Source organism: Vibrio diabolicus, from assembly GCF_011801455.1.
Lineage (GTDB): Bacteria > Pseudomonadota > Gammaproteobacteria > Enterobacterales > Vibrionaceae > Vibrio > Vibrio diabolicus.
The window spans coordinates 692,054-749,724 of the sequence record NZ_CP042451.1 but is presented as its reverse complement, the minus strand read 5'-3'; the positions used below and the strand labels follow the sequence as shown (position 1 = coordinate 749,724).

The window sequence follows — 57,671 nt, the reverse complement described above, 5'->3', positions numbered from 1 at the left end:
ATACCGATAGGTAGAGTCATAACTAGAGGTGTAGCACCTAGTACGTTTTGTACTTGATCTACAACTTTGTAGAAATCTGCGCCCATACGGTCTAGTTTGTTAACGAAGATCAGACGTGATACGTGTGATTCGTCAGCGTAACGCCAGTTAGTTTCTGACTGAGGCTCAACACCACCAGAACCACAGAATACACCGATACCACCGTCAAGTACTTTTAGAGAACGGTAAACTTCGATAGTGAAGTCAACGTGTCCAGGAGTATCGATGATGTTTAGACGGTGATCGTTCCAGAAACAAGTTGTTGCTGCAGACTGGATTGTGATACCACGTTCAGCTTCCTGCTCCATGAAGTCAGTTGTAGTTGAACCGTCGTGTGTATCACCGATCTTATGGATCTTACCAGTTAGCTTTAGGATACGCTCTGTAGAGGTAGTTTTACCCGCGTCTACGTGAGCAAAAATACCAATGTTTCTGTATTTTGATAAATCAGTCATTGTCTTACTCTGTTAATAAGGTATAAAGTGCGCGCAGAGTATATCACATTCTGTCAATACTGATACCCTTGCGTGCGGATGGAAGAAAAAAAATTTTAACGTGAAATTTCCGTCCCCAAAGCATAGTCAAACACAGCAATTTATGTACTTTATTCGCATTTTATTGAGGACGGATAGAACAGTTTGTGATTCCACAAATACCATTCTTATGAGCATTACAGCTCGTCAAAAGCCTCTATAGCTTCCGACAATTTCTTAACGCCGTGAATTTGCATGCCAGGAATGCCGCCTTTCGGCATGTTTGCTGCAGGCACAATGGCTTTCTTGAAACCATGTTTGAACGCTTCATTCAAACGTTCTTGCCCACTTGGCACAGGACGGATTTCGCCTGCAAGCCCGACCTCACCAAAAATAACCACATCTTTGGGTAGTGGACGGTCACGAAAACTCGATAAAAGCGCCATAACTAACGCAAGATCGGCACTCGTCTCCGTCACCTTAACACCGCCAACCACATTAACAAAGACATCTTGGTCTGCCATTTGTAAGCCACCATGCTTATGCAACACAGCGAGCAAAAGTGATAAGCGGTTCTGCTCCAAACCGACCGCAACACGGCGAGGGTTTGCCAATTGCGAGTAATCCACCAACGCTTGAATCTCTACTAATAGAGGACGCGTACCTTCCCAAACCACCATAACAGAAGAACCTGATGTTTCTTCTTCACCACGAGAAAGGAAAATCGCGGATGGGTTACTCACTTCTTTCAACCCTTGGCCTGTCATTGCAAAAACACCGAGCTCATTCACAGCGCCAAAGCGGTTTTTATGACTACGCAATGTGCGAAAGCGGCTATCAGTACCACCATCAAGCAGCACTGAACAGTCTATAATGTGCTCAAGAACTTTAGGGCCCGCAAGGGTACCATCTTTTGTTACGTGACCAACAATAAATACCGCGACGTTATTCTGTTTTGCGTATCGTGTCAGAGCTGTCGCAGATTCACGTACTTGAGCAACACTGCCCGGTGACGATTGAACATCTGAAACGTGCATTACCTGAATCGAGTCAATCACCATAATGCGAGGTTGCTCTTTTTCAGCAATTTGGCAAATTTTGTCGACGTTCGTTTCCGATAGCATTTTTAAATGATCTTTCGGCAACCCTAGTCGAGAAGCACGCATTGCTACCTGCTGCAACGATTCTTCACCTGTTACATAGAGCGTTGGCATTTGCGCAGACAAACTACACATGGTTTGCAGCAGCAAGGTGGATTTACCAGCGCCAGGGTTACCACCAATCAAAATAGCGGCGCCGGGTACAACGCCCCCACCTAATACGCGGTCAAGTTCTTTAAACCCACTTGTGAAGCGTGGCACTTCCTGCAGATCAATTTCGGATAACGTTTGAACTGTAGCTTCTGTTGCGGAGCCCGCGTAGCCGGATAAACGTTCATTACGAGCAACCGTTGGCGATGCAGCGATACGGACTTCTGTTATCGTATTCCACGAACCACATGCGTTACACTGCCCCTGCCAACGGGGAAAATCCGCGCCACAATCATTACAAACATACGCTCGTTTTGCTTTCGCCATGATGCCTCGATTTTTTCTACAAATGTGACTAAGCACAGCCAAGTCAGACCTTAACTGAAATGAACTATTGATATACTTAAGTTTTACTTCGCTTAGCCGATACAATTTAAAGTAACGACATACTCTAACAGAAATAATGCAGCAATCTGAAATTCTCTCGATCGCAGAACGACTCATTCCCGTTTACGGTTCGGATGACTTTGACTTTGTCCTTGGCCAATTGACCGAGGAAGAGCCGCCTTCGGCCAAAATCTTAGTGAAAATGGAACTTAACCGCTTGATGGCTCCGTGCAAAAAAAGCATCGATCTGCGCGGTCGCGTCCAAGGTGAATGTCGCGAGTATATTTTGGATGGTATTCCACATTGGTTAGATGACGTTGCTTTCAACGCTTACCATAAAAACATCAAAAAGTTTGGCGGCTACACTGAGGGAATGTGGGAAGCTTTGGTCAACACGCGGAATAACTTTCGCGTAATGAGCAAACGTCTTACTCAACAAAAAACGCAATCGTTAACGGATCCTAAAAGCCCTTTCTTAGCGGAGCCTGTTCACCTCGGCTATGACTTAAAGCGCCAAGAAAAGCGCTTGAAAGTCCAATCTCAAGTCGAGATTTGCCGCTCTAAAGGGCAACTTCTGCATGGGTTAAGCATTGACTTATCCTGCTCTGGCGCAAAGTTCAAAGTCCCAAGTGCGTTTAAATATAACCTTGGGGAGATTATTCAGGTCACGTTTACTGAATTTGCCAGCAAATCTCAGGTTGCCGGAATAGAGAAACCGCTGGCGTACCGCATACTTGCGGTTGATGACTGTTACGAGAATGACTCAGTTCGATACCTCAGAACCATACGTTTAACTGAAACCAATGTCGTTACTCGAGTGATCGATGAAGCGCTCAACAGCGCAGCGAAAAGAGCTCGTCACGATAATCAAGATAAGATCATTCGAGCTCGAACTCGTGGTTATGAGCACATCGCGCTTAAGCACACCAGCAGCTTACCTCTATTCTTTGATGGCAGTGAGCTGAAACTCGCTATGTTGACGCCAAACAATCAAAAGCTTTGGCAGTACTGGCATGATGAAAGGAACCAGCAAATGTTTGGATCCTTATTTAATGAGAAGCGAGTCGCGTCACTCATTAAACCTGGCGTTAAAGGCACCACAAACGTCCTTTATTCATTTACTCACGAGCACGAAAACCGAACCTATTTCTATTCGATGCTTCGTCCTGAGGCCACTCGTGAACAACGCCAGCTATTTTGGCATTTAGGTGCTAAACGTGAAAGTTGGCGCGCGTTTAGAATTTCGATATTTGAACTGTCAGAGCAAGAACAGGAAGACTTAGCCGCTTTCTCTCCGCAGTTAGCTGAAACGTCCCAATCATTGACTCACATTGGCATCTTGCAAGAAATTGCTGACGAAAAATCAGGGCAGGATTATCTGCTCACTGAAAAGCCGCGCTTACCCGCAAATACGTTAAATGCATTTCGCCATCCGAGAAGAATTATAGGCAACCCGAAAGGCATTTATTTTGATGCCAAGTCTCGTCGCAAAGAGCCACGTTACCGATTTAAGACCCCAATAGAACTACGTTCTGGGCCTGTCACAGCGAGCGGCAGCACTGTCGATATTTCAAAGCGAGGGCTCGGCATTAAACTGGACGAACCTACCATGTTGCGCTCTGGGCAAGAGGTTCAGATCAACTTCCGAGAGTTACAGCTCTACGACAAAAAGCTGCCTTTAACGTCGGTGCCATACCGGGTAATTCGTGTTAGCCCAGATGGCTGTAGCGTACAGTTAGTTATTGATGAAAGCAGCCACACCATTAAAGTGATCGCCTTTTTCAACAGCATTATCGAGCACAATCAAGATAAGTTGATCCCGCAAAAAGAGATGCTACCGAGTAATGCGTTACTTGAAAGACTGCACAGCATGTTGCTCTCTCGAACTCTGAGCACACCCATTTTTATCAGTAAAACAGCGTCGTCTTCAATCAAAACCCCCGTTATTGGGGTGAATTTGCCGCTACCTAAGCACATTGAGCTTTTTGCACGCCTTGGGCACGATCAATTGTTGTCACTTGAACCTATCTTTAAAGGTCGAACAAGCACATTAATCGCAGAGCCGATAAAGCGTGTAGAGGGAGCTCAAGCAAGGCATCAGGATATCTACATTAGCGCAGCCAAAGTCGGCAATAAAATTACAGGCATTGAGTCTAAGCTTCATCAAGAGTTCAACAGCGTAAAAGAACGGATTCAATTTATAAAGAAAGCGCGAATGATGGGTGACTTCTACGTAATTCGCTTATCTACAGCCCCAATTTTCGATCCGATGACATCGTTGCTGCAACAAGATTTAAGTGACTTAACCCAATTTGGTGTACATCAAGCGAGCAAATTAGAAAAGGAGCTGACCGCTTTGGTCGGTTACAGTGAGTTTGAAGACATTACGGAAGAGGTTGTAATTAGATTGGAGTTAACCGAGTAAATTTAGAGCCATACTAAGTCAACGAAAAACACCGCCAGAAAGGCGGTGTTTTTGAATGGATAAATTAAGGTTTTGCTTTCCAGCTGACCTTTTGCTGCTTCACCAGTGCACCAGATAAAATACAGAGCACACCGCCTAAGCCTGCAAAGCGAATCGCAGATTGCGCTTGAGCTTCCACTTTAGGTTTTGCGTGGTACGCGATACCTAAGCCCGCCACCGACATCATCACAAGATCGTTAGCGCCATCACCGACAGCAACCGTGTTGTGCTGCTCAATTTCGTATTCATCCGCCAACTCCACCAGGATATCTGACTTCATCTGCGCGGTAACCACATCGCCAAGTACGTTCCCCGTGAGCTTACCATTAATGATTTCCAACTGATTAGAGCGAGCAAAATCTAAATCGACTTTATCTTTGATATAGTCCGAGAAGTAAGTAAAACCACCGGAAGCAATCGCTGTTTTCCAGCCTAGTGCTTTTAACGTTGCGATTAACGCTTCAAAGTCCGGCATAAATGGCAATTGGGAACGAACTTGTTCAAGAATTGATTCATCCGCACCTTTGAGCTTGCCTACGCGTTGACGCAAACTTTGCTCAAAATCCAGTTCTCCTTGCATCGCACGTTCAGTAACTTCTGCCACCTCATCCCCGACTCCGGCCAATTTTGCGATTTCATCAATACACTCTATCTGGATTGCCGTTGAGTCCATGTCAAATACAATCAAACCTTGGGTTGAGAGATCTGGAACTTCATTAAGCGAGGCGTAATCCAAGTTGAGGCTTTGTAAGATCGTTTCGTGTTGAGGGGTCAACTCTCCTGCCATCAAGGCGACTTCATATTGGCCAACTTTCCACGTTTCTAACACGGGGTTGTAGACACCTGTGAAGAAATCAATGTCTTCAAAATGACGTGGCGAAAGGTATTCTGCAAACACTATCCAGTTTGCTTTTGCTTTATCTAGTTGGGAGGCAAATCGAGTCTCGGGTAATCGTTTTAAAAGTGTCGTATGTTTTCTGATAGGCAAGCTTTTTGACGCGTCCATGTATATAATCCCTTATGACTTTGCTAAAACGTTACCTCAACAAACTAAAAAGGCAAGTCTTTGTTTTATTTTAAATGGATGAGTAAAGAGCATGAGTGAATCCTTGTTCTCAGTAAGGAATGCCCTAAGAATTCTGGCACTAATCCTACTGTGTGTGATGTTGTTTATCACGATCAAAAACAGTGTTGTGATCAGTAAGGGCAACGAGAAAATTCAAGCACAGCAGCTTGAGACACTCACCAAAGTTTTGATTTCACAGGCGTCTCTTTCTGCCAGTGAAATGATTTTGACCAAAGATCAAGAACGCTTACTTAAGCTGACAAACCAGCTAGCACAAGACCGTTTGGTGTTTGATGCGACAATATATGATGCACAAGGCGTACGTTTAGCGTCTAGTGAAGATGCGCTATCGGTACGCGAAGTTTTAGGCTTAGACACGCCCTTGGCAACAGCTTCCATTGGCCGCCAGCAGTTGGTTGAGCCAGTATTTGCCGATGAAGCTCTCATCGGTTTTGTTCGCGTTACCTTTGAGACAGGTCGTGTAACCGCGATTTCTGACCACCACTATCGTAAGAGTGATCGCTACATGTACATGATGGTGCTAATGAGTTTTGTGTGCGGCATGTTATTCATTATGATTTTACGTAGACAGCCTATCCGCCGTAAAAAAGCGCAAAACCTACTGCTAACCAAATAGTCAGTCGGTAATCAACATCTAATACAAAAACAGCCCGCATTGTGCGGGCTGTTCTTTTAGTTCTTAATGTCAAGAAACTAAGATGACTCTTTGTCGCTTATTCTTCGTCGCCTAGCAATACTGAATCTAGTGCGATTAGCATCATGTCGTTGAATGTTGTTTGACGCTCATCAGAAGTTGTTTGCTCACCCGTTTTGATGTGATCTGAAACCGTACAGATTGTCAGAGCTTTTGCACCGTATTCTGCCGCTACGCCGTAAATGCCCGCCGCTTCCATTTCAACACCAACAATGCCGTACTTGTCCATTACGTCGAACATTTCTGGATCTGGCGTGTAGAAAAGCTCCGCTGAAAATAGGTTACCGACTTTCACATCAATGCCACGTGCTTTTGCTGCGTCTTCTGCCGCGCGAACCATTTTGTAGTCTGCGATTGCTGCAAAGTCATGACCTTTAAAACGGATACGGTTCACTTTAGAATCCGTACACGCGCCCATGCCGATCACAACATCACGCACTTTGATGTCTTCGTTTACTGCGCCACAGCTACCAACACGGATGATTTTCTTCACGCCGAAGTCTTTAATTAGCTCCGTTGCGTAAATCGAGCATGATGGGATACCCATACCGTGGCCCATAACCGAGATCTTACGGCCTTTGTATGTGCCAGTGTAACCGAACATATTACGCACATCACACACTTGCACAACGTCTTCAAGGAAGGTTTCTGCGATGTATTTTGCACGTAGCGGGTCACCCGGCATCAGTACGACGTCTGCGAATGCACCCATTTCAGCATTGATATGTGGAGTTGCCATTTTCTTTTCCTTAACCTTTCTCTAGCGCTCCGCGCTTAAGGCGATATAAGCCAGAGTATTCTCATTTCCGACAAGCAGTACTTGCATACTGCAAACATAAAACTAGGAGCATTCAGCTCCTAGTTTTCAATATCCTAATTATAGGAAATTCTTACCGTAATCCATTGGAGAAGTACCGAAGTAGCTCGCCAATGTTTGGCCGATGTCTGCGAATGTTTCGCGGCGGCCAAGAGAGCCTGCTGGCACTTTTTGACCGTAAACCAATACTGGGATGTGCTCACGAGTATGGTCAGTACCTGGCCATGTTGGGTCACAGCCGTGGTCTGCTGTTAGGATAAGCACGTCATCTTCACCCATCAGTTCTAGCACTTCATTGATGCGACCATCAAAGTACTCAAGCGCTGCAGCGTAACCCGCCACATCACGACGGTGACCGTAAGCTGAATCGAAGTCGACGAAGTTAGTGAATACGATGGTGTTATCACCCGCTTCTTTGATCGCTTCTTTCGTTGCTTCAAATAGTGCTGGAATGCCTGTTGCTTTGGTTTTCTTAGTGATCCCGCAACCAGCATAAATATCTGAAATCTTACCGATGGAATGAACCTGACCGCCCTTCTCATCAACTAACTTTTGTAAGATAGTCGCTGATGGTGGCTCTACAGATAGGTCACGACGGTTACCCGTACGCTCAAATTGACCTTTACCCGGGCCAATGAATGGGCGCGCGATTACACGGCCGATGTTGTAATCTTCTAGTTCTTCACGCGCAATTTGGCAAAGCTCTAGTAGACGATCCAGGCCGAATGTCTCTTCGTGACAGGCGATTTGGAATACAGAGTCCGCAGAAGTGTAGAAGATTGGCTGCCCAGTCTTCATATGCTCTTCACCCAAGTCATCAAGAACTTGAGTACCAGATGCGTGGCAGTTACCTAGGAAACCGTCAAGACCCGCGCGCTCAAGGATGCGATCCGTCAGCTCTTTAGGGAAGCTGTTTGCTTTGTCTGTGAAGTAACCCCAGTCAAACAGAACAGGAACACCTGCGATTTCCCAGTGACCAGACGGCGTATCTTTACCAGAAGAAAGCTCTGCTGCGTGACCGTACGCACCAATGATTTCGGCATCTGCGTCTAGGCCAGGTGCGAAGCGACCTGTTGACTCTTTATGTGCCATTGCCAAACCTAACTTAGATAGGTTTGGAAGGCGAAGTGCGCCTTGACGTTGGTCGTTATCTGCTAAGCCTTTTTCGCATTGTTCTGCGATGTGGCCTAGTGTGTCTGAACCTACATCACCAAATTTCTCAGCGTCAGCGGTTGCACCAATACCGAATGAGTCTAGTACTAAAATAAATGCTCTTTTCATTGCTCGTTCCTTAGGCCCACTCGGCTTTTTATTATGGTTGAGTAGGCCTTGTGTAATTACTTGTTCTATTAAATATCTTCTGCACGAATTTGGCGGTAAACCTCTGGAGTTGGTGTGTACTCACCACCTACTTTGATTGCACTGCGCAGTGCTTTTGCCGCTTCTTCCCACTGCTCTTCGCTGCGAGCGTGGATAACGGCAAGAGGTTTATCGCTATCTGCAACTTCACCCAAGCGGATGAACTCGTCGAAACCTACGGCATAGTCGATTTCATCAGTAGCAACACGGCGACCACCACCCATAGCAACGACAGCCATGCCAATCGCACGCGTGTCCATTGCTGAAACAATGCCCGTTTCCGTCGCGTAAACAGGCTTGATGATTTCCGCTTTTTCTAGGTAGTTATCGTAGTTTTCTACGAAGTCTGCTGGGCCGCCAAGACCCGCAACCATCTTGCCGAAGCATGCTGCTGCTTTACCGTTGTCTAGCGCTTCCATCAACTTCGCACGTGCGTCTTCTGTGTTCTCAGCCAGTTTGCCAAGTACCAGCATTTCTGCACAAGAAGCCATGGTGACTTCAAGTAGGCGTGGGTTACGGTATTCACCAGTTAGGAAACGAACCGCTTCACGAACTTCCACCGCATTACCTGCCGAAGAGGCCAATACTTGGTTCATGTCTGTCAAGATTGCAGTGGTCTTAGTACCCGCACCGTTTGCTACTGCAACGATTGATTTCGCTAGCTCTTCAGACGCTTCGTAAGTTGGCATGAATGCACCAGAGCCGACTTTAACGTCCATCACTAGCGACTCCAGACCCGCCGCCAATTTCTTAGAAAGAATGGAAGCCGTGATCAGAGAAATGTTGTCTACGGTTGCGGTAATATCACGAGTCGCGTAAACACGCTTATCCGCTGGAGCAAGGTCACCAGTTTGACCGATGATCGCCACACCAGCGTCTTTAGTTACTTGCCCAAACACATCGTTGCTTGGTGTGATGTTGTAGCCTGGAATAGACTCAAGCTTATCTAGCGTACCGCCTGTGTGGCCAAGACCACGGCCAGAGATCATTGGTACGAAACCGCCGCATGCTGCCACCATAGGGCCAAGCATCAAAGACGTTACGTCGCCCACACCGCCGGTAGAGTGTTTGTCGACAATTGGGCCACCAAAGTTCATGTGGCTCCAGTCGATAACCATGCCCGAATCACGCATTGCACACGTTAGGGCAATACGCTCATCCATGGTCATTTCATTGAAGAAAATTGTCATAGCAAACGCCGCGATCTGACCTTCAGATACGGTGTTATTTGCTACGCCTTGAATAAAGAAGTTGATTTCGTCTGCGGTAAGTACTTCACCGTCACGTTTTTTACGAATGATTTCTTGTGGTAAATACATTAGTGCCTCCCATGCTCTCAGTGAGCCATGGTTAAGTAGGATAGAAGAGGTTTGGTAGCACCCGTTTAGGTGCTACCGTTCAGACATATTATTGGGATTAGTACGCTGCTGGATCAGCGGTTTCGTCTGTCACTTCTAATGTATTTAGTAGGTTAGTTAGCAGGCTAGACGCACCAAAACGGTAGTGACGAGCATCAACCCAGTTATCACCTAGGATTTCGTCAGCCATTGCTAGGTATGCAGCTGCATCTTCAGCAGTGCGCACACCACCTGCTGGTTTGAAACCAACAGTTTCTGCAACACCCATGTCACGAATCACTTCAAGCATCATGCGTGCATATTCTGGTGTTGCGTTTACTGGCACTTTACCAGTTGAAGTTTTAATGAAGTCAGCACCTGCTTCAATACAGATTTGAGATGCTTTCTTGATTAGTGCTTCTTCTTTTAGTTCACCCGTTTCGATGATCACTTTAAGAAGAATATCACCACAAGCCTCTTTACATTGCTTAACTAGTTCGAAGCCTACTTTCTCATCACCCGCCATTAGCGCGCGGTATGGGAAAACTACGTCAACTTCGTCTGCACCGTAAGCAACCGCCGCTTTTGTTTCAGCAACTGCGATTTCAATGTCGTCGTTACCGTGTGGGAAGTTCGTTACTGTTGCAATGCGAACCTCTGGCGTACCTTGCTCACGAAGTGTCTTCTTAGCAATAGGAATAAAGCGAGGGTAAATACAAATTGCAGCTGTGTTGCCTACTGCTGTTTTCGCGTCATGACATAATGAGATCACTTTTGCATCAGTGTCATCGTCATTCAACGTAGTTAGGTCCATAAGTTTAAGTGCACGTAGCGCTGCTGCTTTTAAATCGCTCATTTCTATCTCCGATCAATATTCAAAAAATTCACTACTCAGCCTTACATCACGTCTCTAACTATAATCAACAAGTCGAGACAATGTGAGTAAATGGCTAAACAGTCTATTAATGAACGGACTTGGTTCCCTGAAGACTCGGCATATACAGCGAAAATTTCATATGCCAATTGCTATCCTTGTCACCGCACAGTACCAGTTTGGCCTATGGCACAACAATCTATGATTGCGGTGTCTTTAATATCACATCACACAGCAAAACGCCTATTAGATCTGATATTGCTGGGCAAGTCATTTGCCCATCGATTATGTAATATTCATTACGTGATTAAGTATCAACCTTAACCACTATCCTGTGATTAATACATTATAGAGTTTCACCGCAAAACTGTAGCACCAAATAGAGCGCAAACGGTTTGTATCTCAAAATTTCCTAGCCCCTATTCCATCGGCTGCGTAACTCATAGACTGAGTCCGGCACCCGGTGAGATTTTAGAGCCCGAAAAACGAAAAATGCCCCGCAGCAATCTCTTGCTACAGGGCATGATGTAAAACGGCGTCTATATATTAAGAACCGATTCTAATTATAGTGCTGCAAGGCTTAAGCAGAAGCCTGCAATTGTCGCTGCCATAAGGTTAGACAACGTACCTGCAAGAACAGCTTTAACACCCATGCGAGCAATGTCACTACGACGGTTTGGTGCAAGGCTACCTAGACCACCAAGTAGAATCGCGATAGAAGAAAGGTTCGCGAAACCACATAGTGCGAATGAGATGATAGCTGTTGTCTTCTCAGACATTACTTCACCAGTTGCCGCGATTACTTGAGCGTTTTCACCTAGGTATGGTGTGAAGTTCAAGTAAGCAACGAATTCGTTCACTACGATTTTCTGACCGATGAATGAACCAGCAGTTACTGCTTCAGCCCATGGAACACCGATTAGGAATGCTAGTGGAGAGAATGCGTAACCTAGGATTAGCTCTAGCGTTAGTTCTGGCATGCCGAACCAACCACCGATGCCACCTAGCATACCGTTGATCAGCGCGATTAGACCAACGAATGCGATTAGCATTGCACCTACGTTAAGCGCAAGTTGTAGACCAGAAGCCGCACCGCCCGCTGCTGCGTCGATTACGTTTACTGGTTTGTCGTCGCCGCCGTCCATCGCTTCTTCGATACTTTCGTGAGGCTGGTCAGTCTCTGGGTGAAGGATTTTAGCGAATAGTAGACCACCTGGTGCCGCCATGAATGATGCTGCTACTAGGTACTCTAGTGGAACACCCATTGAAGCATAGCCCGCTAGTACACCACCAGCAACAGAAGCTAGACCACCACACATTACCGCGAATAGCTCTGATTGAGTCATTTTTGGAACGAATGGACGAACAACTAGAGGTGCTTCTGTTTGACCTACGAAAATGTTTGCTGCTGCTGACATTGATTCCGCACGTGAAGTGCCCAGCGCTTTTTGTAGTGCGCCACCAAGAATCTTGATAACCCATTGCATAACGCCAATGTAGTAAAGAACTGAAATCAGTGCAGAGAAGAAGATCAGTGTAGGAAGAACACGGAATGCGAAGATGAAACCGCCGCCGCCGAATACTTCGAACATCTTGTCAGAAACAAGACCACCGAACAGGAATGATGAACCATCGTTACCGTAGTTGATAACGTTAGAAACACCTGAAGAGAAACCGTTTAGTAGATCACGGCCCCAAGGTACATACAGAACAAATGCACCTAATGCGAATTGGATAGCGAATGCGCCACCCACAGTTCTTAGATTGATAGCTTTTCGGTTATTAGAAAATGCCACTGCAATCGCAAGAAGCACTACCATACCGATTAGGCTCATAAACAGGCTCATAGTTTATGACTTCCTTATAAGTTATTTATTGGCGTGTTACAAAATGGAGCTATAAAGCGGGAGCAATTATACTCATGCAGAATCAATTAAAGTAATGCCAGCCTCACACTTTCCTATAAGATTCATGATTGATTCAGCCAGCTTTGTGAGTTAATTCACAATAAGCAGGAAAACGTTTTCTATTTCAAACCACATCTTTAGATTTTATTCACATATCGAGAAAGCAAAATTGCTATTTTTCCATAACTGAGAGGCAATCGATTGCTTTGAGCCGTTATGCAACTCTACGAGCTCATTAAAGACATGAATGAGTTTGGCTGGGTGATTCGACTCCCCTTGATATCCAAGTATAGGCATATCCGGTGCATCTGTTTCGATCACGAGATGTTTGAGTGGTAATTTTTGAATTGCGTCGCGCGTTTTCTTCGCTCTTGGGTAGGTGATGGTTCCTCCTACACCGATAAAAAAACCTAATTTGACCCACTCCATTGCTTGCTGATAACTCCCAGAGAAAGCATGTAGCACACCTCCCCGAGGGAGCTTCGCCGCTTTAACCATTTGAATAAGGCGATTGTGCGCTTTTCGGCTGTGTAAAATAACTGGGAGTTCGAAGCGTCTAGCCAGTTCAAATTGAACTTCAAGTGTCTTTTCTTGCAACTGTGGGTCAACATCAATGGCAAAATCTAGCCCACACTCTCCTATTGCCACGCACTGGGGAACATTTTGTTTTAGATAATGTTCCAATTCAGCAAAGTGCTGCTCGACGTTATCTTCAAGAAAATACGGATGAAACCCAAGGGCGTAATACAAATTGGCATGTTGATCTGCCAAGGTTTGAATACGAGCCCAGTTTTGAGGTCCCACTGAAGGAATCAGAATTCTTGTCACACCTTGCGTTTGAGCTAGCTGAAGTTGATGTGCAAAGTCACCTTGGAATACATCAAAGTCAAAGTGACAATGGGTATCAAAGAGCTTCATCTTGAGACTTTTTATCTGTACCGACAAACTGAGAATCAGAAAATAGCAGAGCTTCACTGTTCTCTTCATTTTGATGGGCAGGATCTTTTCGATACGGAACGCAGCTGCGTTTTTGATCGGGGGTTAGCCCCATCTCCTTGCACCAGTCGTCGTAACGCTTCAATCCTCGTTTAAACCAGTTCATATCTCATCCTTATAAAAAACGCCCTTGGCTAAGTTTATAGCCAAGGGCGTTTTAAAATCTAGTTTGCGTTAAAGCTTACCCAAACCGCTTTTTGATTAGTGCTCACGCGTCGCACGGAAATCAATATCAGGGAAACGCTCTTTCGCCAAGTTTAAGTTAACCATTGTTGGCGCAATATACGTTAAGTTATCACCACCATCCAATGCTAAATTTGCTTGGTTCTTACGTTGGAACTCATCCAGTTTCTTCGCATCATCACACTCAACCCAACGCGCAGTTGCAACGTTGATGCCTTCATAAATCGCTTCAACGTTATATTCAGACTTCAAACGAGCCACAACAACATCGAACTGAAGTACACCAACGGCACCAACGATCAGATCGTTGTTTTGTAGTGGACGGAATACCTGTACCGCACCTTCTTCTGATAGTTGCACCAAGCCTTTTAGTAGCTGTTTCTGCTTTAGTGGATCTTTCAAGCGAATACGACGGAACAGTTCCGGGGCGAAGTTCGGAATACCAGAGAACTTCAGTGACTCACCTTGAGTAAAGGTATCACCAATCTGGATAGTACCGTGGTTATGCAGACCAATGATATCACCCGCGTAAGCGTGTTCTGCACGTGAACGGTCACCAGCCATAAAGGTTACTGCATCAGAGATACTCACCTGCTTGCCAAGACGAACGTGGTTCATCTTCATACCCTGCGTGTAAGTACCCGATACAATACGCATGAATGCGATACGGTCACGGTGTTTCGGGTCCATGTTTGCTTGGATCTTGAATACGAAACCAGAGAACTTCTCTTCTGTCGCTTCAACTTCACGCTCAACCGCTTGACGCGTTTTCGGTGCTGGTGCCCACTCTGTTAGACCGTCTAGCATGTGGTCTACACCGAAGTTACCTAATGCGGTACCGAAGTAAACTGGCGTCAGGTCACCTGTTAAGAACATTTCCAAATCAAACTCAGGGCAAGCACCCATAACAAGCTCAAGCTCTTCTCGAACACTTTCCGCAAGGCCTGCACCGACTTTTTCATCAAGCTCTGGGTTATCTAGACCTTTGATGATTCGAACTTCTTGAATCTCATGACCGTGACCAGATTCGTATAAAATCGTTTCATCACGGTGAATGTGGTACACACCTTTAAATTCTTTACCACAGCCGATTGGCCACGTGATAGGCGCACACATCATGCCCAATTCGCTTTCTACTTCGTCCAATACTTCCATTGGATCACGAACGTCACGGTCAAGTTTGTTCATGAAGGTCACGATTGGCGTATCGCGTAGACGGGTTACTTCCATCAGCTTCCGAGTACGATCCTCGACACCTTTCGCAGCATCGATAACCATCAAACACGAGTCGACTGCCGTTAGAGTACGATATGTATCTTCCGAGAAGTCTTCGTGTCCAGGAGTATCAAGTAGGTTTACCAGGCAATCATTGTAAGGGAACTGCATCACAGACGTGGTTACCGAGATACCACGTTCCTTTTCCATTTCCATCCAGTCTGATTTTGCGTGCTGTGCATTACCACGACCTTTAACCGTACCTGCTTTTTGAATCGCGTTTCCGAATAAAAGGACTTTTTCAGTAATGGTGGTTTTACCCGCATCCGGGTGAGAAATAATAGCGAACGTTCTACGTTTAGACACTTCGCTCAGAAAAGGTGTATTTGACATGAAACTGGTCTTCTTTGATGTCTGAATGCTTGCTCGAAGAGCAAACACGCTTTTTAGATTCAATATTGCGCGGTATTCTCGCTTATTATTGCCTCAGGGGCAACTGATCGCTTTAGGGGCGACTTCCCTTATGGGATGCGTTAACGTTAGTGAAAGAAGAGATAACTCATGATGATCGCATCTTCTTTTCCCGTGCCAGTTTTCGCAGGGTAATAGTTATGGCGTCGATCAACTTCATTGAATCCAGCTTGTTCATAAATATAAATAGCAGGCTTATTACTCTCTCGCACCTCAAGCCAAGCACTCTCCGCTTTTGATTGCTCACAATGTTCTAAGAACGCATCCAACAGTTTTTGACCATAGCCTTTACCCTGAAGATGCGGCGCGATAGCAATATTCAGCAACGTAACTTCACCGACAATATTCTGCGCATAGAAGTAGCCAATCACCATCTCGCCATCGAGCATCACATGATGACATGCTCCACGGCTGGATAAATCACGTACCAAAGACTCTGCCCACGGATGCGAGTGTGCTTGCTGCTCAATTTGCCAAACTTGATCTAAGTGCTCAGCGCACATTGGTAAGATTTTAGTTGTCATTATTTACCTAGGGGTTCATGTGCAATACCAATTGCAGTAAAACGGGGATTAATGCTTATTTGCTCGAATTGTTGTAAGAACAAATCTGTTGCCAAAGTGCACGTTTTTGTTGGGTATTCCCATCCACATCTTGCAACAATGGCGATGTCAGCGGTTTAGTGTCAGGCAATACTTCGGCTTCACACCCTGCAAACCAAACCCACTCAAGCTCGTGCTGGCCAAGTAATGGAAATCGCTCTGGCTCAATATGTAACGCTTGGTCAAGCGTTAACTTCATACTCTTTAGGATGTTTTCAAACAAAACTGCCGTCTCATTCTCTGGACATACCGGAGAGATCAACAGGAGTTTGCAAGAACTTTGCAAATCGATTTTTAGCGATTGGTAACCTGCCAATCTATCTGGATGTACCAGCTCCCATGTGCTGATGCCCATTTCGTGTAAATACTGTTTCTCGTTAATTGACATTTTCCGTCACCTATTTGAACGAGGGCAATCCTAACAAATAATCGTGATTATACCTAAAGGACTTCAAGGAACACCTCAATACATTGGAATGATTGAACTGTTCTGCCTATGACAATGGCCACACCGTAGGTATAACATATGAGGTACATTATGAAATTCTTACCTACACTGCTGCTTTGCGCACTGGTAGCCACCACCAGCATAAGTGTTTTTGCTAATAGCAGCGATGAGTGGGAGCTGATTGCAACGAAAACCGTCAAATTCCAAACAGAAACGGATACCGTGACACCAAATAGCCTATTCCGAAATCGCAGCTTCAGTAAAATTAAACTGAAATGTGTGCAGGGCACAGTAGACATTAACGACTTAAAAGTCGTGATGACGGACGGTAGTGAGAAAAAGCTAACCTCTATGGGTGTGCTAACAAGTGGATTATCGACTCGTGCATGGAGCCTTCCTGGCTCAAAAGAAGCGAAGCTAAAACAGATTGAAATGACTTACAGTAGTTGGGGCAGCAGAAAACTCAATGTTTTAGGGCTAAGTAAGAAAGCAAAAATAGAGGTTTGGGGTAAGAAGAAAAGTGACCAGTCGTCTTAACCTCCCTATCTCAGTTTTCAATGAACTAAGAAAGAAGCCCACTGAGTTAGTGGGCTTCTTTCATTTACAGTTCAGAGAACTCTGGCGCGTAATCTATGCGTCCGGAGTGTCCGGCACATTGACCTTCGACCAACTCTGCGATACGAAATGCACCTTTAGGAACATCCCAAGCGCATTCGAATCCCATCTCGTCGCATGATTGAAAGCCCTGGCGCGCGTAATAATCAGGATCGCCCAACACCACACACACTGGATAGCCAAAATCACGAAGTGAATCAAAACCTTCTTTGATCAACTCTGCAGCGATGCCTTGGCGACGGTAATCTTCATGAACAGCCAATGGCGCCAGCCCTTGCCACGACAAATCTTCACCATTTAAGGTCACTGGGCTAAATAAAGCATGGCCTATTACCTCTCCCTCATCTGTACACGCGACTAAGGAAAGTGTGAATTTGCTGTTTTCGCGCAAACGCATCACAAGCTTAGCTTCAGCTTCCGTCGGGAAGGCGTGTTTCAATAAGCGGTCAATGGTAAGAATGTCCGCAGGGGCTTCAGTTCGAATAAGCATTCGCTACTCCGGTTGGTTGTGCAGGCGCTTGAACTCCTTTCTGAACAAAATCAGCCAATTGATTCAAAGCGACTTGCATTGCTTTCGGTAACTGCTCTAAGTCGACACTGTCCATTAAGTTTTTCACTTCTAAGCCAAGCTCAGTATCACCTTCAATTGAAAGGCGACGTTGGAAGAACAGTGTGTCAGGGTCTTCTTTACGACCAGCAATCAGTACTAGGTCGTTTAGATTACCACTAAAACTCACATCTTCCTGAACTGGTTTTTCAGCTACCACTAATTTTTCGTCTTGATAGCTGATGTACCATGCTAAGTTCAAGTCTTTAATCGCAACTTTTAACCACTTGTCTTCAAGGAACTCAAAGTCACCATCTTCCAAGGCTTCTTTAAACACCATTTTTAGCCCTTCCAGCAATGCTTTTTGCTGAATTGGCTGTGGTAATAACTGGACTGGAGAACGCAAAATGTTGGCTGCGTTCTTTACTAGTTGACTGCGAATCTTGTTTAACACGTTCATTATCCGTTACTTTGTCATTAGGTTGCCTATATTAAGCAATCGTGGCAATGAGATTACTGTTATGTATCAATAAAGTGCTTATTTTAGATTGGTGGATTATTGTTCACTAACGCTTCTTTTTTTGAAGTTACGTGTATTATTGATGCGAACAGGTGGATAAACACTTTTACAACCGTATTTTCAAAGTTATAGTTATCTGAGCGTATCCATGTGATTGTCGACTGTAAAGTTAAAACCGCGAGCCCTTTAATGGCAAGCGATACTGTGACTTGATAGTAGACCGCCGCAGGCTTATCAGGGTGTCGCTTTTTATACACGGACGAATAATCTGGCTCATTGGAGATCGGTAATACCCTAATGCCTTCCCAGCAATTAAAACATTGGTTTGCCACGCTAACCTCAAATAGCCCTTTCTTCTTTGCCATTCTTGATAAAAAACACAATTATCGAATGGTAAGTGACCGTTACTGCGATATCGCAGGTTTAAGTCATGAGGAAATCATCGGCTTAAACGATTGCCAGGTACTGGGCGAGCAGTTTTATAAAAAGCTGGCGCCCTACTATCAGCGTGCATTCAAAGGAACGCATGTCGAAGCCGAAATCACCCTCGATGAAACCGACCTTGAAACCAGCCTGCACTTTAGTCTGTCACCGGTTTTTGAAGGTAACGAAATTCGCTTTGTCGTTTTTCACGCTGTGGATACTTCAGAAAAGCAGATCCTCGTACGCTCCTTAGAGGAGTCCGAAAGTAAATTTGCGAAATTGACACAACTACTGCCTGACGGTCTGCTGCTTATCGAAGATGACATTATCATCTCTGCCAACCCTGCATCAGCACGCCTTCTGGGACTGAACTCTCCCCATGAGTTGCTAGGCGAGGAGCTCAGCCGTCTATTCATCGATGAAAACAGCAAGAAAGTGTTTAGTCATCGTTTGAGTGCATTAATTTCTGACAAGCCGTTTGTTTGCTTAACCAGCGCGAGATGTGGCTTTGAACGAAAAGTTCAGTTACACGCAGATTCTACGGCGATATTAGGCAGCGAGTCTCAAATCATCTTGATCCAAGACGCTGACGATACACCCAAGAATTTGTCTTCTGCATCGAATGAAGACATACACATTGATTCGCTCACCAAACTCTACAACCGCTTTGGCTTCACCAAACGTTTGGAACAGCTGATCAAAAAGCAAACACCGCTTCTGGTGTTCTATTTGGATATCGATAACTTCAAAAATATTAATGACTCACTTGGTCACCACATTGGCGATAAAGTGATTCAAGAGGTATCGGCCCGTCTTAAACGATTACTGCCAAATCAAGCGATTATTGGTCATTTGGGTGGCGATGAGTTTGGCGTCATTCTGCCAGAACCAGAAAATACCCGCATGGCTGAAATTTTGTCAGATCGCATTATCTCGTTGATCAACCAGCCTTTCGATTTACACCACTTCAGCAAACGCCTTGCGTGCTCAATTGGTAGCGTTCGTTACCCTGAAGACGGGCAAGATGCGCGAATCCTGCTACAAAATGCCGATACTGCGATGTATGAAGCCAAAGATCGTGGCCGAAATCGCCTGATCAAATTTAACGACCAGATGAACAAAGAAGCGCGCATGCGTTTGTGGCTTGAAATCGAACTGCAAAAAGCATTGCAGCAGAACGGTTTGGAGGTGTGGTATCAACCAAAGGTTAACGCGCGTGACTTCAGCATTAACGGTGCCGAAGCGCTCGTTCGTTGGAAACACCCTGTCGAAGGTTACATTAGCCCAGGTTCATTCATTCCTGTCGCCGAGCGTGCAGGGTTAATCGAACACCTTGGACGCGTCGTGATGCGTGATGTTTTCAATACGGTAAAACGTTGGAAACAACAAGGCATACTGCCAGGTCGTGTCGCTATCAACCTCTCTCCCGAGCAATTTGGTAATCCACAGCTGATCGACTTTATGGAAAAGTTACTTCGCACTACCGAGCTTGACCCAAGCTGCATTACCTTCGAGCTAACCGAAAGTGCCGTGATGAGTGATAGCGAACATACACTGCAAATGCTGAATGCGATTAAGAAGCTGGGCTTCGCCCTCTCTATCGATGACTTTGGTACTGGTTACTCTTCCCTTTCCTACTTAGCGCGCTTCCCTATCGACGAGCTGAAAATCGACCGCGCGTTTATTAACGATATCGACACGCTACCCAAACAGGTCACTGTGATTGAAAACATCATTAATCTGGGTAAGTCACTCGACTTGACGGTCGTTGCCGAGGGGGTGGAAACCCACCAGCAAGCTACTTTGCTCTCTAACCTTCAATGTAATGCGATTCAAGGATTCCATTTTTATCGCCCACAGCCAAAACATGAAATTGAAGAGCTGTTTGTACAGAATCGTCGTCACAAGAACTAACCCCGACTCGATACCCTTACTCTCAAGGGGTAAATATCGACTTTATTGAGCTAAACCTAACTTAGGTCAATTTCGCTATTCATAATTCTTCATAAAATGCGGACACCTTTTTATTCTCAATGATTGTGAGCATATGGAACTCTTGTGTCCCGCGGGTAACCTGCCTGCGTTAAAAACTGCGATTGATTGCGGTGCCGATGCCGTCTACATTGGCTTCAAAGATGATACCAACGCCCGTCACTTTGCTGGCCTCAACTTTAACGGCAAAAAGTTAGAAAAAGCGGTGCAATACGTTCACGACCGCGACAAAAAAATTCATGTCGCGTTGAATACCTTCGCTCATCCCAATGGCTTTGAGCGCTGGACGAACGCGGTAGACAATGCAGCGGCATTGGGTGTGGACGCGCTGATTGTTGCAGACATTGCAGTTCTGGAGTATGCAGCTCGCAAATATCCCGATCTGGAACTACATCTTTCAGTGCAAGCATCAGCGACCAACATCGCAGCCATTGATTTTTATAAACAGAACTTCAACGTAAAACGTGTGGTGCTGCCTCGCGTCTTATCGATTCATCAGGTGAAGCAGCTTTCGCGCAACATCACTAGCGATGTCGAGCTAGAAGTCTTTGCTTTTGGTAGCCTTTGTATTATGTCCGAAGGCCGTTGTTATTTGTCATCATACATGACGGGTGAGTCCCCAAACACTGTGGGTGCCTGTTCTCCTGCCAAATACGTTCGTTGGCAAGAAACTGATCAAGGCCTTGAGTCTCGTCTAAATAATATCCTAATTGACCGCTACTGCGCAGGAGAAAACGCAGGCTACCCTACGCTCTGTAAAGATCGTTTTGAAACAGAAATTGATGGTGAGAAAAAACGCTATCATGCTCTGGAAGAGCCAACCAGTTTGAACACCCTTTCGATGCTGCCAGAACTGTTTGCCGCTAATGTCGCATCTGTAAAAATTGAAGGGCGCCAACGCAGCCCAGCTTACGTAGAGCAAGTCACTCGAACATGGCGAGCCGCGATCGATCGCTACCAAGCCAACCCAGAAGCTTACCAAGTTGAAGCCGCATGGGATGCGACGCTCGCAAATGTGTCGGAAGGAACGCAAACCACCTTAGGTGCTTACCACCGTAAATGGCAGTAGAGGTTAAGATGGATAACTCAATGAAATACGCACTTGGCCCACTACTCTATTTTTGGCCAAAACAAGATGTAGAAGCCTTCTACCAACAAGCAAAACAAAGCTCTGCAGACATTATTTACCTGGGTGAATCGGTTTGCTCTAAACGCAGAGAAATGAAATCAGCCCACTGGTTGGAAATCGCTAAAGACTTATCTGCCTCTGGCAAGCAAGTCGTTATCTCTACGATGGCGCTACTGGAAGCACCGAGTGAAGTAAACATCATGAAGAAGTACATCAATAACGGTGACTTCGCCATTGAGGCTAATGACGTATCGGCGGTTCAATTAGCATCAGAGCATAAAGTGCCTTTCGTCGTTGGTCCTGCAATCAATACTTATAACGCACACACGCTCAACTTATTTTTGAAGCAAGGTATGGTTCGCTGGTGTATGCCTGTCGAGCTCTCTCGCGAATGGTTAAACGATACTTTAGTTCAGTGTGACGAGCTTGGTATTCGTAACAAGTTTGAAGTTGAGGTATTTAGCCACGGTTATTTACCTTTAGCGTATTCCGCTCGCTGTTTCACAGCCCGAGCTGAAAACCGAGCGAAAGACGATTGCGAAACCTGCTGTATCAAATACCCAACAGGAATCCAGGTCAGTAGCCAAGAAGGGCAAGAAGTCTTTAACCTTAACGGTATTCAAACACAATCAGGGTATTGTTATAACCTGATCAATGACTTACCAAGCATGCAAGGGCTAGTTGATGTGGTCCGCTTAAGCCCTCTCGGTGTGAGTACACTTTCTGAGTTAGAGCATTTTCGCTCAAACGAGCATGGCGACAACCCTGAAAAACTCGAAAGCCGCCAATGCAATGGCTATTGGCATCAGCTAGCTGGCTTAGAAGTAAAAAACATTTAGCTCTCCAAAAAAGAAAAGCGAGGCCCAACCTCGCTTTTCTCTATCAGCCATTGTTAACAGGCTTGCACTGTTGGCTCAGCCGAAGTTTCGTTTAGCAGCTTTTTCACATCCCGCCACAACATACTGACCACGACTAAACTCAGCGCAATATTGGACAATGGGAAAGCCAGCCAAATGCCTGTCACGCCAAACAGTTTCGGCATAACGAACAAAAACGGTAGTTGAACCAACATGTTGCCGAGTGTCACAAACATGGCTTTGCTGCCTTTGTTTACCGATTGGTAGTACGCAGCCGCCACGACTAAAAAGCCATCTAGAAACAACGCAAACATGTGTAAACGAATCCCGATCACCGTGCTATCAATCAACTGTTGATCAGCATTGTTAAACACCGAGACCAACTCGTACGGGAAAAGGTTCATCAAACCAACAAACGCCACACCACCAAGCACAGATGTCCCCATTGCGACTTGCAGTAATTTCCTGACGTTCGCCTGGTTGCGCGCCCCGTGATTGAAACTCACTAGAGGTTGCATACCGTTCGCGATTCCCTCTGCAATCAGATAGTAAACCGTCACGATATATCCCAAAATGGCATACGCCCCTATTAACATTGCACTTCCGTACTGAGCAAATAATGCGTTGTGCATTGCCACCATCACAGAGCCGTACGCGTACATAAAGAAGCTAGATGTACCGATCATTATAATCTTTGGTGCAACATCAACTTGAACCTTAAAGTCACTGATTCGAAGGCGTAAGGTCGCTTTTGAAGTAAAGAAGTAACCAATACCAAGCACGGTTACCACCAATTGTGCCAGCGCTGTAGCAATGGCCGCTCCGGTTAACTCCCACCCTAACCAAGCAATAAATACGTAGTCTAATACAATATTAATGACGGCACCGATGACCATCAGCATCGTTGCTAAGTTCGGGCTGTCGTCATTGCGTAAAAGAAATGGAACCGCGATAGAGCCTAGCGTAAATACGCACGCGACAATCAGAATATGCAGATATTGTAGCGCGAGTTCAAACACTCGCCCTTCCGCCCCCTGCCAACGAATAAATTCATCGGAAAAATAGAACAATATGGTAGCAACGACCGGCATCAATATCGCTAACAACCCCAATCCGGTCGTTAAAATACGCTTCGCGCCCTCATGATCGTTTTCTCCTTGCTTAATCGACGTTAGCGCACCAGTCCCCACCCCAATCATCATCCCTATACCGAGGATAGAACCGATGATCGGCCACGCAACATTGATCCCTGCTAATCCGTCAGCACCAACATAACGGCCAATAAAAATGCCATCAACTATTTGATATAAACCGTTCACGAGCATTGCTGCGACGGTTGGAATCGTATATTTCCAAAACTGTCTATAAATTGAGTTTTGCATGACTGCCACCAGTAGTTAGCAAAGCTAACCATTTAATTAGCAAGGCTAACTAAATGGTTAAATTAAATAAAAGAAAAATGAAACACCAAAGGCTAATGCGTACAGCAGAGGCCTTTGGTTTAGTTTAAAATGACTTATTGCTCAATGCTTTATTCAGTAAAGCTTGTAACTGCTCAGCTTCTTGCTGATTTAATTGTTGCATCATTTGTTCAGAGATATCTTTGTAAACCACCTGCTCCAAAGACATTTTTTCTGCGACTTCTTCTGTCAGCAATACACGCTTAGCACGGGCATCCTCATTACATGCGATGCGTTTCACCAAACCCTTTTTTTCCAAACGAACAACCATTGTCGATGCGGAAGGCTTAGTCACTTGCAACTCTTCTGCAAGATCGGTTATTCGTACACCCTCAGGGTAAACCTGAATCACACGTAAATAATCGAACTCATTAAAGCTTAGATGTGATAACGGATCTTCTTTGGCATAAACACGCCAAGCTTTGGCGCAAAAACGCTCTAAATCAATCAAGCTTTCTTCTAGTGCCATAAAATCCACCACCACTTAGTTAGCAAGGCTAACTATTTTAAATGAGTCACTCATCAAGTTCAATCATAAAAAAAGCCGCTCTCATCGAGCGGCTCTAAATCATTCAATTTCCTGCTTCTTAGCAGCCTTTAGCTTGGCTAATCTGTCTTGCTGTAATTGATCGTAGATTTGTGCCAGCTCCAAGAAGGAATACCGATGCTCAACATAATCATAAACGTTGAACGAAATCGCGAGCTTATAAAGTGAGATGGCACTTGCGATGTCACCTTCAAGCTGATTACGCTTTCCAAGGTAGAAATACGTTTCCGTCAATCGTTCAGCTAGGCGATAGTTCTCTCTCGTTCCATCCATAATAGCTTTAAGAGCGTCTTCGTCCGAGACGTCTCGTAGCATGATAGCAACAAGAACCCATCCCCACTCTTCACTACGATCTCGTAAATAACGCTGTTGAAGATTGGCTTTTGCTTGCTCTGGATTTTGCTCAGCTTCGATGATGTACAGCCATAATGAACGAAAAGGATCCGTTGGCATTTCTTGATAGTGCTTGGTCATATCTTCTAAAGCGAGATCGATTCGGCCACCATAATACAGTGCAATCGCACGGTTGCGCTCAGCATAGGTATTATCCGGAGCCAACTCTATGGTCGAGTCAAACGCTTCATAAGCCGCGTCAAACTCCCCCACTTGGGTGAAATACACCCCCAAAAGATTGAAGATATCCGGTTGAGCAGGATTCAACTGCAAAGACTGGTTAAAGTCCAAACGGGCAAGATCACGCAAACCAACGCTATCGTAGTAGCTACCGCGCTCATAATGCATTTTAGCGCGTACTTCATCACTGAGATCAGGACGTTGTAGCAACTGCGATAAACGCGCGATTTGTACTTCTTGTTGAACGCTAGGCTGAAGTGGCACCGCCATCGGTGGATATAGCCACTTTTGTGCTGATTGCTGAGAAGTATTTGCACAACCGGTCAGCGCGATAGCAACACATAAACTTGCGGTTTGAAACCATTTCACTAATTGATACTCCTGTTTGGACCGCTCAAAATTTATTTCTCTTAATGCAATATAGGCGATAACCTCGTTTGAGGTTAATGCGTCGAAATAAACCAAAAAAAGGGGAGCGAAAATGCTCCCCTTTTATAACATGCTTTCAGGCCCTTAATCTAATAAAAGGCTGAAAGTCTCATTTTGTCTTACTCGTCTTTCGCAGCTGGTGCTTCAGCAGCAGCTTCTTCAGCTGGCTTTTCTACCGCTTCTTTCATGCTTAGACGTACACGGCCTTGGCGGTCGATTTCAAGAACTTTAACTTGAACTTCTTGGCCTTCAGCTAGGTAGTCAGACACTTTCTCAACACGTTTTTCTGCGATTTGAGAAATGTGTACAAGACCATCTTTGCCTGGAAGAACCGTTACGAATGCACCGAAGTCAGCTAGACGTGCAACTTTACCCGTGTAGATACGGCCAACTTCAACTTCAGCAGTGATCTCTTCGATACGGCGGATAGCTTCTTTCGCAGCAGTGCCTTCAGTTGCAGCAATCTTGATAGTACCGTCGTCTTCGATTTCGATAGTTGTACCAGTCTCTTCAGTTAGAGCACGGATAACTGCACCACCTTTACCGATAACGTCTTTGATCTTCTCTGCGCTGATCTTCATTGTGTGAATACGAGGAGCAAATTCAGAGATGTCTTCACGAGCACCAGAGATAGCTTCATCCATTACAGATAGGATGTGCTTACGTGCACCTTGAGCTTGGTTAAGCGCAATTTGCATGATCTCTTTAGTGATACCTTCGATCTTGATGTCCATTTGAAGTGCTGTGATACCAGTGTTAGTACCCGCTACTTTAAAGTCCATATCGCCTAGATGGTCTTCGTCACCAAGGATGTCAGAAAGAACAACGAAGTCGTCGCCTTCTTTAACAAGACCCATTGCGATACCCGCAACAGAAGACTTGATTGGCACACCTGCGTCCATAAGCGCAAGAGACGTACCACATACAGAAGCCATTGAAGATGAACCGTTAGATTCAGTGATTTCCGATACAACACGTACTGTGTATGGGAACTCATCTACTGATGGCATTACTGCAGCGATACCACGTTTAGCCAGTTTACCGTGGCCGATTTCACGACGCTTAGGAGAACCTACAAAACCAGTCTCACCTACACAGTATGGAGGGAAGTTGTAGTGCAGTAGGAAGTGATCTTTACGCTCGCCTGTTAGCTCATCAATGATTTGAGCATCACGCTGAGTACCTAGAGTTGCCGTCACGATAGCCTGAGTTTCACCACGAGTGAATAGCGCGCTACCGTGTGTACGAGGAAGAACACCAGTGCGTACATCTAGTGCACGAACCATGTCTTTTTCACGGCCATCAATACGAGGGTTACCCGCGATGATGCTACGACGTACAACTGTTTTCTCTAGATCATGGAAGATAGTGTGGATTTCTTTTGTATCCGCTTCAGGATCTTCAGCTAGAAGAACTTCATTTACTTCCGCAGCGATCTCATTGATACGGTCGTAACGAGCCATCTTCTCAGTGATTTTGTAAGCCTCAACAAGCTTCGCTTCTGCTAGCTCAGCAATCTTATCTTTAAGCGCTGTGTTTTCTTCAGGAGCTACCCAATCCCAAGCAGGAGTTGCTACTTCTGCTTTGAATTCATTGATAGCTTTGATAGCAACTTGTTGTTGATCATGACCGTAAACAACCGCTGCTAGCATTTCTTCTTCAGTTAGGTTGTCCGCTTCTGATTCAACCATCAGTACGGCTGATTCTGTACCAGCAACAACAAGATCAAGCTTAGAAGTTTCTAGTTCAGTTTGGCTAGGGTTAAGTACAAGCTGACCATCGATATGACCAACACGCGCCGCACCGATAGGGCCGTTGAATGGAATGCCAGAGATAGCAAGAGCAGCAGAAGTACCGATCATTGTAACGATATCAGGCTGAACATCTGGGTTTACAGACATTACTGTCGCGATAACCTGAACTTCGTTTTTAAACGCGTCTGGGAATAGCGGACGGATTGGACGGTCGATTAGACGAGCTGTTAGCGTTTCGCCTTCAGAAGGACGACCTTCACGCTTGAAGAAACCGCCTGGGATTTTACCTGCAGCGTAAGTACGCTCTTGGTAGTTAACCGTTAGTGGGAAGAAGTCTTGACCTGCAACGGCTTCTTTTTTACCTACAACAGATACGAATACAGACGTATCATCCATTGTGACCATAACTGCTGCTGTAGCTTGACGTGCAATAACGCCAGTTTCTAAAGTAACTGTGTGGTTACCGTACTGGAACGTTTTAACAACTGGTTTTTCGAACATTGTTATTCCTTGTTTCTAATCTTCCTTTAGTGCTAAAAGAAATCTTAGATGTGTTAATTGACACTCAAGACATTACGAATCGCGACTAGTAAAAAGAAACTCGGAAATTCCTTTTGAATAGTCGCGACCTTTTGGTCGACGTGGTTGACTGTAATGCTATGAGCTTTTGAGAAAACCTCTTACGAGGTTTAGCCGCCAGTATTATAACGGCATAAGTCTAATTTGGCTAAATTTAGGCAACAAAAAAGGGGCATAAAGCCCCTTTTTAGACAAACTGCTATGCAGTCGCTGATTAGCGACGTAGGCCTAGACGTTTGATTAGGTCTTGGTAGCGAGCTAGGTTTTTACCTTTTAGGTAATCTAGAAGCTTACGACGACGAGAAACCATGCGTAGAAGACCACGACGGCTGTGGTGATCGCCTTTGTGCGCTTTGAAGTGACCTTGTAGGTGGTTGATAGAAGCTGTAAGTAGAGCTACTTGAACTTCTGGTGAACCAGTGTCGCCTTCGCCTTGTGCGTATTCTGCAACGATTGCTGCTTTAGTTTCTGCATTCAGAGACATAATTCTCTCCTAATAAGAGTAGGTTTAAAGTTGTAGCAGCCAATCTCTGATTCAGCCGCTACGCGAAGCGCGGATTATAGGGAAATTTCCTATCTCGTGCAATATAAAAATACCGACACTCAGGTCGGTATTTTCAATCATTTACTTGGATGCGATGTCATCTCGGAACACGACCAATCGCTTAGGAGCGATTTTGCCATCTTCGTTCATTTCGCCAACGCCAATAAACAAACGCTCTTCACCCATGGTAAGGCGAAGTGAGCCTTCGGTAGGCGCACCAAATACTTGAACAGGTTGCCCATGCTGAACCATATCCGCCAGTTCAGGCACTAAGTTGACTTCTGGTAAGTCTTCTACCGCTGTATCCATTGGTAACAGCAATGGGTCCAGTAGTTCTCGAGGCGCGCGTTCTTCACGGTGTGCTTGCTCTAGTAACTCATTCAGTTGCTCAAGTGTCACCATCTTCTCGTAAGGGTATTTCGCAACACCAGTGCGTCGAAGCATAGTTACGTGCGCACCACAACCTAACATTTCGCCTAGGTCATCCACGATGGTACGAATGTAGGTGCCTTTTGAGCAATGCACTTCCATCTCGACTTCATCGCCTTCAAAACGATGAAGAACAATCTCGTATACATTGATCTTGCGAGCTTCACGCGGAACTTCGATGCCTTTGCGAGCGTATTCATACAAGGGTTTCCCTTGATATTTCAACGCTGAAAACATGGAAGGTACTTGATCAGATTCGCCACGGAACTTCTCAATGCACGCTTCTAGCTTGTCTAACGTAACATCGATTGGACGTGTCTCTACAACTTCACCATCCGAGTCAGACGTGTTGGTACGTTCACCAAGCTTTGCGATCACACGGTAGCGTTTATCAGAATCTAGAAGAAACTGAGAAAACTTCGTCGCTTCACCCAAGCAAATTGGCAGCATGCCTGTCGCTAATGGGTCCAAGGCACCAGTGTGGCCTGCTTTCTCAGCAAAGTAGATTCGCTTTACTTTTTGCAGTGCATCATTGGAAGAGATGCCTGTTGGTTTGTCCAACAGTATAACGCCATTAATTGGACGACCTTTACGACGACGAGCCATTATTCTTCGTCCTCACGACCAGAGTCTTTTTGCTTTTTCTTGTCTGAGCTTACCACTTCAGACACTAGGTTAGACATACGCATACCTTCAACAAGCGTATTGTCATAATGGAAGCGGATTTCTGGTGTTAGACGCAGGCGAATGCGCTTACCTAACATCATGCGAATGTGCACTTCGTGCTCACGTAGTGCAGCTAGACATGATTCTGGTGTTTGCTCACCCACACATAGGAAGGTTACAAATACTTTTGCGTAAGCAAGGTCACGAGAAACTTCTACGTCTGAGATCGTTACCATGCCAAGGCGTGAGTCACGAACTTCACGTTGAAGGATCATCGCTAGTTCTTTTTGCAGCTGCTGTGCAACGCGCTGCGTGCGGCTAAATTCTTTTGACATATCTTTACTCTTATATAGAAAGAATGGGGGGTTGGTCAAAGCCAGCCCCCCATGGTGTATTCAACAACCAATTACTACTTATCTTTCAAAGACAATATTAGTAATTTTAGTCAATTAGTCTAGAGTACGTTTAATTTCAACGATTTCGAAGACTTCGATTTGGTCACCAACGCGAACATCATTGTAGTTCTTAACGCCGATACCACATTCGTAGCCATTCTTAACTTCTTGAACGTCATCTTTGAAACGACGTAGTGACTCTAGTTCACCTTCGTAAATAACAACGTTATCACGTAGTACACGGATTGGGTTGTTACGCTTGATCACACCTTCTGTAACCATACAACCAGCGATAGCGCCCAGTTTCGGTGACTTAAACACGTCACGAACTTCAGCAAGACCAATGATCTCTTGCTTGAATTCTGGAGCAAGCATACCGCCCATTGCTTGTTTAACTTCGTCAATCAATTGGTAAATGATTGAGTAGTAACGTAAGTCAACAGCTGCGGCTTCTACAGCACGGCGAGCAGAAGCATCTGCACGAACGTTAAAGCCAAGGATGATTGCGTTTGAAGCTTCCGCTAGTACTACGTCAGTTTCCGTAATACCACCAACACCAGAACCAACGATGTTCACTTTAACTTCGTCAGTAGATAGCTTAACTAGTGAGTCTGCGATTGCTTCTACAGAACCTTGAACGTCTGCTTTAAGTACAACGTTAAGTTCAGCAACTTCACCAGCAGTCATGTTAGAGAACATGTTCTCTAGTTTAGATTTCTGCTGACGAGCAAGTTTCACTTCACGGAACTTACCAGCACGGTAGTTAGCTACTTCACGCGCTTTACGCTCGTCACGAACTACTGTTGCTTCATCACCTGAAGATGGTACACCTGAAAGACCTAGGATCTCTACAGGGATAGATGGGCCAGCCGAAGTAATTTCTTTACCTAGCTCATCACGCATTGCACGAACACGGCCGTATTCTTGACCACAAAGAACGATGTCGCCTTTGTTTAGTGTACCTGATTGAACAAGTACTGTTGCAACTGGACCACGACCTTTATCTAGGCGAGATTCAACAACAACACCAGATGCCATGCCTTCAGCTACAGCTGTAAGTTCAAGAACTTCAGACTGAAGAAGGATTGCTTCTAGAAGACCATCGATGTTTGTACCCTGTTTAGCAGAGATGTGAACGAACATGTTCTCACCGCCCCACTCTTCAGGAATAACGTCGTATTGAGCAAGCTCGTTCTTAACGTTATCTGGGTTCGCGTCTTCTTTATCGATCTTGTTCACAGCAACAATTAGAGGAACGCCTGCCGCTTTCGCGTGCTGAATCGCTTCTACTGTTTGTGGCATTACGCCATCGTCTGCTGCAACTACAAGAACAACGATATCTGTCGCTTGAGCACCACGAGCACGCATTGCAGTAAACGCTGCGTGTCCAGGAGTATCAAGGAACGTGATCATGCCGTTGTCTGTTTCAACGTGGTACGCACCAATGTGCTGAGTAATACCACCCGCTTCGCCAGAAGCAACGTGTGTGCGACGGATGTAGTCAAGTGTTGACGTTTTACCGTGATCAACGTGACCCATGATAGTAACAACTGGAGCACGTGGAACTGCTTCCGCGTTAGTGTCACGGTCAGATAGTACCGCTTCTTCCAGTTCGTTCTCTTTACGAAGAACTACTTTATGGCCCATTTCTTCAGCAACAAGTTGTGCTGTTTCTTGGTCGATCACTTGGTTGATAGTCGCCATAGCGCCCATCTTCATCATTACTTTGATAACTTCTGTCGCTTTAACCGACATCTTGTTAGCAAGTTCTGATAGAACGATCGTTTCGCCAATTACAACGTCTTGCTTAGCAACCGTTGCTGACTTATCAAAGCCATGCTGCATTGAAGTCGGTTTAGCAAGTTTGCCTTTACGACCTCTACCGCCACGTTGGTTGTTACGGCCACCGCGAGCTTGGTCGTCTTTACCTGAAGCTTTTTTCTTCTTACGACGACCGCTCTCTACTTTGCGATCTGCTTCATCTTCGGCTTCACGTGCGTATTGTGAAGTCGTTACATGGTAATCTGTATCTTCCATATCACCCTTTTTCTCTTCTGCAGCAGACCAACGCTCTTTATTCTTTTCAGCCAATTCGCGAGCTTCTTCAAGCTTGCGCTGACTTTCCTCTTCAGCCTTACGCTTAGCTTCTTCTTCCTGACGACGTTTAAGCTCGTCGGCCTCTTTTCGCGCTGCTTCTTGCTTAATTTTCTCTTCAGCATCACGCTTTGCTTTTTCTTCAGCATTGCGTTGTGCATTCGTATCTACGTCTCGCTTCGCTTTTTCTTCAGCTTCACGTTTCGCTTTTTCTTCCGCTTCACGTTTTGCAGCTTCTTCAGCTTCACGTTTTGCAGCTTCTTCAGCTTCACGTTTTGCAGCTTCTTCTGCTGCACGTTTTGCTGCTTCTTCTGCTTCACGTTGTGCTGCTTCTTCAGCTTCACGTTTCGCTTCATCTTCAATTGTGCTGCGCTTCACGTATGTACGTTTTTTGCGCACCTCAACCTGAACATTCTTACTCTTACCACCACCCGCGTTCACACTAAGTGTACTACGAGTTTTACGCTGAAGCGTAAGGCGAGTCGGCTCTGAATCACCAGATTTATCACCGTGTTCTTTCTTTAGATGAGAGAGAAGCTTCTGCTTCTCTTCATCAGTAACATTGTCAGAGCTCGCCTTTTTAATGCCAGCGTCAGCAAGTTGTTCAATCAAGCGGTCGACTGGCGTACCAATCTCATCACTCAGTGCTTTAACTGTTAATTGTGTCATGCCGCTTCCTCCTTGCCGAAAATTATGCTTCTTCGCCGAACCAACAGATGTTACGTGCGGCCATAATTAGCTCACCTGCACGTTCTTCGGTCAGGCCTTCGATACCTTCTAAATCGTCAATACCTTGGTCAGCAAGATCTTCCAGTGTCGCTACACCTTTCGCTGCCAATTTAAATGCCATCTCACGCTCAAGACCTTCAAGTGCAAGCAGATCTTCAGCTGGTTCTAGACCTTCAAAAGACTCTTCTTGTGCTAGTGCTATCGTCGTTAGTGCATCTTTTGCACGTCCACGAAGCTCTTCGATTAGTTCTTCATTCAAACCATCGATTTCTAGTAGCTCGTTAACTGGCACGTATGCGATTTCTTCTAGCGTTGAGAAACCTTCTTCAACAAGAAGTTGAGCGAAGTCTTCTTCAATATCTAGGTACTTCATGAAGTTTTCAATAGATGCTTGTGATTCTTCAGCGTGTTTCTTCTGAAGATCAGCAACTGTCATAACATTCAGTTCCCAACCTGTTAGTTGAGATGCTAGACGCACGTTTTGACCGTTACGACCGATAGCTTGCGCTAGGTTGTCAGCTTCAACTGCGATGTCCATTGAGTGTGCATCCTCATCAACGATGATAGAAGCAACATCAGCTGGCGCCATTGCGTTGATAACGAATTGAGCAGGGTTATCATCCCAAAGCACAATATCGATACGCTCACCACCAAGTTCGCCAGAAACAGCTTGTACACGTGCACCACGCATACCAACACACGCACCTACAGGGTCGATACGTTTGTCATTTGTTTTGACAGCGATCTTAGCGCGAGAACCAGGATCGCGTGCCGCGCCTTTCAACTCGATAATATCTTCAGCGATTTCAGGCACTTCAACACGGAATAGTTCTGCCAGCATTTCAGGCTTAGAACGAGTGATGAACAGTTGGAAACCACGTGCTTCTGGCGCGACTTTGTAAAGAAGACCACGAACGCGGTCGCCTGGACGGAAGTTTTCACGAGGAAGTTGGTCATCACGTAGGATTACCGCTTCAGCGTTGTTACCAAGGTCAAGTACGATTGTGTCGCGGTTTACTTTTTTCACAACGCCAGTGATTAGATCACCTTCATTGTCGATGAACTGCTCAACGATTTGTGCACGTTCAGCTTCACGAACTTTTTGTACGATAACTTGCTTAGCCGTTTGAGTCGTAATACGGTCAAACGTTACTGATTCGATTTCGTCTTCTACGTAGTCGCCAAGCTCGATTGAGTCATCTTCGTACTGTGCTGCTTCTAGTGAGATCTCTTTTGTAGGGTTCTCAACGTCATCAACAACTAACCAACGACGGTAAGTCACAAACTCACCAGTTTTACGGTCAATGGCAACACGTACGTCGATTTCGATTTCGTATTTTTTCTTTGTAGAAGTTGCTAGAGCAATCTCAAGAGCCTCAAAGATACGCTCACGAGGTACCGCTTTTTCGTTCGATACCGCTTCTGCTACCGCTAAAATTTCTTTACTCATTGTATTTAGCCTCTAAGCTTAAACTTTTTTAGGGAACTAAAATTTAGGGATCAGGTTAGCTTTGGAAATGTTACTTAGAGCAAACTCTTCTTGCTGACCGTCTACAGTAATTGTCACTGTTTCGCCATCAACGCCATGGATAATACCTTTCCACTTACGACGGTTTGCTACAGCCATTTTCAATACGATGCTGACCTCGTGACCAATAAATTGCTCGTAATGTGCTGCTTTAAAAAGTGGTCTTTCTAAGCCTGGAGAAGACACTTCTAGGCTGTAAGCAACAGAAATTGGATCTTCAACGTCTAAAACCGCACTAACTTGGTGGCTAACTTCTGCACAGTCGTCCACGTTAATACCATTTTCATGGTCAATGTAGATGCGTAACGTTGAGTGCGCGCCTGCACGAATGAATTCTAATCCAACCAACTCATAGCCTGATGCCTCTACTGGTGCTTCAAGCATTTCAGTAAGTTGTCTTTCTAAACCAGTCATTTAACCACTCCAGAAACAAAAAAAGGGCTCAGAGCCCAATCAAAAAACCAAGCAGTCTCTGAGCTATTTCAAAAAGCTCAGATAACAAAAAACCCCGATAGTCGGGGTTTTATGCTGCTGGACCCTGATACGTTAAGAATAGCCAACAAATGCTTCTCTTAACTCGTAGTGTGGTTAGCACTACGCAAACTTGCCAATCTACGATTTCTTCTTAAAGAAAGAGATTGGTTGCGGGGGCCGGATTTGAACCGACGACCTTCGGGTTATGAGCCCGACGAGCTACCAAGCTGCTCCACCCCGCGTCCGACTTGCTGAGCATTATACTCGCAAACAAGTGATTTACAAGTTTGTAAATACATGGTGCCGAGAGAGGGACTCGAACCCTCACACCTAAGGCACTAGCACCTCATGCTAGCGTGTCTACCAATTTCACCATCTCGGCATCAAAACCTTACAGCTTATTGAGGAATTTCATCACCCGCAGGGGCTGGAACTTCACTCGCTGCATCCTTAACTTGTTCAACAACTGGTTGACCTAATGTTGGGTCTACCCATTGTGATTCAATCTTGTGCGTAGACATACGACCAAGCAACAAGCTAACGATAAAGAATACGGTTGCTAAAATAGCAGTTGTTCGGGTTAAGAAATTACCTGAGCCGCCAGCACCAAACACTGTGTTTGAAGCACCAGCACCGAACGAGGCTCCCATATCTGCGCCTTTACCTTGTTGAATCAACACAAGGCCAATCACACCAAGCGCTGCCAACAGGTAAATCACAAGTAGAACTGAAAACATTTTTTCCACCTATGTTCCAAATTGTTGAGCCAGCGCCGTTCAAGAGAATAAATCATAATTGAACAAGGCTAGCGACCTCCTAACGGGAGGCGGAGCAATACTAGCGAAAGCCGGTAACGCTGACAAGGGAAAATTAGTAAAAAATCAATGCCAATGCGCTAAGCGCTCAAAAAAAGGGCAAAAGATGCCCTTTTCATTCACTGCACACTTTAACGCAATGATTAACAACTTGCTTTTACAGCTTCGGCAATTTTCAGTGCAGAGCTTTGAACTAGCTCGCCATCCTCACCTTCCACCATAACGCGAATCAAAGGCTCTGTGCCAGATTTACGCAACAATACACGTCCTTTATCACCCAGCGTAGCTTCTACTTCGGCGACGGCGTTTAGTACTGCTTGAGCTTCAAGAGGATTACTTTCCCCTGCAAAGCGGACATTTTCTAGAACCTGAGGATACAACGTCATGCCTTGCGATAGCTCATGCAAAGACATATCACTGCCAACTACAGAAGCAAGCACTTGCAGTGCTGCAACAATCGCATCGCCCGTGGTGACTTTATCTAATAAGATCACATGGCCTGAGTTTTCAGCACCAATTTTCCAGCCTTTTTCTATCAGTTGTTCCATGACATAACGGTCACCAACAGCGGCACGTACGAATGGAATGCCTAGCTGCTTTAAGCCATTTTCCATGCCCAAGTTAGTCATCAACGTACCAACTACACCACCCTTTAGCTCGCCACGACGAAGAGCATCACGAGCAATAATGTAAGCAATTTGGTCGCCATCGACTTTGTTGCCAAGGTGGTCGACCATAATGATACGGTCACCATCACCATCAAATGCTAAACCAAGGTGTGCTTGCTCTTCAACGACACGCTTTTGAAGCGCACGAACATCTGTTGCGCCCACTTCTTCATTAATGTTGATGCCGTTAGGCTCTACGCCCATTGCAATAACTTCTGCGCCAAGCTCTTTGAAGACATTTGGAGCAATGTGGTACGTTGCACCGTGCGCACAATCTACCACGATTTTAAAGTTTGCAAGACTCAATTCAGATGGGAAAGTACTCTTACAGAATTCGATGTAACGGCCTGCAGCGTCATTTAGACGAGTGGCTTTACCAAGTTCTGCAGACTCAACACATTCAATGTCTTTATCCAGCTCAGCTTCAATAGCCAACTCGATATCGTCAGGTAACTTAGTACCTTCAGAAGAAAAGAATTTAATGCCGTTGTCGTAATATGGGTTATGCGATGCAGAAATCACAATCCCCGCCTCTGCGCGGAAAGTTTGAGTTAAATATGCCACTGCTGGGGTTGGCATTGGACCAGTAAATGTTGCTTTAAGTCCCGCTGCAGCAAGGCCTGCTTCTAATGCAGATTCAAGCATATAACCGGAGATACGCGTATCTTTACCTATAATAACTTTCTTTGTGCCTTGTTTTGCTAGTACACGACCAGCAGCCCAGCCAAGCTTAAGTACGAAGTCCGGAGTGATTGGGTATTGTCCTACTTTACCGCGCACACCGTCAGTACCAAAGTAACGTCTTTTATTCGACATAAACTTTCCTTTATTATTTTTAAATATTGTTTTTCGTCATCTCAACAACTTTCATTGCTTCGATTGTCTCTTCAAAGTCATGCACACGAATGATCTGCGCGCCTTTCATTGCTGCAATCGTAGCGCAAACGACACTCGCATTTGTACATTCAGCCGCTGGCTTATCCAACAACTTAAAAATCATTGACTTACGAGACATGCCAGCCAAAATTGGCAGGCCGAATTCATGAAACTTTTCAAGATGAGCGAGCATATGATAATTGTGTTCTATCGTTTTGCCAAAGCCAAACCCAGGATCGAGAATCAGTTGAGATTTATCAATCCCTGCTGCTTCACATGCCGCGATACGTTCTTCTAGAAAGGCAGATACGTCGCTCATCAAATCATCATAATGAGGTGCAACTTGCATGGTTCTAGGTTGACCTTTCATATGCATCAGACAAATTGGAAGCTTTGCTTCTGCTGCGACTTCGAGAGCACCAGGTTCTTGCAAAGATCGAATGTCATTGATCAAATCTGCACCAGCATCAATAGCTTGACGCATAACTTCCGCTTTACTGGTATCGACCGAAATCCACACATCGTACTTTTCACGAATGGCCTTGATTACTGGGACAACACGTCGAAGTTCTTCTTCTAAAGACACATCTGGCGCGCCAGGCCTTGTCGACTCCCCACCAACATCAACAATGCTTACACCAGCCTTTATCATTTTATCAACTTGAGCAAGGGCGAGTTCAATCGAGTTGTATTTACCACCATCCGAAAAGGAATCCGGAGTCACATTTAGAATGGCCATAACATGTGGACGGGAAAGATCTAAAGATTTGTTATTTGCTGTAATCATCATCATAAACACAAAAACCCCGAGATAACTCGGGGTTTATTATTATCAACACTCTTTATTCAGAGTCTTTCTTTTCAGGCGCTTCGCTAGAAGTCGCTTCTGAAGAGCTAGACTTTTCTGCATCTTTCGCAGCGTCCGTTGCTTCTTCTTTAACTTCTGGCTTTGCTTGAGGCTTCTCGCTGTCTTCAGGTTTGCTAGTTGAGTTATCACTCCAACCCGCAGGCTCACGAATTTCAGCTTTGCGCTCCATTAAATCATCAATTTGACGAGCATCAATGGTTTCATACTTCATCAGCGCATCTTTCATCGCATGCATGATATCCATGTTTTCTTGAAGAATCTTCTTCGCACGGTCATAGTTGCGGTCAATGATTTGACGAACTTCATCATCAATCAGCTTCGCCGTATCATCAGATACATGCTTAGTCTGAGTCACGCTACGACCAAGGAACACCTCACCTTCATCTTCTGCATACAGTAGAGGACCAAGCTTTTCAGAGAAACCCCATTGAGTAACCATCTTACGAGCAATATCAGTTGCACGTTCAATATCGTTTGACGCGCCTGTTGAGACTTTATCAGCACCGTAGATAAGCTCTTCCGCTAGACGACCACCGTACAAGCTAGAGATCATAGACTCTAGATGCTGGCGAGACATGCTGACACGGTCTTGCTCCGGTAGGTACATAGTCACACCCAACGCGCGACCGCGTGGAATGATCGACACTTTGTACACTGGATCGTGCTCAGGTACTAAACGACCAACAATTGCGTGACCTGCTTCGTGATAAGCCGTTGACTCTTTTGTCTCTTCAGACATCACCATTGAACGGCGCTCGGCACCCATCATGATTTTGTCTTTCGCTAATTCGAATTCAACCATAGAAACGTTACGCTTGTTACCACGCGCAGCAAATAGCGCCGCTTCGTTGACTAGGTTTGCTAAATCAGCACCAGAGAAGCCTGGTGTACCACGAGCGATTAGAGAAGGCTCTACGTCACCTGCTAGAGGGACTTTACGCATGTGTACTTTTAGAATCTGCTCACGACCACGTACATCTGGCAATCCAACCACTACTTGGCGGTCAAAACGACCAGGACGTAGCAACGCTGGGTCAAGAACGTCTGGACGGTTAGTTGCAGCGATTACGATGATACCTTCGTTACCTTCGAAACCATCCATCTCTACTAGCATTTGGTTTAGTGTTTGCTCACGTTCATCGTGACCACCACCAACACCAGCACCACGCTGACGACCTACCGCATCGATTTCATCGATGAAGATAATACAAGGCGCTGCTTTCTTAGCTTGTTCGAACATGTCACGTACACGAGATGCACCGACACCCACAAACATTTCTACGAAATCTGAACCCGAGATGGTAAAAAACGGTACTTTTGCTTCACCAGCAATGGCTTTCGCTAGAAGCGTTTTACCAGTACCAGGAGGACCAACCATTAACACACCAGTAGGAATCTTACCGCCCAGTTTTTGGAAGCGGCTTGGATCACGCAAGTAGTCCACCAGCTCTTTCACGTCTTCTTTTGCTTCGTCACAACCAGCGACGTCAGCAAAAGTTGTCTTGATTTGTTCTTCGCTCATCATTCGAGCTTTGCTCTTACCAAAAGACATAGCGCCTTTACCGCCGCCGCCTTGCATTTGACGCATGAAGAAAATCCATACACCAATCAGTAAGATCATTGGGAACCAAGAAATGAAAATAGTACCAAGCAAGCTCTGCTCTTCTGGAGGCGTGCCCTGTACTTTCACGTTTTGGTTAATTAGGTCATCTAGAAGCTTTTGGTCATACACTGGCATGTAAGTGACCATTTTGGCACCGCCGCCACGACGAACAAAGCTAATTTCACCGTCTTTAAAAGTTGCTTCTTGAATCTGGCCTTGGCCAACTTCCTGTACAAACGTGGTGTAATCCACGGTTCTGCCATTGCTTTCTCCAGGGCCAAAGCTCTGGAATACCGACATCAATACGACGGCGATAACAAGCCACAGAATTAAATTTTTTGCCATGTCACTCAAGGTGTAAGCCTCTCGATAACTAATTGTAATTAAAGGTAGGGTACTACAGTTCATTCACTGTAGCTATAGTGTTAACACGCTCTCAAGAGAGCAAAATGGTTAACCTTTGTAACCAGTGGCTACAACAAAGACTTCTCGAGAGCGAGCTCGCGATGAGTCTGGTTTTCTAATTTTTACGGCTTTAAACATGTCTCGGACTTCTTTCACATACTGATCGAAGCCTTCCCCCTGGAAAACCTTTACGACAAAGCTACCATTAGGCGCTAGAACTTGTCGACACATATCTAAAGCCAATTCAACTAAATACATAGCACGAGGTTGGTCAACAGAGTTATTTCCCGCAATATTAGGTGCCATGTCAGACATTACTACGTCTACCATTGAAGGTTGGATTCTTTCTAGCAAAGCTTCCAAGACAGCATCATCGCGAAAGTCGCCTTGTAAAAAGCTGACACCCGCAATCGGGTCCATAGGAAGCAAATCACACGCAATGATCTGACCACTGTCTCCTACTATCTTAGCAGCATATTGAGACCACCCGCCCGGTGCCGCACCCAAATCGACGACTGTCATCCCAGGCTTTAACAATTTATCTTTCGTTTGAATCTCATCGATCTTGAAATAAGCACGTGAGCGATAGCCTTTTTTACGAGCCTCATTCGCGTATTTATCATCAAAGTGTTCTTTCAACCAACGACCAGAACTAGCCGAATGTTTTTGTTTACTCATTTTAATCCCAACAAGGCGCAAATTGGAGCTATTGTTTTAATAGGCGCTACCTATTACTCAATAAATTATAGTCTTCAGCAATAGATGGCGTTAAAATAGCTTTTTTCAACCCTTATTTTAAAGAAAATTGGCCGCGTAATGAACCTAAGCACCAAACAAAAGCAGCACCTTAAAGGCCTAGCTCACAGTTTAAAACCTGTCGTGCTAATGGGCGCAAATGGACTTACAGAAGCCGTGCTAGCAGAAATTGAAATCGCTCTTAACCATCACGAACTAATCAAAGTAAAAGTTGCTTCAGAAGATCGTGAAACAAAACAGCTAATCATCGACGCTATCGTACGTGAGACGGGCGCAGAAAAAGTTCAGACTATTGGTAAAGTGCTTGTGCTGTACCGCCAGTCTGAAGAGCGTAAAATCGAAATCCCTCGTAAGTAATTCTACTTACGTTGCTGAAGAAAAAAGGTCGCCATTGGCGACCTTTTTGCGTTTTATTGGAGTAACAGACTACTCTCAACGACTTAGATGTACTCTACTCGGTCGATTTCGAAGTCTTTCGCGCCACCCGGAGTTTGAATAGCAACCTCATCGCCTTCCATCTTACCGATCAAGCCACGAGCAATTGGTGAGCTTACTGAAATACGGCCAGCTTTAATGTCTGCTTCGTCATCACCAACAATTTGGTATGTTTTTTCTTCTTCGGTGTCGATGTCAATCAAGGTTACGGTTGAACCAAAAATAACTTTACCCGTGTTCTCCATCTTCGTTACATCAATTACTTGAGCAACTGACAGTTTGTATTCAATGTCACGGATTTGTGCTTCACAGATACCCTGCTCTTCTCGAGCGGCGTGATATTCTGCGTTCTCTTTTAAATCACCTAACTCACGAGCTTCAGCGATTGCCTCTGAAATTTGAGGACGTAGTTTAAGTAGACGATCGAGTTCTGCACGTAGCTTTTGCTCGCCACGTAGTGTCATTGGAACTTTTTCCATTTTATAACCTCAAGCCCAAATGGGTCTTTGGACAAAAAAAAGCCCACCCTGCCATAGGGCTGGGTAGTGCGCTTAAAGATGCATTTCATTTAGTGTAAACAAACTCCCGGACGAAATCATCTTAATTCGAAAGGCTGTAAGACTATGCATTTTCGGCATAATGATATAAGTCACTTTTAGAACGATTCTAGAGTGCATCACTGTCGCAATTTGTTGAAAAACAACACTGTTCATTACACCAAAAACATCAAAAAAGATAAAAACTAATCAATGTCAGACGAATGTTATAGCCGAAAAATATCATTTAAAACAAAAAGTTAAATCAAAACCCAGAACAATCGAACAGTGTTCATCGATACGATTTATATCATTTTACTAACTCATACGGAAACTTTAGCAGTAAAACATGTCCAGCGAGTTGTTAGATCAAAGGCTTACAAGGGCGAATTATACCGCTCATTGGCCGATTATAGACCAACAACTTGTGAGAGATTACCTCTCCCCCATACAACAATGATTATGGACAGCTAACTAGGACAAATAAGATGAAAAAGACTCTAATTGCTCTTTCTGTATCTGCAGCAGCTATGGCAACTGGCGTAAACGCAGCTGAACTTTACAACCAAGACGGCACTTCTCTAGAAATGGGCGGCCGTGCTGAAGCACGTCTATCTATGAAAGATGGCGACGCTCAAGACAAATCTCGCATCCGTCTAAACTTCCTTGGTAAACAAGAGATCAATGACAACCTATACGGTGTTGGTTTCTGGGAAGGTGAATTTGAGACTGCTCAAAACGGTACTGTAGACGGCGACGACAAGAGCGATCTAGAAACTCGTCTTGCTTACGCTGGTCTTGGTGGTGCTTACGGTGAGTTCGCATACGGTAAAACTGAAGGTGCACTAGGCGTTATCACTGACTTCACTGATATCATGGCTTACCACGGTAACTCTGCAGCAGACAAACTAGCTGTAGCAGACCGTACAGACAACATGATGGCTTACAAAGGTCAATTTGAAAACCTAAGTGTTAAAGCAAGCTACCGCTTCGCTGACCGTGTAGAACAAAACGGTGAATACTCTGATAACAAACAAGACGGCTACTCTCTATCAGCTATCTACGCTGTAGCAGACACTGGTCTTGAGCTTGGTGCTGGTTACGCAGACCAATACGATGCAAACGAGTACATGCTAGCTGCATCTTACACAATGTCTGATCTTTACTTCGCTGGTATCTTCACAGATGGCGAAAAAATGACTGACACATTCAACAACACTGTTGATTACACTGGTTACGAACTAGCGGGTGCTTACACGCTAGGTCAAACAGTATTCACAACAACGTACAACAATGCAGAAACTGACAACGAAACTTCTGCAAACAACTTCGCTGTTGATGCTTCTTACTACTTCAAACCTAACTTCCGCGGTTACGTTTCTTACAACTTCAACCTAATTGACGCTGGCGATAAGTTCGGCTCAACTAGCGGTAAGACAGTTGCGAACAAGATCGATGCTGAAGACGAGCTAGCTCTAGGTCTACGTTACGACTTCTAATTCCGGTCTTTGACTAGAATATCGAATGCCCGCTTCAAGCGGGCATTTTTTATACTCCATTTTAAGCCGCGCGCCTTTCTCTCATGTCTCATTCCTGATGACATATAAAGCATTTCTTTAGTTACCTAGCATATTGAAAGGACTTGCGTATACTCAATCACATAACTCACCTTAGAAAGTATCATTATGCGTTTACGTTGGCCCTTGCTCATATTCTCTTCATTACTTTCTGCTTTTTCACAAGCGTACCCTCATCAAGAAGTGTTGCCGGAAGGCTCTCGCATCAGTTTAGTCGCGGAAAAACTCAGTGAGAATGCTGAACTTGACGGTGTTCATCCTACCGAACAATTATTCCCACCAGCCAGTACATTAAAAATCGTCACAGCATTAGCGGCAAAGTTAGAGCTGGGTGATAACTTCCGCTTTCGAACCAAACTAGAAGCGTCGAGCTCAGACGCAGTGATTTACTTTGTCGGCGATCCAACGCTCCAAACCAACGATTTAAAATCACTTCTTACCCTAGCCAAGAAAAATGGCTTAAAACGTATTGACGGTGACTTATGGCTCGATAACAGCGCATTCACTGGTTACAACCGTGCAGTGGGCTGGCCGTGGGATATCTTGGGAGTTTGCTACAGCGCTCCGGCATCGACCATCACACTCAATAACAACTGTGTGCAGGCTTCTATCTATACGCAAAAAGACGGTGGGACTCGAGTCTACGTACCTGAGCATCAACCTATTCGTGTAACAAGTACTGTCGAGACCGTTTCTAAAACGATTAAGAAAAGTCGTCATTGCGATTTAGGCTTAGTCGCAAACCCTGATAACAACTACAAGCTAACTGGATGCTTAGTTGAGAGGGAGAAACCATTGCCACTTAAATTTGCCGTTCAAGATCCCGAACTTTATACCAGCCATAGATTGGCAGCTTTGCTTAAGCAGCTCAATATTGAGTTATCAGGAAAGATTCGGTTCGGTTCGGCTCCGGAAAAACAGCGCAAGCTAATCGCCATGCATCAATCAGAGGCATTACCAGACATTCTGGAAGAGATGCTTAAAAACTCTGATAACTTGATTGCAGATACATTAACCAAAACACTTGGCGCTAAGTTTTTTGTTCAGTCAGGTAGCTTTGCCAACGGTACAGAGGCGATCAAGCAGATCATTTTCGCCAACACTGGTATTGATATTCGTAATGCGCGCCTAGAAGACGGCTCAGGACTTTCACGAAACAACCGTATCTCCGCCACCAAAATGGCGGAAATTCTTCGTTATATTTGGAAGCACGAAGACGAGCTTAAACTGATCGCCATCATGCCGAAGTCAGGTGAGTCAGGCACACTAAAGTACCGACAAAGTATGCGAAAGTTGCCAATTAAAGGACAATTGATCGCCAAAAGCGGCTCCCTCTACGGAACTTACAACATGGCCGGATATGGCTTGGATAAAAATGGTCAACCTAATACCGTTTTTGTTCAGTTTGTTTCAGACTACTTCCCAGAAAAAAGGGACGATAACAAACCTGTCATCGCCCCTATTACACATTTTGAGCAGCTTTTTTATAGTGATATTGTGAACTTTAGTCAGGCGATACCCAAGAAATAGTTCACCACATTAAAGTATATCCACATCCCTGAAATATCGACGATAGATGCAAGCACTGGACTCACCAATACCGCTGGGTCCATCTTGCAAGCTCGTGCAATAATTGGTAGCAGCCCACCTAATGTTGTAGAAATCGTTACTTGGATGAATAACGCAACCGCTATTGCCAATGCAATATCGGTAAGTTCAAAGCCCCCTGTTGATTGACCGGCACTAAATAACATAATGCGTCCAATCATCACGATAGCGATCGCTAACGCAATAAATAGAGCAACGCGGCTCTCTTTCCACAAAACTTCTAACCATTGGCGTTTTTTTAGCTCTCCAGTTGCAAGAGCACGAATCACCAAAGTTGCAGCTTGTGTTCCTGTATTGCCACCAGCCGCAGCGATCACAGGCATGTACACCGCAAGCAAAACGAGCTGGCTAAGGGTGTCCTCATACTGAGCAATGATCAAACCCGACACAATCCCTAAAAGGGCCAGTGCAATGATCCACCCAATACGCTGCTTCACGTGCCCCAAAACACTAGTCGATAAATAACCATCAGGTGTATCAACTTCAGACATATGCAAACCCAATTGGTGAGCATAATGACGTGCGCGTTTGTCATGGCCTGCTTGCTCAAGTTGAGCAATAAGACTATTCACATAACCGACAGAGCAATGCTGCAAAATACCTACCGCCTCATCGATCGGCATGATCGTAAGCAAATGGACTTGTTGCTCTTGATCATACTGCAAAAATGCATTGCGAGCTGCACCAATTTCTACTTCAGAAAAGTTTGGTGTTGTTTCAATAAAAGTGTTGTTCATTACCGTCATGGCGAATCTCCCGATTGGCATTGGTAACGACCATCGACAAGGCACGCAAAGTCACTCTTGCATACTTAAAGTCACACAACAATTAAGATGCACAGAGAAAACCAATGCGGACGCACTGTCTATTCAGAATGTATGAAGGAAATAACGAGAAGAAAATTAGAAAAGATGCCTCACCACTTAGGTAAGGCGGAGATCGCCAATACCGAAGCGGGTTATTTCGCTCCCTTGCTCTTACTCACCCAACGACTGGGAGGATGGTCGGTATTGTTCATGTAAATCTCCGATAACGCTGCCATTATTGGCAGCGAGAGTATAGTAGCAAAGTTAAACATGTTTGGAAGTTTTACTTTGTCTTTTTCGCTAAATTTTTATACAAAAAAAGCGCCCATCAGGCGCTTTCATTTGCAGCGATTATTGATTACTGAATAGTAATACGTGCAAATTTACGTTTGCCTACTTGGAACACGTAAGTACCCGCTGCTGGAGCAAATTTGCTGTCCGCAATTTTTTCACCATCTATCTTCACAGCGCCCTGCTTAACCATACGCATCGCATCTGACGATGACGGGCATAAGCCAGCCTCTTTCAACAGATTGCTCACTGGGCGACCTGCATCAAAATCAAATTCTGGCATTTCATCAGGAATTTGGTTCTTCGCAAAACGGTTTACGAATTCTTGCTCTGCCGCATCTGCATCAGCTTCACTGTGGAAACGAGCAATAATTTCTTTTGCTAGCAATACTTTGATGTCACGAGGGTTTTTGCCCGCTTCTACATCAGCTTTGAATTGAGCAATCTCTTCCAGAGGACGGAAAGAGAGCAGCTCGTAGTAGCTCCACATTAGGTCATCAGAAATAGACATGATTTTACCAAACATTTCGCTTGGCGCTTCGCTGATACCGATGTAGTTATTTGCTGACTTAGACATCTTCTTCTCGCCATCAAGGCCCACTAGAAGAGGCATCATCAGAACAACCTGTGGTTTTTGACCGTGAGACTTTTGCAGTTCACGACCCATTAGCAGGTTGAACTTCTGGTCAGTACCACCAAGCTCAACGTCAGTTTCCATTGCTACTGAGTCCCAACCTTGTAGAAGTGGGTACATGAATTCATGAATAGCAATTGGCTGACCACCCGCGTAACGCTTTTTAAAGTCATCACGTTCTAGCATACGAGCAACAGTTTGGTTTGCAGCAAGACGAATCATACCTTCTGCACCAAGCTCAGATAACCACTCAGAGTTGAACTGAATCTTAGTTTTTGCAGGGTCTAGAATTTTGAATACCTGCTCTTTGTAAGTTTCTGCATTACGCAATACGTCTTCGCGGCTTAGCGGTGGACGTGTTGTGTTTTTACCTGTTGGGTCACCAACCATTGCAGTGAAGTCACCAATTAGGAACGTCACCTCATGACCTAGCTCTTGGAACAAGCGAAGCTTATTGAAAATAACCGTATGACCTAGGTGAATATCTGGAGCCGTAGGATCCGCACCCAATTTAATACGTAGAGGACGGTCTTCTTTTAGTTTTGCGATAAGCTCTTCTTCTGGAATCAGCTCTTCAACACCGCGCTTAATCTCGGCTAGTGCAGCTTCAATGCTCGCCATTCTTGTTCACTCCCACAGATTTGGCAAAAATATAATAGCTGAACATATTACTTGAATAGCGATGCATTTTGAAACACGTTAGACTAGGTAGTTGTCAATTTTTCCGTTTAATTTAGCAATCAAGTACCTCATGCATTCGATTTTTGTCCGACTTCCACTCTTGCACAAAGTATTGATCGGTTTTTTTAGTGCGCTTATTATCTTCGCGCTCTTCTTTTTACCTGATCCGCAAGACCTAGACCCACAGCAGAGCCGATTAAAAGTTGGTCAACATTATCCTGTGCCAGTTTCCCTAGAACTCAGTGCACTAAACAGTTCGTCTCCAGCGTCCCCCGCTGTACTGCGTTGGGAAACGTACAAAGTGAAAAATGGTGAGAGTGCCGCCATCTTGTTTAGTCGCGTGGGGCTTTCTGCCCGTCTATTGCATGAGCTTGTCTCATCAGACAAAGAAGTGGAAAAGCAATTAACCCGACTTCGACCTGGCGATCGATTGCAATTCGGTTTTGATGAAAACAACGACTTAGTACAATTAAGAAGAACATTAAGCGCATTCGAAACTTTTCGTATCACGTTAAAAGACGGCAAATACGTCTCAGAAGTCGATAAAAAAGAAGTCGACTTCCAGTACAACTACGCTGAAGCCACCATCAAATCAAACTTTTGGAATGCGGGAATCTCTTCAGGATTAAATGGCAACCAAATCATGGAACTGGCCGGCATATTTGGCTGGGATATCGACTTTGCTTTAGATATTCGTAAAAACGACAGCTTCCGAGTGCTTTACCAAGAGGAAGTGGTAGAAGGTGAAGTAATCGGCCGCGGAAAAATCATTGCTGCGATATTTAAAAACCAAGGCGATACCTTCACCGCAATACTGGATCAGAAAAGTGGCAAGTATTACGACGAAAATGGACGAGCAATGAAAAAAGCGTTCTTGCGCGCGCCGTTGGATTTCCGTCGAGTTTCGTCTAACTTCAACCCACGCCGCTTACACCCTGTAACGGGACGCGTTCGTCCTCATAGAGGCACGGACTATGCTGCACCAGTGGGCACCCCGATTTGGGCGGCTGGCGATGGTGTCGTTCAAAAATCGTCTTACAACAAATTTAATGGTAACTACGTTTTCATTAAACATAGCAATACTTACATTACCAAGTACCTGCACTTAACTAAACGTACAGTACGAGCTGGTCAACGCGTTAAGCAAGGTCAAACCATTGGTACGCTTGGCGGAACAGGTCGTGTAACAGGCCCTCACTTGCACTATGAGTTCCTTGTGAATGGTGTCCACAAAAACCCGCGTACGGTGAATTTGCCACAATCTAAATCCCTAACAGGCAAAGCAAGACAAACTTTCATGGCAAACGCAAAAATTAGCATGGACAAACTTGAGCGCTACAGCAAACTGTTAGCAATGAAGTAAATTGATGTATTGAAAAGGGCAGCTCAGCTGCCCTTTTTGTTTCTTTAATATCATCACGATGAAGCTTACTTTTCGGAGTGATGCTCTCTCCCGAGCATGAGCAAGCATGGTGTCAGAACCAGCGTTAACAAAGTCGCAAACGCCAACCCACCCGCGACAGCCGTCGCAAGTTGAGACCACCATTGAGTGCTTGGCGCGCCAAATTCCACTTTTTGGTTAACTAAGTCGATGTTCATTTCTAGCACCATTGGTAATAAGCCTAGTATGGTGGTCACCGTCGTGAGTAAAACGGGCCTTAAACGCTGCACACCTGTGCGCAAGATCGCCTCAGATTTCTCTAAGCCACGTTTACGCATCTGATTATAAGTATCGATTAATACGATGTTGTTATTAACAACAATACCTGCAAGCGCAATCACCCCTATTCCCGACATGATGATGCCAAATGGCTTTTGGAAAATAAGCAACCCAGCAAAGACCCCAACGGTAGAAAACAACACAGCACTGAGGATTAAGAAAGCTTGATAAAAGCTATTAAACTGCGTAATTAAAATCAGAGCCATCACACCAAGCGCGACAATAAAAGCATTTTGTAAGAATGCTGATGAGTTTTCCTGCTCTTCATTTTGACCCCGAATCTTATATTCAATGCCTTCCGGTAAGTCGAGCTGTTCCATTCCAGCGGCAATCTTCGGTAGCTCAAGCGCCAAATTGTAACCTTCCACCATGTCTGCTTTGATATTGATAACTCGATGGCCGTCTACACGACGAATGGTATCTTGCTTATGATCTGGCTTAATTTGAGCAAAGTTCGTGATTGGCACCAGACCAGCTGCCGTTTTCACTCTCAGTTGGTCAAATCGACCAATATCGCGCTTATCTTGTGGATAGCGCACCAAAATATCGACTTCTTCATCCGCATCATCGGGTAAATAATCGCCTATTTTCAAACCGTTTGTAACAAACTGAACAGTATTCCCGACTAAGGTCGCATCCGCTGCAAAGCGAGAGGCGTCATCTCGCTGGATATCAATTTGCCAATCAATCCCTTCCTTATTAGTGGTATCACTCAAATTGGTCAGTGCAGGATTACCATCAGCCCAGTGTCGGACTTTTTTGGCCGCTTCATCTAACGCACTAACACTCAAGTTTCGCGATGAAACTTCAATCACGAGATCATGCTCAACAGGCGGTCCTGCGTCCGGGAATTTATACTCAAGTTCAACACCATAAAAGCGATCTGTGGTCTCTTTTAGCTCTTCAATAATGGTTTTCACTTTGCGTCGATACTGCCAATCCACAGGTGTTATCTGAATCTGGCCGATTTCATCCCCATTATCACTTGAGCCTGTACGCGTGTAGACACTTTCAAACTCGTCATGACCGAGCATCACCTTCTCGATTTCGCGCATAACCACATCTTTTTCGTGAATAGACAGGTCACCATAAGAACGAACTTTAACGGTAAAAAAGGCTGGGTCCACTTCAGGGAAAAACTCTGCACCCAAGCCAGCCTTGTTGTAAGTGAAGCCGACACCTGCCGCTAGCAGTATCGCGCTGAGTAAGACTTTCCATGGATGACGAATCGCTACCGACAGAGTCTGGTAATAAAGCTTGGTAATGCCTGTCGCTTTTTCAAAGTTGCCGTTATGCAGCTCAACCATTTCTCGCTGAGCTTTCTGATTGACTACTTGAGGCTTGCCAATGATCCCACCTATGACAGGAACGAACAGTAAAGCCATCATCAGCGAAGCGGCCAAGGTAGCAATTAAAGTAAGTGGTAAGTACTTCATGAACTCACCTGTGATGTCTGGCCAGAAAAGTAACGGAGCAAACGCAGCCAATGTGGTTGCTGTGGATGCGGTAATAGGCCATGCCATCCGCTTTGCTGCATCTCGATAGGCTTCTTTACGAGGTGTACCCTCTTGCATGCGCCTATCCGCAAACTCTGTCACCACAATGGCACCATCCACCAACATGCCCACCGCCATAATTAAAGCAAACAGAACGACGATATTGACCGTCAGCCCAAATACCGATAACACCAACAACCCAGTCAAGAACGATCCCGGAATAGAAATCCCTACGAGAAGCGCGGTCCTAACCCCCAATATGGCAATAATGACGATCACTACGAGGATAATTGCGGATAATATATTGTTTTGTAGATCACTGAGCATCAATTTGACATCGTCGGATTGATCCCAAGTATATTTGACTTGCAAATTGTTGGGCCACTCGGCTCGCTGTTGTCCTTGAGCCAGTACTTCTTTTACCAGCTCGACCGTTTCAATGATGTTTTCACCTGCCCGTTTTTTCACATCCAAAACGATGGCAGATTCGCCATCTAAACGAGCAAAACTTTCAGGGTCGCGAAATGCACGTCGTACTGTCGCCACATCGCCAAAGGTGATCACCTTTTTGCCATTCACTTTGATTGGCAGTTCAAGCACATCTTTCAATGAATCAAACACCGATGGGACTTTTACCGAAAAGCGTCCATACCCAGTATCGACAAATCCCGCTGCAACCACTCGGTTATTCAAGGCGATTAAATTATAAATATCCGCTTGATCGAGACCGTAGCTTTCCATCAATAGCGGATCGACAACTATCTCCACGATGTCTTCGCGATCTCCTGCGATTTCAACCTCAAGAACCTGACGGAAACTCTCCAAACGATCACGTAGCGTTCTGGCAATCTGTACAATGGTCCGCTCTGGTACGGTGCCATAGAGCACAACAGTCAAAACGGGCTCTTCAGATGCAAACGTGACTTCATTTACCGTTGGCTCATCACTGTCCTCTGGCAATTTTGGCTTCGCAAGGTCAACGGCGTCTCGGACATCTGCCATCGCTTTATCAAGATCCACTCCAACACTAAATTCCAGCGTCACCGAAGCATGACCTTCTGATGCCACAGAGGTCATCTCTTTTACGCCTTCAATAGAGCGCAACTCTTGCTCTATTGGGCGAACTAATAAACGCTCGGCATCGACGGGAGAAATGCCTTGATGTCCAACGGAAACGTAGATAATAGGAATGGTAATATCAGGGCTCGATTCCTTGGGGATTGTGACGTAAGTAATGACACCGGCAATTAAGATCATCACCAGTAATGTCAGCATGGTGCGAGCGCGGGATAACGCAGCATCAATCAGAGTGTACATAAGTGCTCCTTACTGCTCACTAGCCGCTTCAATAACTACGTCATCAACTTTATTGGCCAGCACCTGATCGCCATCGCGTACAAACCCTTGCCCCAGCACGATAATATCGGCTCGTTCTCCTAACCCAGAGAGCCAAACGCCATCATCTTCGGCCTTAACGAGCTGAATCGGAACAAATTCAACATGCTCATTACGCAGTGTTTTAACACCTAAATTACCTTCTTCATCGAGTGCTAGCATTGCAGCCGTAATCTTTACCGCCAACACTTCACTCAACGGCAGCTGTACTTCAGCGCTCATACCGGCCGGAATTCTTGCGTCTTGGTTATCAATTTCGATTTCAATTGGAAAGGTGTTAGTAGAAGCAGAAGAAACACGCCCAATGTAGCGTACCCGACCTTGATAATGCTGTTGGTTAATGGTTCTTACATCGGCTTGTAGGCCTTCCTTAAGGTATTGTATATGCCGCTCACTGACATCGGCTTCAATCACCAAAGTGTCCAAATCAATGACCGTCGCAATAGGATCGCCAATCCCTACAAAGTCGCCTAACTCAACAAAGTGGTGATCAACAATGCCATCGAATGGTGCTTTCACCTCGGTATTTCTTAATGCCGTTTGCACGTTGCTCAAATTCGCTCGAGCATCCACCAATGCCGCTTGTGCTGTCGCAAACGCAACTTCGCCCTGTAGTCCGCGACTTTTTAGCGATTTAGCTGCATTAAACTCTTTCTCTTTAACCAACAGCATCGCCTGAGCCCGCTTGAGCTGAATACCAAGATCGCGCTTGTCGATGCTTGCGATCACTTGCCCCTGCTTGACTGTTTGACCTTTTTCTATATTGAGGCTGACTATTTTACCGGCGACTTCAGCGCCAAGGCGCGCTTGACGATTGGGTGCAGTCCTCCCATACAGTTCGATGGTTTTACTTGTGGGTTCAGCAATAAAGGTGTCGAACATCACCTTTGCAAGTGGCGTGGTGTTCGTTGAAGAGGATGAAGAATTGAGATTATCATCTTGTGCTTTCAGTTGACCGATTGCCAACCATGCAACAAGAAGCAATATGAGGATAAGAGATACTAGCCACGGGCGCTCGACAATGCGACGTCCGAAAGACGATCCAGACATATAAAGTCCTTTTTATTATTTCTCTGCATATTCTGCGAGAGCGACTTTACGTGACATCCTTCTACGTAAAGTTCAGGCAGCCACTGGCTGCCTGATTGGTGTTAATTACACACTGAACGATGCACCACAACCACATGTTGTCGTTGCATTTGGGTTGTTTACAAAGAAGCGCGCTCCTTCTAACCCTTCTGTGTAGTCAACAATGCCGCCAACGAGATATTGCAGACTCATAGGGTCTACAACCAGTGTTACACCACTGTTTACGATTGTCGTATCGCCTTCGTTTACATTTTCATCAAAAGTAAAGCCGTATTGGAAGCCGCTACAGCCGCCACCAGTAATGTATACGCGCAGTTTCAATGCTGGGTTTTCTTCTTCAGCAATCAATGCTTTAACGCGAGATGCTGCTGCGTCAGAAAAAGATAATGGTACGTTTACTTCGCTCACGAAGACCTCTCTCACTCGTGTAATGCGTCAAGCCTGAAGCAAGACGTCAAATTTGTGCTAATTGAGACGATTATCCAATACCTGACAAACTCGTTCAAGTATTCACCGCCGATTCTTTATAACAGATGCGGATATATAAGATTACACTGCGAAACAACACATAAATTAAGCAAAACGTTTCTAACTTGATTATAGCTAGGTACAATGCGCTCCACTTGGTCCGAGCAATCAAAAGAGGATAACCCCATGACCAAATCATCAGAGCTGTATCAAAAAGCTCAGCAAACCATCCCTGGCGGTGTCAATTCACCAGTTCGTGCATTCAACGGCGTTGGCGGCTCTCCGCTATTTATCGAACGAGCAGACGGTCCACTGATTTTTGATGCCGATGGTAAAGCGTACATTGATTACGTTGGCTCTTGGGGTCCAATGATTCTTGGCCACAACCACGCGGTTATCCGCGAAGCCGTCATTGACGCAGCGCAACGTGGCCTCAGCTTCGGTGCGCCAACAGAACTTGAAATCGCGATGGCAGAGTTAGTTTCTGAACTTGTTCCATCAATGGAGCAAATCCGCATGGTAAGTTCTGGTACAGAAGCGACTATGAGCGCGATTCGCCTTGCACGTGGCTTCACTGGTCGCGACAAGATCATGAAATTTGAAGGTTGTTACCACGGCCACGCTGACAGCTTGCTAGTCAAAGCGGGCTCTGGCGCATTGACCCTTGGTCAACCAAGCTCTCCTGGCGTTCCTGCAGACTTTGCTAAGCACACACTAACAGCAACATTCAACGACCTAGATTCTGTACGCGAGCTATTCGCTGCTAACAAAGGCGAAATCGCTTGTATCATCGTTGAGCCAGTTGCAGGCAACATGAACTGTATTCCACCAGTGGAAGGCTTCCACGAAGGTCTACGTGAAATCTGTGATCAAGAAGGCGCGCTACTAATTTTTGATGAAGTTATGACAGGCTTCCGTGTGGCACTTGGTGGCGCACAAGCGCACTACAACATCAAGCCAGACCTAACGACACTGGGTAAAGTGATCGGTGGTGGTATGCCAGTGGGTGCTTTCGGTGGTCGTAAAGAAGTAATGCAATACGTTGCGCCAACGGGTCCGGTTTACCAAGCGGGTACGCTTTCTGGCAACCCTGTCGCAATGGCTGCAGGCTATGCATGTTTGAACCTTCTTAAAGAAGAAGGCAACGAAAAGCGCCTAGCTTCAAAAACCAAACAACTAGCAGATGGCTTTAAGTCTCTAGCAGAGAAACACGGTATTCCTCTGGTTGTGAACCAAGTGGGCGGCATGTTCGGCTTCTTCTTCACTGACCAAGAAAAAGTGACTTGCTACGAAGACGTAACGAAGTGCGATGTGGAACGCTTCAAACGCTTCTTCCACTTAATGCTCAAACACGGTGTCTATCTAGCGCCTTCAGCGTTCGAGGCGAGCTTTACTTCCCTTGCTCACGGTTCAAAAGAAATCGATGCCACGCTAGAAGCGGCTGACCGCTGTTTTGCAACTCTTGCAGAAGAAGCAAAATAATCGCTTAAAAGCTGCGATAACTAATTTAAAAAAGGACCATCACGGTCCTTTTTTATTGCCAATTCAATATAACCAATACTGCTAAAACACCAATAACAATGCCAAACCACGGTATTCGTTTGGCTTTTTTCTCGGTTTGACACTTTTTATCACCGTTGCAACAACCCATAGTTCATCTCTTGATTGATAACCGACTGATTTGTGGTCATTATAACAAGGTATATTGCTCTGCTCTAATTCGGCATTGTCATAAGCTTGAAAGAGTTAAGAGTGCAAAGTAATAAAGGTTCAACGCCATCTTTGAAGGCGCAAACCGTAAACGTCACCTGTAAGTTGGACTAATCTCATGCCAAATAATGTAAAAATAACGTCGAGTCACCGAGTACTAATGGTCGCTTTACTCGCCGCTGCTTTTGCTTGCTACTTATTGGTTGAGCCATACATCAATTCCATTGTGATGGCTTTTATCATTTCTTTGCTCATGTTTCCGGTACACGAATGGTTTGAGCGAAAAATTCCCAAGCACCCCAATATGGCCGCACTGCTGTCATGTGTCGTCTTGACGTTTATTATCGTTATCCCACTGCTATTTGTGTTTGCAGCCATTGTTCAACAAGGCTCTGTTTTTTCACAAAATACGTACAACTGGGTCACTAATGGCGGAATCCAAGATATATTCCAACATCCTTTTGTTATCAAAGGCTTATCCATAGTTAATGAGTACTTACCTTTCGATAAAATCGAGCCAAAAGCCATTGCTGAGAAAATTGGTCAATTTGCTACATCGTTTGGCTCTAACTTAGTTGCTATCAGCGCCAAGATTTTAGGAGACGCCACCAACTTCCTAATGAACTTCTTCCTGATGCTGTTTGTGCTGTTTTTTCTGCTTCGTGACCACGACAAAATTATCTCTGCGATTCGTCATATTCTGCCACTCTCACGTAGCCAAGAAGACCGCATATTGACAGAGATAGAGCAAGTTTCTAAATCAGCCGTGATGGGCTCATTCATGACAGCGATTGCTCAAGGTCTGGCTGGCGGTATCGGTATGTGGCTTGCTGGCTTCCCGGGGTTATTCTGGGGAACGATGATGGGCTTTGCATCATTCATCCCTGTGGTCGGAACCGCACTAATCTGGATTCCTGCAGCGGCGTACTTGTTCTTAACAGGCGATATGACTTGGGCTATCTTCTTGACGGTGTGGAGTGTGGTCGTCGTTGGTTCTATTGATAACCTATTGCGTCCGCTGCTAATGCAAGGCAGCGCAGGCATGAATACCCTAATGATTTTCTTCTCGTTACTGGGTGGTCTGCATCTATTCGGATTGATCGGCCTGATTTACGGTCCACTTATTTTTGCCGTGACAATGGTACTGTTTAATATCTACGAAGAAGAATTCAAAGACTTCCTCAACCAGCAAGACAACAGCTAGTCACAGCTTAATCACTTCAAGCTTGGGGCAGATTGTGCGAAAATCTGCCCCAAATTATTTCTGATGAACCCAATTTATGTCTGCTTATATCGCTCCTAGCCAAATAGCTCAGCGTCAGCTCGAGTACTTCAACGGAAAACATGTTTTAGTTGCAGGTGAAGTCGAAGATCTCTTTACACTTGAACTGACCAAACACTGTGAATCTGTAGAAGTCTTCACATCAAACTACAGCTTCTACCGTCAAATTCGCACTCATAACAAGGTTAAAAGCCATTTTGGTTCTGAGTTTAATACTGAGACACAAGCAGACATGGTGCTTTTGTACTGGCCTAAAGCCAAAGCCGAAGCCGAATACCTTCTGGCGATGTTGATGGCGAAACTAGGTGTGAACACTGAAATTGTAGTGGTTGGCGAAAACCGCTCAGGTGTTAAAAGCATCGAGAAGATGTTCAAAGAGTATGGCCCGGTCAATAAATACGATTCCGCTCGTCGCTGTTCATTTTACTGGGGCACTTGCCTCAATGAACCAAAGCCGTTCAATCAAGCAGACTGGTTTAAAACCTATACGGTCACACTTGGTGAGCAATCACTGACTGTTAAGAGTTTGCCTGGAGTATTCAGTCATGGCGAATTCGATTTAGGTAGCCGCCTATTACTCGAAACCCTACCTACTCTATCAGGTAAAGTCCTCGACTTTGGATGTGGTGCTGGGGTATTAGGTGCTTTCATGGCAAAAGCCAATCCAGAAATTGCGATTGAGATGTGTGACATTAACGCGTATGCCATCACATCGAGTCAAGCCACACTCAAAGCCAATGGATTAACCGGCCATGTATTCGCCTCTGATATTTACTCAGACACTGCCGACGATTATCGTTTTATCATCAGTAACCCACCTTTCCACAGTGGTTTGGATACGAACTACAACGCAGCAGAAACACTATTGGGTCAGGCTCCAAAGTATCTAGATAGCCATGGTGAAATGATCATTGTCGCGAATAGCTTCTTAAAATATCCACCAATTATTGAGCGAGCGTTTAATAATTGCGAGACGCTAAATAAGACCAATAAGTTTTCTATCTACTACGCGAAAAAGTCATAATCTTCCCTCGCGCAGGTACAAACCTGCGCGATTTTTTCTCA

49 protein-coding genes and 2 tRNA genes (1 of these 51 cut by a window edge) are annotated in these 57,671 nt (G+C 45.1%); 13 read left to right on the top strand and 38 right to left on the bottom strand.

Features of this window, described 5'->3' with window-relative positions; translation table 11 throughout:
* Together fusA and radA are read right to left on the bottom strand one after the other, a co-directional pair.
* Positions 1-494, bottom strand: partial view of an elongation factor G gene (gene fusA / locus FR741_RS03590; RefSeq protein ID WP_012841459.1) — the 5' portion only. The gene continues 1,597 nt to the left of window position 1, outside the view; only the first 494 of its 2,091 coding nucleotides appear in the window; its start codon is at positions 492-494; the stop codon falls past the left edge of the window.
* Positions 495-709: 215 nt separating this feature from the next.
* Positions 710-2,089, bottom strand: a complete 1,380-nt coding sequence (radA, locus tag FR741_RS03585) for a DNA repair protein RadA (RefSeq protein ID WP_012841458.1) — start codon at positions 2,087-2,089, stop codon at positions 710-712.
* A 136-nt stretch (positions 2,090-2,225) separates the two neighbouring features.
* Between radA and FR741_RS03580 the strand changes: the two genes are divergently transcribed.
* Complete coding sequence (locus FR741_RS03580) at positions 2,226-4,574, top strand: PilZ domain-containing protein (protein WP_167426273.1); 2,349 nt, start codon at positions 2,226-2,228, stop codon at positions 4,572-4,574.
* 64 nt (positions 4,575-4,638) lie between these two features.
* Here FR741_RS03580 and serB read toward each other — a convergent pair whose 3' ends face one another.
* A complete protein-coding gene (gene serB, locus FR741_RS03575; RefSeq protein WP_006742382.1) occupies positions 4,639-5,619 on the bottom strand; it encodes a phosphoserine phosphatase in 981 nt (326 codons plus the stop codon).
* A 91-nt stretch (positions 5,620-5,710) separates the two neighbouring features.
* Between serB and FR741_RS03570 the strand changes: the two genes are divergently transcribed.
* On the top strand, positions 5,711-6,316 hold the full coding sequence (locus FR741_RS03570) for a YtjB family periplasmic protein (protein WP_041852892.1): 606 nt from the start codon (positions 5,711-5,713) through the stop codon (positions 6,314-6,316).
* 97 nt (positions 6,317-6,413) lie between these two features.
* On the opposite strand, the gene deoD is transcribed toward FR741_RS03570, so the two are convergent.
* From deoD to FR741_RS03520, 10 genes are all read right to left on the bottom strand, one after another.
* Positions 6,414-7,133, bottom strand: coding sequence for a purine-nucleoside phosphorylase (gene deoD / locus FR741_RS03565; protein ID WP_006742381.1), 720 nt, complete (start codon positions 7,131-7,133; stop codon positions 6,414-6,416).
* A 138-nt stretch (positions 7,134-7,271) separates the two neighbouring features.
* Complete coding sequence (locus tag FR741_RS03560; RefSeq protein WP_047008941.1) at positions 7,272-8,492, bottom strand: phosphopentomutase; 1,221 nt, start codon at positions 8,490-8,492, stop codon at positions 7,272-7,274.
* A gap of 68 nt (positions 8,493-8,560) precedes the next feature.
* Complete coding sequence (gene deoA, locus FR741_RS03555) at positions 8,561-9,889, bottom strand: thymidine phosphorylase (RefSeq protein WP_048625940.1); 1,329 nt, start codon at positions 9,887-9,889, stop codon at positions 8,561-8,563.
* 97 nt (positions 9,890-9,986) lie between these two features.
* On the bottom strand, positions 9,987-10,763 hold the full coding sequence (deoC, locus tag FR741_RS03550; protein ID WP_006742378.1) for a deoxyribose-phosphate aldolase: 777 nt from the start codon (positions 10,761-10,763) through the stop codon (positions 9,987-9,989).
* 581 nt (positions 10,764-11,344) lie between these two features.
* Positions 11,345-12,628, bottom strand: a complete 1,284-nt coding sequence (locus FR741_RS03545) for a NupC/NupG family nucleoside CNT transporter (RefSeq protein ID WP_006742377.1) — start codon at positions 12,626-12,628, stop codon at positions 11,345-11,347.
* A 204-nt stretch (positions 12,629-12,832) separates the two neighbouring features.
* Entirely contained in the window at positions 12,833-13,606 is a 774-nt protein-coding gene (locus tag FR741_RS03540) for a TatD family hydrolase (RefSeq protein ID WP_046875041.1), read from the bottom strand.
* Positions 13,593-13,790: a DUF5363 family protein gene (locus tag FR741_RS03535; RefSeq protein ID WP_046875042.1), complete on the bottom strand. Its 198-nt coding sequence runs from the start codon at positions 13,788-13,790 to the stop codon at positions 13,593-13,595. The genes FR741_RS03540 and FR741_RS03535 overlap by 14 nt, the downstream gene beginning before the upstream one ends.
* A gap of 95 nt (positions 13,791-13,885) precedes the next feature.
* Positions 13,886-15,475 (bottom strand): peptide chain release factor 3, encoded by a 1,590-nt coding sequence (prfC, locus tag FR741_RS03530; protein WP_167426272.1) that lies wholly within the window; start codon positions 15,473-15,475, stop codon positions 13,886-13,888.
* 146 nt (positions 15,476-15,621) lie between these two features.
* Complete coding sequence (gene rimI / locus FR741_RS03525) at positions 15,622-16,077, bottom strand: ribosomal protein S18-alanine N-acetyltransferase (RefSeq protein WP_005394641.1); 456 nt, start codon at positions 16,075-16,077, stop codon at positions 15,622-15,624.
* Positions 16,078-16,132: 55 nt separating this feature from the next.
* A complete protein-coding gene (locus FR741_RS03520) occupies positions 16,133-16,543 on the bottom strand; it encodes a DNA polymerase III subunit psi (protein WP_167426271.1) in 411 nt (136 codons plus the stop codon).
* Between the two features lie 150 nt (positions 16,544-16,693).
* Between FR741_RS03520 and FR741_RS03515 the strand changes: the two genes are divergently transcribed.
* Positions 16,694-17,140, top strand: a complete 447-nt coding sequence (locus FR741_RS03515) for a hypothetical protein (RefSeq protein ID WP_139060315.1) — start codon at positions 16,694-16,696, stop codon at positions 17,138-17,140.
* Positions 17,141-17,204: 64 nt separating this feature from the next.
* Here the strand turns inward: FR741_RS03515 and FR741_RS03510 are convergent, their stop codons facing one another.
* Positions 17,205-17,708 carry a GNAT family N-acetyltransferase gene (locus tag FR741_RS03510; protein WP_047008946.1) on the bottom strand — a complete coding sequence of 168 codons (504 nt, stop codon included), beginning with the start codon at positions 17,706-17,708 and terminating at the stop codon, positions 17,205-17,207.
* Entirely contained in the window at positions 17,692-18,219 is a 528-nt protein-coding gene (ubiT, locus tag FR741_RS03505; RefSeq protein WP_005394645.1) for a ubiquinone anaerobic biosynthesis accessory factor UbiT, read from the bottom strand. The genes FR741_RS03510 and ubiT overlap by 17 nt, the downstream gene beginning before the upstream one ends.
* A gap of 363 nt (positions 18,220-18,582) precedes the next feature.
* Between ubiT and FR741_RS03500 the strand changes: the two genes are divergently transcribed.
* From FR741_RS03500 to FR741_RS03490, 3 genes are all read left to right on the top strand, one after another.
* On the top strand, positions 18,583-20,622 hold the full coding sequence (locus FR741_RS03500; protein ID WP_005394646.1) for a sensor domain-containing protein: 2,040 nt from the start codon (positions 18,583-18,585) through the stop codon (positions 20,620-20,622).
* 133 nt (positions 20,623-20,755) lie between these two features.
* Positions 20,756-21,769, top strand: a complete 1,014-nt coding sequence (ubiU, locus tag FR741_RS03495; RefSeq protein ID WP_167426270.1) for a ubiquinone anaerobic biosynthesis protein UbiU — start codon at positions 20,756-20,758, stop codon at positions 21,767-21,769.
* Between the two features lie 20 nt (positions 21,770-21,789).
* Positions 21,790-22,668 (top strand): U32 family peptidase, encoded by an 879-nt coding sequence (locus FR741_RS03490; RefSeq protein WP_041853020.1) that lies wholly within the window; start codon positions 21,790-21,792, stop codon positions 22,666-22,668.
* Between the two features lie 53 nt (positions 22,669-22,721).
* On the opposite strand, the gene FR741_RS03485 is transcribed toward FR741_RS03490, so the two are convergent.
* The 17 genes from FR741_RS03485 to rlmE form a co-directional block, all read right to left on the bottom strand.
* Complete coding sequence (locus FR741_RS03485; protein ID WP_161443023.1) at positions 22,722-24,068, bottom strand: MATE family efflux transporter; 1,347 nt, start codon at positions 24,066-24,068, stop codon at positions 22,722-22,724.
* A gap of 124 nt (positions 24,069-24,192) precedes the next feature.
* Complete coding sequence (locus tag FR741_RS03480; protein WP_005394653.1) at positions 24,193-24,615, bottom strand: MarR family winged helix-turn-helix transcriptional regulator; 423 nt, start codon at positions 24,613-24,615, stop codon at positions 24,193-24,195.
* 99 nt (positions 24,616-24,714) lie between these two features.
* A complete protein-coding gene (nlpI, locus tag FR741_RS03475; RefSeq protein ID WP_012841449.1) occupies positions 24,715-25,635 on the bottom strand; it encodes a lipoprotein NlpI in 921 nt (306 codons plus the stop codon).
* A 179-nt stretch (positions 25,636-25,814) separates the two neighbouring features.
* Positions 25,815-27,950: a polyribonucleotide nucleotidyltransferase gene (pnp, locus tag FR741_RS03470; protein ID WP_005394655.1), complete on the bottom strand. Its 2,136-nt coding sequence runs from the start codon at positions 27,948-27,950 to the stop codon at positions 25,815-25,817.
* Between the two features lie 292 nt (positions 27,951-28,242).
* Positions 28,243-28,512 (bottom strand): 30S ribosomal protein S15, encoded by a 270-nt coding sequence (gene rpsO, locus FR741_RS03465; protein ID WP_005380094.1) that lies wholly within the window; start codon positions 28,510-28,512, stop codon positions 28,243-28,245.
* A gap of 141 nt (positions 28,513-28,653) precedes the next feature.
* Positions 28,654-29,607 carry a tRNA pseudouridine(55) synthase TruB gene (gene truB, locus FR741_RS03460; protein ID WP_167426269.1) on the bottom strand — a complete coding sequence of 318 codons (954 nt, stop codon included), beginning with the start codon at positions 29,605-29,607 and terminating at the stop codon, positions 28,654-28,656.
* The gene (gene rbfA / locus FR741_RS03455; RefSeq protein WP_005394657.1) at positions 29,607-30,002 is read right to left on the bottom strand and encodes a 30S ribosome-binding factor RbfA; all 396 of its coding nucleotides are present in this window, start codon (positions 30,000-30,002) and stop codon (positions 29,607-29,609) included. Before rbfA ends, truB begins: the two co-directional genes overlap by 1 nt.
* Positions 30,003-30,116: 114 nt before the next feature.
* A complete protein-coding gene (gene infB, locus FR741_RS03450) occupies positions 30,117-32,825 on the bottom strand; it encodes a translation initiation factor IF-2 (protein WP_012841448.1) in 2,709 nt (902 codons plus the stop codon).
* 22 nt (positions 32,826-32,847) lie between these two features.
* A complete protein-coding gene (nusA, locus tag FR741_RS03445; RefSeq protein WP_005380084.1) occupies positions 32,848-34,335 on the bottom strand; it encodes a transcription termination factor NusA in 1,488 nt (495 codons plus the stop codon).
* 36 nt (positions 34,336-34,371) lie between these two features.
* A complete protein-coding gene (gene rimP / locus FR741_RS03440; RefSeq protein ID WP_005394659.1) occupies positions 34,372-34,827 on the bottom strand; it encodes a ribosome maturation factor RimP in 456 nt (151 codons plus the stop codon).
* 225 nt (positions 34,828-35,052) lie between these two features.
* A tRNA-Met gene (locus FR741_RS03435) sits at positions 35,053-35,129 on the bottom strand.
* Between the two features lie 56 nt (positions 35,130-35,185).
* Positions 35,186-35,269 (bottom strand) — tRNA-Leu (locus tag FR741_RS03430).
* Between the two features lie 16 nt (positions 35,270-35,285).
* Positions 35,286-35,624 (bottom strand): preprotein translocase subunit SecG, encoded by a 339-nt coding sequence (gene secG / locus FR741_RS03425; protein ID WP_005394661.1) that lies wholly within the window; start codon positions 35,622-35,624, stop codon positions 35,286-35,288.
* A 221-nt stretch (positions 35,625-35,845) separates the two neighbouring features.
* Positions 35,846-37,186 carry a phosphoglucosamine mutase gene (gene glmM / locus FR741_RS03420; RefSeq protein ID WP_167426268.1) on the bottom strand — a complete coding sequence of 447 codons (1,341 nt, stop codon included), beginning with the start codon at positions 37,184-37,186 and terminating at the stop codon, positions 35,846-35,848.
* Between the two features lie 19 nt (positions 37,187-37,205).
* On the bottom strand, positions 37,206-38,036 hold the full coding sequence (gene folP / locus FR741_RS03415) for a dihydropteroate synthase (RefSeq protein ID WP_065645530.1): 831 nt from the start codon (positions 38,034-38,036) through the stop codon (positions 37,206-37,208).
* A 52-nt stretch (positions 38,037-38,088) separates the two neighbouring features.
* Positions 38,089-40,062, bottom strand: coding sequence for an ATP-dependent zinc metalloprotease FtsH (ftsH, locus tag FR741_RS03410; RefSeq protein ID WP_085342669.1), 1,974 nt, complete (start codon positions 40,060-40,062; stop codon positions 38,089-38,091).
* A gap of 108 nt (positions 40,063-40,170) precedes the next feature.
* On the bottom strand, positions 40,171-40,800 hold the full coding sequence (gene rlmE, locus FR741_RS03405; protein WP_005388985.1) for a 23S rRNA (uridine(2552)-2'-O)-methyltransferase RlmE: 630 nt from the start codon (positions 40,798-40,800) through the stop codon (positions 40,171-40,173).
* Positions 40,801-40,938: 138 nt separating this feature from the next.
* Here rlmE and yhbY point away from each other — a divergent pair, with 138 nt between their 5' ends.
* Positions 40,939-41,235 carry a ribosome assembly RNA-binding protein YhbY gene (gene yhbY / locus FR741_RS03400; protein ID WP_005380066.1) on the top strand — a complete coding sequence of 99 codons (297 nt, stop codon included), beginning with the start codon at positions 40,939-40,941 and terminating at the stop codon, positions 41,233-41,235.
* 83 nt (positions 41,236-41,318) lie between these two features.
* Here yhbY and greA read toward each other — a convergent pair whose 3' ends face one another.
* Positions 41,319-41,792, bottom strand: coding sequence for a transcription elongation factor GreA (gene greA, locus FR741_RS03395; protein ID WP_005380065.1), 474 nt, complete (start codon positions 41,790-41,792; stop codon positions 41,319-41,321).
* A gap of 545 nt (positions 41,793-42,337) precedes the next feature.
* On the opposite strand from greA, the gene FR741_RS03390 reads away from it, so the two are divergent.
* On the top strand, positions 42,338-43,348 hold the full coding sequence (locus FR741_RS03390; RefSeq protein WP_012841444.1) for a porin: 1,011 nt from the start codon (positions 42,338-42,340) through the stop codon (positions 43,346-43,348).
* A 186-nt stretch (positions 43,349-43,534) separates the two neighbouring features.
* Entirely contained in the window at positions 43,535-44,956 is a 1,422-nt protein-coding gene (gene dacB, locus FR741_RS03385; RefSeq protein ID WP_167426267.1) for a serine-type D-Ala-D-Ala carboxypeptidase, read from the top strand.
* Here the strand turns inward: dacB and FR741_RS03380 are convergent.
* Positions 44,935-45,780, bottom strand: a complete 846-nt coding sequence (locus FR741_RS03380; RefSeq protein ID WP_167426266.1) for a magnesium transporter — start codon at positions 45,778-45,780, stop codon at positions 44,935-44,937. The two genes, dacB and FR741_RS03380, sit on opposite strands and share 22 nt — an antisense overlap.
* 418 nt (positions 45,781-46,198) lie before the next feature.
* Positions 46,199-47,386 (bottom strand): tyrosine--tRNA ligase, encoded by a 1,188-nt coding sequence (gene tyrS, locus FR741_RS03375; RefSeq protein ID WP_065645535.1) that lies wholly within the window; start codon positions 47,384-47,386, stop codon positions 46,199-46,201.
* 130 nt (positions 47,387-47,516) lie between these two features.
* Between tyrS and FR741_RS03370 the strand changes: the two genes are divergently transcribed.
* A complete protein-coding gene (locus FR741_RS03370; protein ID WP_046875053.1) occupies positions 47,517-48,809 on the top strand; it encodes a peptidoglycan DD-metalloendopeptidase family protein in 1,293 nt (430 codons plus the stop codon).
* 65 nt (positions 48,810-48,874) lie between these two features.
* Here the strand turns inward: FR741_RS03370 and vmeK are convergent, their stop codons facing one another.
* The 3 genes from vmeK to erpA all read right to left on the bottom strand — a co-directional run bounded on the left by vmeK (position 48,875) and on the right by erpA (position 53,554).
* Positions 48,875-51,979 carry a multidrug efflux RND transporter permease subunit VmeK gene (vmeK, locus tag FR741_RS03365; RefSeq protein WP_167426265.1) on the bottom strand — a complete coding sequence of 1,035 codons (3,105 nt, stop codon included), beginning with the start codon at positions 51,977-51,979 and terminating at the stop codon, positions 48,875-48,877.
* Positions 51,980-51,988: 9 nt separating this feature from the next.
* Positions 51,989-53,107 carry an efflux RND transporter periplasmic adaptor subunit gene (locus tag FR741_RS03360; protein ID WP_167426264.1) on the bottom strand — a complete coding sequence of 373 codons (1,119 nt, stop codon included), beginning with the start codon at positions 53,105-53,107 and terminating at the stop codon, positions 51,989-51,991.
* Between the two features lie 105 nt (positions 53,108-53,212).
* Positions 53,213-53,554, bottom strand: a complete 342-nt coding sequence (gene erpA, locus FR741_RS03355; RefSeq protein WP_005380031.1) for an iron-sulfur cluster insertion protein ErpA — start codon at positions 53,552-53,554, stop codon at positions 53,213-53,215.
* Positions 53,555-53,800: 246 nt separating this feature from the next.
* Here erpA and hemL point away from each other — a divergent pair, with 246 nt between their 5' ends.
* The 3 genes from hemL to rsmC all read left to right on the top strand — a co-directional run bounded on the left by hemL (position 53,801) and on the right by rsmC (position 57,630).
* Positions 53,801-55,096 (top strand): glutamate-1-semialdehyde 2,1-aminomutase, encoded by a 1,296-nt coding sequence (gene hemL / locus FR741_RS03350; protein WP_012841437.1) that lies wholly within the window; start codon positions 53,801-53,803, stop codon positions 55,094-55,096.
* A gap of 346 nt (positions 55,097-55,442) precedes the next feature.
* Positions 55,443-56,528 carry an AI-2E family transporter gene (locus FR741_RS03345; RefSeq protein WP_074191761.1) on the top strand — a complete coding sequence of 362 codons (1,086 nt, stop codon included), beginning with the start codon at positions 55,443-55,445 and terminating at the stop codon, positions 56,526-56,528.
* A gap of 76 nt (positions 56,529-56,604) precedes the next feature.
* Positions 56,605-57,630: a 16S rRNA (guanine(1207)-N(2))-methyltransferase RsmC gene (rsmC, locus tag FR741_RS03340; protein ID WP_006743286.1), complete on the top strand. Its 1,026-nt coding sequence runs from the start codon at positions 56,605-56,607 to the stop codon at positions 57,628-57,630.
* The last annotated feature ends 41 nt before the right edge of the window (positions 57,631-57,671 follow it).

Coding starts and splice junctions, on each gene's coding strand:
- radA (WP_012841458.1), bottom strand. CDS start 2,089: ATGGCGAAAGCAAAACGAGCGTATGTTTGTAATGATTGTGGCGCGGAT.
- FR741_RS03580 (WP_167426273.1), top strand. CDS start 2,226: ATGCAGCAATCTGAAATTCTCTCGATCGCAGAACGACTCATTCCCGTT.
- serB (WP_006742382.1), bottom strand. CDS start 5,619: ATGGACGCGTCAAAAAGCTTGCCTATCAGAAAACATACGACACTTTTA.
- FR741_RS03570 (WP_041852892.1), top strand. CDS start 5,711: ATGAGTGAATCCTTGTTCTCAGTAAGGAATGCCCTAAGAATTCTGGCA.
- deoD (WP_006742381.1), bottom strand. CDS start 7,133: ATGGCAACTCCACATATCAATGCTGAAATGGGTGCATTCGCAGACGTC.
- FR741_RS03560 (WP_047008941.1), bottom strand. CDS start 8,492: ATGAAAAGAGCATTTATTTTAGTACTAGACTCATTCGGTATTGGTGCA.
- deoA (WP_048625940.1), bottom strand. CDS start 9,889: ATGTATTTACCACAAGAAATCATTCGTAAAAAACGTGACGGTGAAGTA.
- deoC (WP_006742378.1), bottom strand. CDS start 10,763: ATGAGCGATTTAAAAGCAGCAGCGCTACGTGCACTTAAACTTATGGAC.
- FR741_RS03545 (WP_006742377.1), bottom strand. CDS start 12,628: ATGAGCCTGTTTATGAGCCTAATCGGTATGGTAGTGCTTCTTGCGATT.
- FR741_RS03540 (WP_046875041.1), bottom strand. CDS start 13,606: ATGAAGCTCTTTGATACCCATTGTCACTTTGACTTTGATGTATTCCAA.
- FR741_RS03535 (WP_046875042.1), bottom strand. CDS start 13,790: ATGAACTGGTTTAAACGAGGATTGAAGCGTTACGACGACTGGTGCAAG.
- prfC (WP_167426272.1), bottom strand. CDS start 15,475: ATGTCAAATACACCTTTTCTGAGCGAAGTGTCTAAACGTAGAACGTTC.
- rimI (WP_005394641.1), bottom strand. CDS start 16,077: ATGACAACTAAAATCTTACCAATGTGCGCTGAGCACTTAGATCAAGTT.
- FR741_RS03520 (WP_167426271.1), bottom strand. CDS start 16,543: ATGTCAATTAACGAGAAACAGTATTTACACGAAATGGGCATCAGCACA.
- FR741_RS03515 (WP_139060315.1), top strand. CDS start 16,694: ATGAAATTCTTACCTACACTGCTGCTTTGCGCACTGGTAGCCACCACC.
- FR741_RS03510 (WP_047008946.1), bottom strand. CDS start 17,708: ATGCTTATTCGAACTGAAGCCCCTGCGGACATTCTTACCATTGACCGC.
- FR741_RS03500 (WP_005394646.1), top strand. CDS start 18,583: ATGCCTTCCCAGCAATTAAAACATTGGTTTGCCACGCTAACCTCAAAT.
- ubiU (WP_167426270.1), top strand. CDS start 20,756: ATGGAACTCTTGTGTCCCGCGGGTAACCTGCCTGCGTTAAAAACTGCG.
- FR741_RS03490 (WP_041853020.1), top strand. CDS start 21,790: ATGAAATACGCACTTGGCCCACTACTCTATTTTTGGCCAAAACAAGAT.
- FR741_RS03485 (WP_161443023.1), bottom strand. CDS start 24,068: ATGCAAAACTCAATTTATAGACAGTTTTGGAAATATACGATTCCAACC.
- FR741_RS03480 (WP_005394653.1), bottom strand. CDS start 24,615: ATGGCACTAGAAGAAAGCTTGATTGATTTAGAGCGTTTTTGCGCCAAA.
- pnp (WP_005394655.1), bottom strand. CDS start 27,950: ATGTTCGAAAAACCAGTTGTTAAAACGTTCCAGTACGGTAACCACACA.
- rpsO (WP_005380094.1), bottom strand. CDS start 28,512: ATGTCTCTGAATGCAGAAACTAAAGCAGCAATCGTTGCAGAATACGCA.
- truB (WP_167426269.1), bottom strand. CDS start 29,607: ATGGCTCGTCGTCGTAAAGGTCGTCCAATTAATGGCGTTATACTGTTG.
- rbfA (WP_005394657.1), bottom strand. CDS start 30,002: ATGTCAAAAGAATTTAGCCGCACGCAGCGCGTTGCACAGCAGCTGCAA.
- infB (WP_012841448.1), bottom strand. CDS start 32,825: ATGACACAATTAACAGTTAAAGCACTGAGTGATGAGATTGGTACGCCA.
- nusA (WP_005380084.1), bottom strand. CDS start 34,335: ATGAGTAAAGAAATTTTAGCGGTAGCAGAAGCGGTATCGAACGAAAAA.
- rimP (WP_005394659.1), bottom strand. CDS start 34,827: ATGACTGGTTTAGAAAGACAACTTACTGAAATGCTTGAAGCACCAGTA.
- secG (WP_005394661.1), bottom strand. CDS start 35,624: ATGTTTTCAGTTCTACTTGTGATTTACCTGTTGGCAGCGCTTGGTGTG.
- glmM (WP_167426268.1), bottom strand. CDS start 37,186: ATGTCGAATAAAAGACGTTACTTTGGTACTGACGGTGTGCGCGGTAAA.
- folP (WP_065645530.1), bottom strand. CDS start 38,036: ATGATGATTACAGCAAATAACAAATCTTTAGATCTTTCCCGTCCACAT.
- ftsH (WP_085342669.1), bottom strand. CDS start 40,062: ATGGCAAAAAATTTAATTCTGTGGCTTGTTATCGCCGTCGTATTGATG.
- rlmE (WP_005388985.1), bottom strand. CDS start 40,800: ATGAGTAAACAAAAACATTCGGCTAGTTCTGGTCGTTGGTTGAAAGAA.
- yhbY (WP_005380066.1), top strand. CDS start 40,939: ATGAACCTAAGCACCAAACAAAAGCAGCACCTTAAAGGCCTAGCTCAC.
- greA (WP_005380065.1), bottom strand. CDS start 41,792: ATGGAAAAAGTTCCAATGACACTACGTGGCGAGCAAAAGCTACGTGCA.
- FR741_RS03390 (WP_012841444.1), top strand. CDS start 42,338: ATGAAAAAGACTCTAATTGCTCTTTCTGTATCTGCAGCAGCTATGGCA.
- dacB (WP_167426267.1), top strand. CDS start 43,535: ATGCGTTTACGTTGGCCCTTGCTCATATTCTCTTCATTACTTTCTGCT.
- FR741_RS03380 (WP_167426266.1), bottom strand. CDS start 45,780: ATGACGGTAATGAACAACACTTTTATTGAAACAACACCAAACTTTTCT.
- tyrS (WP_065645535.1), bottom strand. CDS start 47,386: ATGGCGAGCATTGAAGCTGCACTAGCCGAGATTAAGCGCGGTGTTGAA.
- FR741_RS03370 (WP_046875053.1), top strand. CDS start 47,517: ATGCATTCGATTTTTGTCCGACTTCCACTCTTGCACAAAGTATTGATC.
- vmeK (WP_167426265.1), bottom strand. CDS start 51,979: ATGTACACTCTGATTGATGCTGCGTTATCCCGCGCTCGCACCATGCTG.
- FR741_RS03360 (WP_167426264.1), bottom strand. CDS start 53,107: ATGTCTGGATCGTCTTTCGGACGTCGCATTGTCGAGCGCCCGTGGCTA.
- hemL (WP_012841437.1), top strand. CDS start 53,801: ATGACCAAATCATCAGAGCTGTATCAAAAAGCTCAGCAAACCATCCCT.
- FR741_RS03345 (WP_074191761.1), top strand. CDS start 55,443: ATGCCAAATAATGTAAAAATAACGTCGAGTCACCGAGTACTAATGGTC.
- rsmC (WP_006743286.1), top strand. CDS start 56,605: ATGTCTGCTTATATCGCTCCTAGCCAAATAGCTCAGCGTCAGCTCGAG.